63 protein-coding genes and 1 tRNA gene (2 of these 64 only partly in view) are annotated in these 54396 nt (G+C 59.2%); 15 read left to right on the forward strand and 49 right to left on the reverse strand.

The window, feature by feature from the left end:
- The 3 genes in view from ACQZ60_RS09460 to ACQZ60_RS09470 are tightly spaced (at most 24 nt apart) and all read left to right on the forward strand, a layout consistent with a single transcriptional unit that may run on beyond the window.
- Positions 1–153, forward strand: the end of a protein-coding gene (locus ACQZ60_RS09460) for an FGGY family carbohydrate kinase (protein WP_448735328.1). It extends 1317 nt beyond the left edge of the window; only the last 153 of its 1470 coding nucleotides appear in the window; its start codon lies off the left edge, out of view; its stop codon occupies positions 151–153.
- A 20-nt stretch (positions 154–173) separates the two neighbouring features.
- Complete coding sequence (locus ACQZ60_RS09465; protein WP_059760430.1) at positions 174–1133, forward strand: sugar-binding transcriptional regulator; 960 nt, start codon at positions 174–176, stop codon at positions 1131–1133.
- A gap of 24 nt (positions 1134–1157) precedes the next feature.
- Positions 1158–1943 carry an SDR family oxidoreductase gene (locus ACQZ60_RS09470; RefSeq protein WP_059760432.1) on the forward strand — a complete coding sequence of 262 codons (786 nt, stop codon included), beginning with the start codon at positions 1158–1160 and terminating at the stop codon, positions 1941–1943.
- A 169-nt stretch (positions 1944–2112) separates the two neighbouring features.
- On the opposite strand, the gene ACQZ60_RS09475 is transcribed toward ACQZ60_RS09470, so the two are convergent.
- From ACQZ60_RS09475 to ACQZ60_RS09495, 5 genes are all read right to left on the reverse strand, one after another.
- Complete coding sequence (locus tag ACQZ60_RS09475; protein WP_080816666.1) at positions 2113–2874, reverse strand: ABC transporter permease; 762 nt, start codon at positions 2872–2874, stop codon at positions 2113–2115.
- A complete protein-coding gene (locus ACQZ60_RS09480) occupies positions 2871–3797 on the reverse strand; it encodes an ABC transporter ATP-binding protein (RefSeq protein ID WP_003520395.1) in 927 nt (308 codons plus the stop codon). The genes ACQZ60_RS09475 and ACQZ60_RS09480 overlap by 4 nt, the downstream gene beginning before the upstream one ends.
- A 104-nt stretch (positions 3798–3901) precedes the next feature.
- Positions 3902–4723 carry a sulfite exporter TauE/SafE family protein gene (locus ACQZ60_RS09485; RefSeq protein WP_035261319.1) on the reverse strand — a complete coding sequence of 274 codons (822 nt, stop codon included), beginning with the start codon at positions 4721–4723 and terminating at the stop codon, positions 3902–3904.
- Positions 4724–5208: 485 nt separating this feature from the next.
- Positions 5209–6507, reverse strand: coding sequence for an extensin-like domain-containing protein (locus ACQZ60_RS09490; protein ID WP_448735140.1), 1299 nt, complete (start codon positions 6505–6507; stop codon positions 5209–5211).
- A gap of 237 nt (positions 6508–6744) precedes the next feature.
- Positions 6745–8559, reverse strand: a complete 1815-nt coding sequence (locus ACQZ60_RS09495) for a methyl-accepting chemotaxis protein (RefSeq protein WP_448735141.1) — start codon at positions 8557–8559, stop codon at positions 6745–6747.
- Positions 8560–8800: 241 nt separating this feature from the next.
- Between ACQZ60_RS09495 and ACQZ60_RS09500 the strand changes: the two genes are divergently transcribed.
- Positions 8801–9115 carry a DUF1883 domain-containing protein gene (locus ACQZ60_RS09500; protein WP_003520391.1) on the forward strand — a complete coding sequence of 105 codons (315 nt, stop codon included), beginning with the start codon at positions 8801–8803 and terminating at the stop codon, positions 9113–9115.
- A 113-nt stretch (positions 9116–9228) separates the two neighbouring features.
- Here the strand turns inward: ACQZ60_RS09500 and ACQZ60_RS09505 are convergent, their stop codons facing one another.
- Both ACQZ60_RS09505 and ACQZ60_RS09510 read right to left on the reverse strand, forming a co-directional pair.
- Positions 9229–10545 carry a replication-associated recombination protein A gene (locus ACQZ60_RS09505; RefSeq protein WP_065655903.1) on the reverse strand — a complete coding sequence of 439 codons (1317 nt, stop codon included), beginning with the start codon at positions 10543–10545 and terminating at the stop codon, positions 9229–9231.
- Complete coding sequence (locus tag ACQZ60_RS09510; protein ID WP_003520388.1) at positions 10542–11948, reverse strand: DegQ family serine endoprotease; 1407 nt, start codon at positions 11946–11948, stop codon at positions 10542–10544. The genes ACQZ60_RS09505 and ACQZ60_RS09510 overlap by 4 nt, the downstream gene beginning before the upstream one ends.
- A gap of 173 nt (positions 11949–12121) precedes the next feature.
- Between ACQZ60_RS09510 and ACQZ60_RS09515 the strand changes: the two genes are divergently transcribed.
- The 3 genes from ACQZ60_RS09515 to ACQZ60_RS09525 are packed head-to-tail and all read left to right on the forward strand — an operon-like array spanning position 12122 to position 13436.
- On the forward strand, positions 12122–12472 hold the full coding sequence (locus ACQZ60_RS09515) for a lysozyme inhibitor LprI family protein (protein ID WP_448735142.1): 351 nt from the start codon (positions 12122–12124) through the stop codon (positions 12470–12472).
- A 48-nt stretch (positions 12473–12520) separates the two neighbouring features.
- Positions 12521–12976, forward strand: coding sequence for a MarR family winged helix-turn-helix transcriptional regulator (locus ACQZ60_RS09520; protein ID WP_020809717.1), 456 nt, complete (start codon positions 12521–12523; stop codon positions 12974–12976).
- Between the two features lie 25 nt (positions 12977–13001).
- Positions 13002–13436 carry a hypothetical protein gene (locus tag ACQZ60_RS09525; protein WP_020809718.1) on the forward strand — a complete coding sequence of 145 codons (435 nt, stop codon included), beginning with the start codon at positions 13002–13004 and terminating at the stop codon, positions 13434–13436.
- Positions 13437–13457: 21 nt separating this feature from the next.
- On the opposite strand, the gene ACQZ60_RS09530 is transcribed toward ACQZ60_RS09525, so the two are convergent.
- Positions 13458–14459, reverse strand: coding sequence for a serine hydrolase domain-containing protein (locus ACQZ60_RS09530; RefSeq protein WP_020809719.1), 1002 nt, complete (start codon positions 14457–14459; stop codon positions 13458–13460).
- A 158-nt stretch (positions 14460–14617) separates the two neighbouring features.
- Here ACQZ60_RS09530 and ACQZ60_RS09535 point away from each other — a divergent pair, with 158 nt between their 5' ends.
- Positions 14618–15160 (forward strand): GNAT family N-acetyltransferase, encoded by a 543-nt coding sequence (locus ACQZ60_RS09535; protein WP_183044092.1) that lies wholly within the window; start codon positions 14618–14620, stop codon positions 15158–15160.
- 59 nt (positions 15161–15219) lie between these two features.
- On the opposite strand, the gene ilvD is transcribed toward ACQZ60_RS09535, so the two are convergent.
- Positions 15220–17055 (reverse strand): dihydroxy-acid dehydratase, encoded by a 1836-nt coding sequence (gene ilvD / locus ACQZ60_RS09540; protein WP_003521018.1) that lies wholly within the window; start codon positions 17053–17055, stop codon positions 15220–15222.
- Positions 17056–17367: 312 nt separating this feature from the next.
- Between ilvD and msrP the strand changes: the two genes are divergently transcribed.
- Genes msrP through ACQZ60_RS09555 form a run of 3 tightly spaced genes read left to right on the forward strand, consistent with a single transcriptional unit; the run spans position 17368 to position 19288 of the window.
- The gene (gene msrP, locus ACQZ60_RS09545) at positions 17368–18309 is read left to right on the forward strand and encodes a protein-methionine-sulfoxide reductase catalytic subunit MsrP (protein WP_020809721.1); all 942 of its coding nucleotides are present in this window, start codon (positions 17368–17370) and stop codon (positions 18307–18309) included.
- A gap of 2 nt (positions 18310–18311) precedes the next feature.
- The gene (gene msrQ, locus ACQZ60_RS09550) at positions 18312–18977 is read left to right on the forward strand and encodes a protein-methionine-sulfoxide reductase heme-binding subunit MsrQ (protein WP_448735143.1); all 666 of its coding nucleotides are present in this window, start codon (positions 18312–18314) and stop codon (positions 18975–18977) included.
- Entirely contained in the window at positions 18974–19288 is a 315-nt protein-coding gene (locus ACQZ60_RS09555; RefSeq protein WP_448735144.1) for a hypothetical protein, read from the forward strand. Before msrQ ends, ACQZ60_RS09555 begins: the two co-directional genes overlap by 4 nt.
- An 85-nt stretch (positions 19289–19373) precedes the next feature.
- Here the strand turns inward: ACQZ60_RS09555 and rplQ are convergent, their stop codons facing one another.
- From rplQ to rpsL, 31 genes are all read right to left on the reverse strand, one after another.
- Positions 19374–19799 (reverse strand): 50S ribosomal protein L17, encoded by a 426-nt coding sequence (gene rplQ / locus ACQZ60_RS09560; RefSeq protein WP_003521014.1) that lies wholly within the window; start codon positions 19797–19799, stop codon positions 19374–19376.
- A gap of 120 nt (positions 19800–19919) precedes the next feature.
- Positions 19920–20930 (reverse strand): DNA-directed RNA polymerase subunit alpha, encoded by a 1011-nt coding sequence (locus ACQZ60_RS09565; RefSeq protein WP_003495228.1) that lies wholly within the window; start codon positions 20928–20930, stop codon positions 19920–19922.
- 195 nt (positions 20931–21125) lie between these two features.
- Positions 21126–21515 carry a 30S ribosomal protein S11 gene (gene rpsK / locus ACQZ60_RS09570; RefSeq protein WP_003521013.1) on the reverse strand — a complete coding sequence of 130 codons (390 nt, stop codon included), beginning with the start codon at positions 21513–21515 and terminating at the stop codon, positions 21126–21128.
- A 137-nt stretch (positions 21516–21652) separates the two neighbouring features.
- Positions 21653–22021: a 30S ribosomal protein S13 gene (gene rpsM, locus ACQZ60_RS09575; RefSeq protein ID WP_035263425.1), complete on the reverse strand. Its 369-nt coding sequence runs from the start codon at positions 22019–22021 to the stop codon at positions 21653–21655.
- Between the two features lie 302 nt (positions 22022–22323).
- Complete coding sequence (locus tag ACQZ60_RS09580) at positions 22324–22914, reverse strand: adenylate kinase (protein WP_003521011.1); 591 nt, start codon at positions 22912–22914, stop codon at positions 22324–22326.
- Complete coding sequence (gene secY, locus ACQZ60_RS09585; protein WP_448735145.1) at positions 22911–24251, reverse strand: preprotein translocase subunit SecY; 1341 nt, start codon at positions 24249–24251, stop codon at positions 22911–22913. Before secY ends, ACQZ60_RS09580 begins: the two co-directional genes overlap by 4 nt.
- Before the next feature lie 328 nt (positions 24252–24579).
- Positions 24580–25059, reverse strand: coding sequence for a 50S ribosomal protein L15 (gene rplO, locus ACQZ60_RS09590; protein ID WP_003521009.1), 480 nt, complete (start codon positions 25057–25059; stop codon positions 24580–24582).
- A gap of 16 nt (positions 25060–25075) precedes the next feature.
- Entirely contained in the window at positions 25076–25282 is a 207-nt protein-coding gene (gene rpmD / locus ACQZ60_RS09595) for a 50S ribosomal protein L30 (protein WP_020812287.1), read from the reverse strand.
- 11 nt (positions 25283–25293) lie between these two features.
- Positions 25294–25863, reverse strand: a complete 570-nt coding sequence (gene rpsE / locus ACQZ60_RS09600) for a 30S ribosomal protein S5 (RefSeq protein ID WP_004442585.1) — start codon at positions 25861–25863, stop codon at positions 25294–25296.
- Between the two features lie 119 nt (positions 25864–25982).
- Complete coding sequence (gene rplR / locus ACQZ60_RS09605) at positions 25983–26345, reverse strand: 50S ribosomal protein L18 (protein WP_003521008.1); 363 nt, start codon at positions 26343–26345, stop codon at positions 25983–25985.
- Positions 26346–26357: 12 nt separating this feature from the next.
- Positions 26358–26891, reverse strand: a complete 534-nt coding sequence (rplF, locus tag ACQZ60_RS09610; protein WP_003495204.1) for a 50S ribosomal protein L6 — start codon at positions 26889–26891, stop codon at positions 26358–26360.
- A gap of 42 nt (positions 26892–26933) precedes the next feature.
- Complete coding sequence (gene rpsH / locus ACQZ60_RS09615) at positions 26934–27332, reverse strand: 30S ribosomal protein S8 (RefSeq protein ID WP_003521007.1); 399 nt, start codon at positions 27330–27332, stop codon at positions 26934–26936.
- Positions 27333–27344: 12 nt separating this feature from the next.
- Positions 27345–27650, reverse strand: coding sequence for a 30S ribosomal protein S14 (gene rpsN / locus ACQZ60_RS09620; protein WP_003507785.1), 306 nt, complete (start codon positions 27648–27650; stop codon positions 27345–27347).
- A 33-nt stretch (positions 27651–27683) separates the two neighbouring features.
- Complete coding sequence (gene rplE / locus ACQZ60_RS09625; RefSeq protein ID WP_003495201.1) at positions 27684–28238, reverse strand: 50S ribosomal protein L5; 555 nt, start codon at positions 28236–28238, stop codon at positions 27684–27686.
- Positions 28231–28539: a 50S ribosomal protein L24 gene (rplX, locus tag ACQZ60_RS09630; protein ID WP_003521006.1), complete on the reverse strand. Its 309-nt coding sequence runs from the start codon at positions 28537–28539 to the stop codon at positions 28231–28233. The genes rplE and rplX overlap by 8 nt, the downstream gene beginning before the upstream one ends.
- Positions 28540–28551: 12 nt before the next feature.
- Positions 28552–28920 (reverse strand): 50S ribosomal protein L14, encoded by a 369-nt coding sequence (gene rplN / locus ACQZ60_RS09635; protein WP_003495199.1) that lies wholly within the window; start codon positions 28918–28920, stop codon positions 28552–28554.
- 234 nt (positions 28921–29154) lie between these two features.
- Positions 29155–29391: a 30S ribosomal protein S17 gene (gene rpsQ / locus ACQZ60_RS09640; RefSeq protein ID WP_003495195.1), complete on the reverse strand. Its 237-nt coding sequence runs from the start codon at positions 29389–29391 to the stop codon at positions 29155–29157.
- 11 nt (positions 29392–29402) lie between these two features.
- On the reverse strand, positions 29403–29603 hold the full coding sequence (rpmC, locus tag ACQZ60_RS09645; protein ID WP_003495193.1) for a 50S ribosomal protein L29: 201 nt from the start codon (positions 29601–29603) through the stop codon (positions 29403–29405).
- A gap of 12 nt (positions 29604–29615) precedes the next feature.
- Positions 29616–30029: a 50S ribosomal protein L16 gene (rplP, locus tag ACQZ60_RS09650; RefSeq protein WP_003495190.1), complete on the reverse strand. Its 414-nt coding sequence runs from the start codon at positions 30027–30029 to the stop codon at positions 29616–29618.
- A gap of 38 nt (positions 30030–30067) precedes the next feature.
- Positions 30068–30799, reverse strand: a complete 732-nt coding sequence (gene rpsC / locus ACQZ60_RS09655) for a 30S ribosomal protein S3 (protein ID WP_003495188.1) — start codon at positions 30797–30799, stop codon at positions 30068–30070.
- On the reverse strand, positions 30799–31188 hold the full coding sequence (gene rplV / locus ACQZ60_RS09660) for a 50S ribosomal protein L22 (RefSeq protein WP_003521005.1): 390 nt from the start codon (positions 31186–31188) through the stop codon (positions 30799–30801). Before rplV ends, rpsC begins: the two co-directional genes overlap by 1 nt.
- A gap of 2 nt (positions 31189–31190) precedes the next feature.
- On the reverse strand, positions 31191–31469 hold the full coding sequence (rpsS, locus tag ACQZ60_RS09665; RefSeq protein ID WP_003507772.1) for a 30S ribosomal protein S19: 279 nt from the start codon (positions 31467–31469) through the stop codon (positions 31191–31193).
- Positions 31470–31484: 15 nt separating this feature from the next.
- Positions 31485–32321, reverse strand: coding sequence for a 50S ribosomal protein L2 (gene rplB, locus ACQZ60_RS09670; protein WP_003521004.1), 837 nt, complete (start codon positions 32319–32321; stop codon positions 31485–31487).
- A gap of 43 nt (positions 32322–32364) precedes the next feature.
- Positions 32365–32658, reverse strand: coding sequence for a 50S ribosomal protein L23 (locus ACQZ60_RS09675; protein ID WP_003521003.1), 294 nt, complete (start codon positions 32656–32658; stop codon positions 32365–32367).
- Positions 32655–33275, reverse strand: coding sequence for a 50S ribosomal protein L4 (gene rplD, locus ACQZ60_RS09680; RefSeq protein ID WP_003495173.1), 621 nt, complete (start codon positions 33273–33275; stop codon positions 32655–32657). The genes ACQZ60_RS09675 and rplD overlap by 4 nt, the downstream gene beginning before the upstream one ends.
- A 12-nt stretch (positions 33276–33287) precedes the next feature.
- Positions 33288–33929 (reverse strand): 50S ribosomal protein L3, encoded by a 642-nt coding sequence (gene rplC, locus ACQZ60_RS09685; protein ID WP_003507769.1) that lies wholly within the window; start codon positions 33927–33929, stop codon positions 33288–33290.
- 168 nt (positions 33930–34097) lie between these two features.
- Positions 34098–34406 carry a 30S ribosomal protein S10 gene (rpsJ, locus tag ACQZ60_RS09690; protein WP_003507767.1) on the reverse strand — a complete coding sequence of 103 codons (309 nt, stop codon included), beginning with the start codon at positions 34404–34406 and terminating at the stop codon, positions 34098–34100.
- 311 nt (positions 34407–34717) lie between these two features.
- A complete protein-coding gene (gene tuf / locus ACQZ60_RS09695) occupies positions 34718–35893 on the reverse strand; it encodes an elongation factor Tu (RefSeq protein ID WP_003525183.1) in 1176 nt (391 codons plus the stop codon).
- A 65-nt stretch (positions 35894–35958) separates the two neighbouring features.
- On the reverse strand, positions 35959–38058 hold the full coding sequence (fusA, locus tag ACQZ60_RS09700; RefSeq protein WP_003523732.1) for an elongation factor G: 2100 nt from the start codon (positions 38056–38058) through the stop codon (positions 35959–35961).
- Between the two features lie 34 nt (positions 38059–38092).
- A complete protein-coding gene (rpsG, locus tag ACQZ60_RS09705; RefSeq protein WP_003507761.1) occupies positions 38093–38563 on the reverse strand; it encodes a 30S ribosomal protein S7 in 471 nt (156 codons plus the stop codon).
- Positions 38564–38641: 78 nt separating this feature from the next.
- Complete coding sequence (rpsL, locus tag ACQZ60_RS09710; RefSeq protein ID WP_003507760.1) at positions 38642–39013, reverse strand: 30S ribosomal protein S12; 372 nt, start codon at positions 39011–39013, stop codon at positions 38642–38644.
- Positions 39014–39539: 526 nt separating this feature from the next.
- Between rpsL and ACQZ60_RS09715 the strand changes: the two genes are divergently transcribed.
- From ACQZ60_RS09715 to ACQZ60_RS09725, 3 genes are all read left to right on the forward strand, one after another.
- Positions 39540–39833 (forward strand): hypothetical protein, encoded by a 294-nt coding sequence (locus tag ACQZ60_RS09715; protein ID WP_035262574.1) that lies wholly within the window; start codon positions 39540–39542, stop codon positions 39831–39833.
- A gap of 11 nt (positions 39834–39844) precedes the next feature.
- On the forward strand, positions 39845–40195 hold the full coding sequence (locus ACQZ60_RS09720) for a VOC family protein (RefSeq protein ID WP_448735146.1): 351 nt from the start codon (positions 39845–39847) through the stop codon (positions 40193–40195).
- A 98-nt stretch (positions 40196–40293) separates the two neighbouring features.
- A complete protein-coding gene (locus ACQZ60_RS09725; protein WP_035239757.1) occupies positions 40294–41379 on the forward strand; it encodes a helix-turn-helix transcriptional regulator in 1086 nt (361 codons plus the stop codon).
- A gap of 143 nt (positions 41380–41522) precedes the next feature.
- Here the strand turns inward: ACQZ60_RS09725 and rpoC are convergent, their stop codons facing one another.
- The 9 genes from rpoC to ACQZ60_RS09770 all read right to left on the reverse strand — a co-directional run bounded on the left by rpoC (position 41523) and on the right by ACQZ60_RS09770 (position 53935).
- On the reverse strand, positions 41523–45731 hold the full coding sequence (rpoC, locus tag ACQZ60_RS09730; protein WP_304981367.1) for a DNA-directed RNA polymerase subunit beta': 4209 nt from the start codon (positions 45729–45731) through the stop codon (positions 41523–41525).
- Between the two features lie 180 nt (positions 45732–45911).
- Positions 45912–50048, reverse strand: a complete 4137-nt coding sequence (gene rpoB / locus ACQZ60_RS09735; RefSeq protein ID WP_003523727.1) for a DNA-directed RNA polymerase subunit beta — start codon at positions 50046–50048, stop codon at positions 45912–45914.
- Between the two features lie 262 nt (positions 50049–50310).
- The gene (gene rplL, locus ACQZ60_RS09740; RefSeq protein WP_003523726.1) at positions 50311–50691 is read right to left on the reverse strand and encodes a 50S ribosomal protein L7/L12; all 381 of its coding nucleotides are present in this window, start codon (positions 50689–50691) and stop codon (positions 50311–50313) included.
- Positions 50692–50750: 59 nt separating this feature from the next.
- A complete protein-coding gene (gene rplJ / locus ACQZ60_RS09745) occupies positions 50751–51269 on the reverse strand; it encodes a 50S ribosomal protein L10 (RefSeq protein ID WP_003523725.1) in 519 nt (172 codons plus the stop codon).
- 353 nt (positions 51270–51622) lie between these two features.
- On the reverse strand, positions 51623–52318 hold the full coding sequence (gene rplA / locus ACQZ60_RS09750) for a 50S ribosomal protein L1 (protein ID WP_003523724.1): 696 nt from the start codon (positions 52316–52318) through the stop codon (positions 51623–51625).
- Between the two features lie 2 nt (positions 52319–52320).
- A complete protein-coding gene (rplK, locus tag ACQZ60_RS09755; protein WP_003523723.1) occupies positions 52321–52752 on the reverse strand; it encodes a 50S ribosomal protein L11 in 432 nt (143 codons plus the stop codon).
- Between the two features lie 144 nt (positions 52753–52896).
- On the reverse strand, positions 52897–53427 hold the full coding sequence (nusG, locus tag ACQZ60_RS09760) for a transcription termination/antitermination protein NusG (RefSeq protein WP_003523721.1): 531 nt from the start codon (positions 53425–53427) through the stop codon (positions 52897–52899).
- 45 nt (positions 53428–53472) lie between these two features.
- Positions 53473–53673, reverse strand: a complete 201-nt coding sequence (secE, locus tag ACQZ60_RS09765) for a preprotein translocase subunit SecE (protein WP_003523719.1) — start codon at positions 53671–53673, stop codon at positions 53473–53475.
- A 186-nt stretch (positions 53674–53859) separates the two neighbouring features.
- Positions 53860–53935, reverse strand: a tRNA-Trp gene (locus tag ACQZ60_RS09770).
- Between the two features lie 185 nt (positions 53936–54120).
- On the opposite strand from ACQZ60_RS09770, the gene ACQZ60_RS09775 reads away from it, so the two are divergent.
- Positions 54121–54396: the beginning of a histidine phosphatase family protein gene (locus ACQZ60_RS09775; RefSeq protein ID WP_020812237.1), read on the forward strand. It continues 312 nt past the right edge of the window; 276 of the gene's 588 nt are visible here — the first part of the coding sequence; the start codon lies at positions 54121–54123; its stop codon lies beyond the right edge, outside the window.

Consider the following 54396-nt stretch of genomic DNA (forward strand, 5'->3'; position numbering starts at 1 on the left):
GGTTTCTGGAGCGATCTTACGGCCATCGCCGCCCTTGCAAGCCAGGGCAACACCATCGCGCCCGCCAACAGCGAAAGCCGGCAGCGGCTTAGCATCTGGCGCGACGCGATTGCCCGCTCGACCTTGCCTGTAACCTCGGGTAATGGTGAATAAAAATTCACCCTGGAGGGCTTATGGGCAGGCTAAACGAACTTCGAATGATTTCCCGCGTGGCGCAGATGTATTTCAGCGAGCACAAGCGTCAGGCGGAAATCGCCCAGCATCTCAATCTTTCGCAAGCCACCGTCTCGCGCATGTTGAAGCGCGCCGAGGCGGAAGGCATTGTCCGCACCAGCATCATTCCGCCGCCCGGCACCTATAGCGATCTGGAAGCGCAGCTACGCGAACGTTTCGACCTGCCGGAGGCCATCGTTGTCGATTGCAGCGAGGATCGCGATGGCGCGATCATGGCCCGCATCGGCGAAGCGGCGGCGCATTTTCTCGAAGTGACACTGTCGCAGAACGAGATCATCGGCGTTTCCAGCTGGAGCCAGACGATCTTCAAGATGGTGGAAAACATCCACCCGCTTAAAGGCGCCAAGGCGCGCTATATCGTGCAGACGCTGGGCGGCATGGGCGACCCATCGGTACAGACGCACGCCACCCAGATCACCACGCGCCTGGCGCGGCTGACGGAGGCGGAACCGAAACTGCTGCCGGTGCCGGGCGTCGCCACATCCCGCGAGGCGAAGCTTTTGATGCTCGCCGATCCCTTCGTGCGCGAAACCATCGATCTCTTCGGGTCGATCACGCTCGCCGTCGTCGGCATCGGTGCGGTCGAGCCGTCGGAGCTTCTCGCCCGCTCCGGCAACATCTTTTCCGCCAAGGAACTCGCCGATCTCGCGCAGGCGGGTGCGGTGGGCGACATATCGCTGCGGTTCTTCGACAGGCAAGGCAAGCCGGTCAAAACGCCGCTCGACGACCGGGTCATCGGCCTGCCGCTGGAAAACCTCTCCAATGTCGACCGTGTCATTGCGCTCGCCGGCGGTTCGAAAAAGACCGAGGCGATTGCCGGCGCGCTCAGAACCGGGGTGATCGACGTGCTCGTCACCGACAAATTCACCGCCGAACGACTGGTCGGCCAGGAAACATAGCCAAAATCCCATAAAGGAGGAGACATGAGGCGCTTTGAAGGTCAATCCGTATTCGTGACCGGAGGCAACAAGGGCATCGGTTACGGCATCGCCCGCCGTTTTGCCGAGGAAGGTGCGAAAGTCGCCATCGCCTCTGTCGACAAAGACACGCAGGATGCCGCCAAAAAACTCGCGGACGAAACCGGCGCCGTCACCCATGGACTCATCCTCGACGTTCGGGATGCGGCAGCGGTGCGCGAGGCCTATGGCGCCGCCGAAGAGGCGATCGGCCCGCTTTCTATCTCCGTCCAGAATGCCGGCGTCATCACCATTTCGAAGATCGAAGAGCTGACGCAGGAACAGTGGGATTTCAACCTCGACGTCAATACCAAGGGCGCGTTCCTTTGCTGCCAGGAGGCGATCCGCCGCTTCCGCGAAAGCGGCACCAAGGGCCGCCTCGTCAACACCGCCTCCGGTCAGGCGCGGCAGGGCTTCATCTATACCCCGCATTATGCCGCCTCGAAGTTCGGCGTCGTCGGGCTGACGCAAAGCCTTGCCAAGGAACTCGCGCCGGAAGGCATTACCGTCAACGCCATTTGCCCCGGCATCATCCACACCGAAATGTGGGACTATAACGACCGCGTCTGGGGCCAGATGCTGGGTGAATACAAGCCCGGCGAACTGATGGCCGAATGGGTGCGCAACATCCCCATGCGCCGCGCCGGAACGCCCGCCGAAGTGGCCGCACTGGTAGCGTTTCTGGCTTCCGACGACGCGGCCTATATCACCGGCCAGACGATCAATGTCGATGGTGGATTGATTATGTCTTGAGGCTCGTTTGGGAACGGGTGCAGAGCAGCCAACCTCCCTCATCCCTGTGCTCGTCACAGGGATCCAGCCAGCCCAAGTCCTTGGGCTGAAAGGAGTCTTCCCGTCGCGCAGACGCGCGTCGGCTGGATTCCTGTGACGAGCAAAGGAATGAGGGAGAAAGCCGATGCCGTCAGTTGCGCAGCCTGTACCCCGTCTTGAACATCCAGCCGACAACACCGAGGCAGAGCGCCAGAAACAGCGTGATCATCGCCAGACTGATCACCGGATTGACGTCGGCGATCTCATAGAAACTCCAGCGGAAACCGCTGATGAGATAAAGTACTGGGTTGAAGTGGCTGACCGTCTGCCAGAAGGGCGGCAGCATGTCGATGGAATAGAAGCTGCCGCCAAGGAAGGTCAGCGGCGGCACCACCAGCATGGGTATGAGGTTCAGCTGCTCGAAATTCGTCGCCCAGATGCCGATGATGAAGCCGAACAGGCTGAAGCTCACCGCCGTTAGCACGAAGAACAGGATCATCATGAACGGATGGGCGATGGTGATATCCACGAAGAAGGAAGCCGTTATCAGGATGATCGTGCCGATCATCAGCCCCTTGGTCGCCGCCGCCCCGACATAACCGGCCAGAATTTCCGTCATCGCCACCGGAGCGGAGAGGATTTCATAGACCGTACCGGTGAATTTCGGGAAATAGATGCCGAAGGAGCCGTTGCCGATACATTGCGTCAGAAGCGTCAGCATGATGAGGCCGGGCGTTATGAACGCGCCGTAGGAAACACCGCCAACCTCCTGAATCCGCGAACCGATCGCGGTTCCGAACACGATGAAATAGAGCGAGGTGGAAATGACCGGGGAGACCACGCTCTGCAGCAGAGTGCGACGCGTGCGGGCCATTTCGAACAGATAGATGGCCTTGATGGCTTCGAAATTCATTTCTGGCCTCCCACCAGCGAAACGAAGATATCCTCAAGCGAGCTCTGCCGCGTTGAAATATCCTTGAAATGGATGTTGGCGGCGAAAAGAGCGCTCAGAACATCGGCAATGCGACCCTGCTCGCCATTATCCTCGATTTCATAGGTGACGGTGCAGCGGTCATCGGAAAGCGTCAGACCGAAGGGCGCAAGACTGTCGGGCAATTGCTCCACGGGTTGGGCAAGCTCCAGGAAAAGCTGCTTGCGGCCGAGTTTCTTCATCAACGCCGTCTTTTCTTCCACCAGCAGCAATTCGCCGCCATTGATGACGCCCACACGGTCGGCGATTTCTTCCGCCTCTTCGATGTAGTGCGTGGTGAGGATGATGGTGACGCCCTTGGCGCGCAGCTCGGAAACGACGTTCCACATGTCGCGGCGCAGCGCCACATCCACGCCGGCCGTCGGCTCGTCGAGGAACAGAACCTTCGGCTCATGCGCCAGCGCCTTGGCGATCAGCACACGCCGCTTCATGCCGCCGGAAAGCTCCCGCAGCATATTGTCCTTCTTGTTCCAGAGCGACAGGGATTTCAGGATGCGCTCGATCAGTTCCGGGTTCTTCTTTTGCCCGTGCAGGCCGCGCGAGAAGCTGACGGTGTTCCACACCGTCTCGAACTGGTCGGTGGTCAGTTCCTGCGGCACGAGGCCGATCAGGGCGCGGGTCTGGCGAAAATCCTTCACCACATCGTGCCCGCCGACAAGCACCGAACCTTCACCGGGATTGACGAGGCCGCAGACGATGGAGATCAATGTCGTCTTGCCAGCACCGTTCGGACCGAGAAGAGCAAGGATTTCCCCCTCTTTGATATCGAGGCTGACACCTTTGAGCGCCTGAAAGCCGTTTGCGTAGGATTTTGTCAGATTCCGTATCGAAACAATGGCATTCATGGCGAATCTTTCGAAAAACCGAGTAAGATGCACGCCATATAGGCCGGGAAAGGCGCAAATGCCAGTCCGACGGGCTGAACACTGCGTTCGGCGGAGTGGGAAAATCAGCCGTAAACGCTATAGAAAAACTGCGCCGCAACGAAGACCAGAAACAGTCCGAAGGCGCGCTCCAGCTGCTTCTTGCTGAGCGCATGCGCCAGCCGCGCGCCATAGGGAGCAACGACAAGCGTGATGGGGATCAACAGCACCACCGCGATCCAGTTGATGAAGCCAGTGGAAAACGGCGGCAGGCCCGCATCGCCCCAGCCGGCCCAGATATAACCCAGAAGCCCCGGTAGCGAAATCAGCACGCCGACGCCGGAAGACGTGGCAACCGCCTGATGGATGGTGCGTCCGTAAAGCGTCATGAAGGTGTTGTTCATCACCCCGCCGCCCACGCCCATCAGGCCGGAAAAAAGCCCGATGCCGGTGCCCACCAGAAAACGGCCCGGGTTTTGCGGCAGGTCGGAACCCAGATGCCAGCTTGCCCGGTTGAAGATCATCCGGAAGGCAAGCGCCAGCGCGATGAAGGCGAAGATCAGCCGCAGCGCAACGCTCGAGGCATGGGCTGCAACCACGGATGCGAGGATGGTGCCGAGCGGTACGGCGACGATCCAGCCCTTCAGCAGATCGATATCGACCGCGCCTTTCTGACGATGCGTCAGGAACGAGCGGATGGAGGTGGGCACGATAATGGCGAGCGATGTGCCGAGCGAGAGATGCATGCGCACCGCCTCCGGCACATCCAGTAGCCCGAAGACCTGGTAGAAGACGGGCACCAGCACCGCGCCACCGCCGATGCCGAACAACCCCGCCAGAAGACCGGCGACCACACCCGCTGCCGCAAGCGCCGCAGCAAAGACCATCAGCTCTGAAACAGGGGGCATAAAGGCAGGCTCCCGAGGGCCGTTGTCACAAACATGTGACCCTCATAGCGTATCAGAAGAACGCGGCAAGCCATGTTGGCCGCAGGTCAGTACGGCGCGATGTCTTTTGCCGCACATCCGCGCCGGATGGACCACTCCATGGGATCGTTTCCCATTGCATGCCCTTGCAAAGACGCCGATATCCCCCCGATAAGGCTGTCTTCTTCAACCGGCCTTCGGGCCGGTCTTTTTTTGTGGGGTGTGACAGAGGAGTTGGAATTCCGACAAGTGAATCCACACTTCCGTCATTCCGGCCTTGAGCCGGAATCCAGCCAGCTCAAGTCCTTGAGCTGAAAGGAGTCTTCCCGTCGCGCAGACGCGCGTCGGCTGGATTCCGGCTCAAGGCCGGAATGACGGAAGTTGCAAACATGACGCATTACAGCGAGCGTCTAAAACGCCGCCCGACTATAGCCCTGCCCAATCACGCCGTTCGAGTCTCAATCCCCCTAGTCACAATGCCTGTAACCTGACTTGCGGGTGCGCAGGTCGAAGTGAAAATGGTTCCAGTGATTGGGATCGCTGCCCGGTCCGAGAACGGTGGAGAAATATTTGCAGCTATCGGACCTCACCGCCTTCAGCAGCGCTTTTTCGCGGAAGGCGAAGAAGCTCTTGCTGCGAACGTCGATTTCCTTGCCATTCTTCAGCGTGATGGTGCCGATATCGATGGCGTTGCCGCGTGCATGTTCGGACCACGGATTGCTGGAGCGTGAATTCATCTTGCGGCAGGAATAACCGCCCATCGGCGTAATGCGGCCGACGCCGGAGAGATAACGGAAGCGCGAGGATGGCACGAGCTCGAACTTCACCCATTTGGCGAAGGCAAGCGTGACCTGGCAATTGAGCTTCACCGCCGGCCGGATGGCGACGCCGCTGGCGAGACCGCTGAGTTCGATCGGATAATCGATACCGCAGGTCGGGCCGTCGGCAATGCGCGCAACATCCCGGAAAGCGACGCCGAGACGGCGAAGTTCGGAGCGGCAGGCAACTTCGGAGGATGGCATGATGCCGGGCGGCATCGAGCGGTTGCTTTGCAGCCCGCCACCCGCCATCGGATCGTTCGGCATCACCATCGCCACCTCTTCCACCGGCTGACGACGGGAGGAGGCGCCGAGCGGCGGCGGTGGGATGAGCCGCGATTGGCTGGCCCGTTGCGGCTGGCGGGCCGGAGGAACGGCCACCGGATTGTCCGTGCCGATACCATCCACCACCGGCTGCGCAGACGCGCCTTCGGCAATATCCGCGTCCTGTTCTTCGGCAAGTCCGCGAACCGGCTCCACGCCCAGCATGGAATCCATGTTCACGCCGCCTTCGCCTTCGGCGATCTGGTTGCTGGTCATCTGCTGCGCGGGCATGGTCTGCCCCTGCATCGTCTGGCCCTGCATTGTCTGCGCCGGCATATTGCCATGGCCGCTGGCCGCCATGCGCGCCTGATGCTGGGAATCGAGCGTTGAATAACCCTGTCCGCCCTGCGGCGATTGCAGCAGGGGATCCTGCGAGGCGTAAGGCTCCGGCATCGGTTGTGAAACGGCTGCCGGATAATCGGCGCCCTGCCCGGCCTGCTCGGCCTGATACACCGCACCCGCCGGCGCGCTGTAACCCTGCTGCCGCGAGGAGCGGATGGCGCTGACGCGTGTGGTGCCGTCCACCTCCGCCGGTGGCACGAGGCCTTCCGCCGAACACGACACCATGACCGTGGAAATCATCAGCAACGTCACAAGACGACGCGGAAGGGAAACATACGCCATACGAGAACCTGTACCTTCAGCGGCCGCTATTCGCGGCAATACAGGATAAATTTTAAAGAAATGAGGTAAACGAAAGCTTATTGGTTGCGGGAAATAACGAATGATGTGTTTGGCGCAGTCCCATCCACACAAGACCGCGACAATCGCGTCCGATGACCACGCGGGCGGATAAAGTCCTGCCCATAACAAAGGGCGCGGCCAAAGCCGCGCCCTTTAACTTTCCTGAAACACCTGAAATCACGCGGCCCGCGAAACCTCGCGCCCGGCACCATGTCCAAGCTCGAAACGCGACAGCAGCGAGCGCAGCTGGCGGCTTTCCTCGGCGAGCGTCTGGCTTGCCGCCGTCGTTTCTTCCACCATGGCGGCGTTTTGCTGTGTCATCTGGTCCATGTGGTTGACGGAGGTGTTGATCTCCTGCAGGCCGGTCGCCTGCTCGCGCGCCGCCGTGGCGATGGAGTTGACATGGCCATCGACACGATTGACCAAGGCAACGATCTCCTCCAGCGCATCGCCCGTCGAGCGCACCAGCGCGACGCCACCGCCGACTTCTTCGGCCGAACGGTTGATGAGGGTCTTGATTTCCTTGGCCGCATTGGCGGAACGTTGCGCCAGTTCGCGAACCTCCTGCGCCACCACGGCAAAACCACGCCCGGCCTCGCCCGCACGCGCCGCTTCCACACCGGCATTCAGCGCCAGAAGATTGGTCTGGAAGGCGATTTCGTCGATGACCGAGATGATCTGGCCGATGCGCTTCGAAGACTCCTCGATGCGGCCCATGGCGTCGACAGCATTGCGCACGATCTCGCCCGAGCGGCCGGCGCTGGTTTTCGTGTCCTGCACCATCTGCCGGGCCTCGTTGGCACGCTCGGAAGCGGTGCGCACTGTGGCGGTGATCTCGTCCAGAGCCGCCGCCGTCTCCTCCAGCGCCGCCGCCTGCTGTTCGGTCCGGCGGGAAAGATTGCCGGTCGCACCGCTGATATCGGAGGCGCTGTCATTGACCACATGGCCGGTTCTGGCAATCGCCTCGATCGCGCCGTGCAAGGCGCCGACAGCACGGTTGAAGTCCATGCGCAGCTTTTCATAATCCGCGCCGATATCCGTAAGCGAAACGGTCAGATCGCCATTGGCGAGCGCCTCGAGCGCATCGCCCAATTGCTCCATGGCGTGGGCCTGCCGCTCGGAAGCGGAGCGCAGAACCATCTCGTTACCGTGCCGCTCCTGCTCCAGTGCCCGCTGCTGGTCGGCCTCGCGGGCCTGCAGCGCGCTGCGTTCATTGACGCTGTCGCGCAGTACCAGCAGCGTCTTGGCAATCGCGCCGATTTCATTGCGACGGTCGGCGAACTGTATATCTGCCGCGCCGTCACCGTCGGCAATCCGCCGCATGCTCTGGCGGATAAGATCGATCGGCCGCGTCACGCTGCGCACGACGGCTGCGGCCACGCCGACAACCAGAAGACCGGCGGCGATGCAAAGACCGCCATTAAAATAAACGTCGCGCCAGAATACCGCTTCAAGATCGTCAACATAAACACCGGTGCCGACAATCCAGCCCCAGGGGGCGAAACCGGCGACATGGGAAAATTTCTCGACCGGCTCCGGCGCGCCGGGCTTCGGCCAGTAATAATCGACAAAGCCCTTGCCGCCCGCCTTGACCGTATTCACGAACTCGACGAACAACGCCTTGCCGTTCGGGTCCTTGTTGGCGGTAAGGTCCGTGCCGTTCATTTCGGGTTTGATCGGATGCATCACCATTTTGGGATGCATGTCGTTGATCCAGAAATAGCCGCTGCCATTGCCGTAGCGCATTGCCGCAATGGTCGTCTTGGCCTGCTGTTGCGCCGCCTCCCGCGTCAGGCTTCCGCCCTGCTCCAGCCGGTAATATTGATCGAGAATGGCAACAGCGGTTTCATTCATTGCCGCAAGCCCGGCTTTCCGTTCCCGCTCCATCTCGTGGTAGCTTTCAAACAGGCTGAATGTCAGGGCCGCGGCCAGTATTGCCAGAAACAATGCGACGAGCGCATAAAGGCGCGTAGATATTGTTACGTTTTTCATGTTCCCCCTCAACGTCGCTGATGCACTTCGACCAGCCGATGTTAAAGGCAAAAAATTTATTATTATTAAATACACATATTATACGTTGGTATTATTCTTATATGCTCATACTCCTTGGCGGCATCATGCCAGACAGGCACAGCAAGCGTGAATTTTCAAACCGGCCGGCGGCATTTAAAGACACCGTTAACCGTGCGGCCCCTATCCTCTTTGACCGAAATTACTTTACAGGGAGGGCGCGATGGCCCGGCCGAATTTTCGCTATACGCATTATGACCTGAAGGAATTGCGGGCAGGAACTACCCTTGAAATATCCCTGTCAGCCGTCAACAATGTCCGGCTGATGACGGGCGCGAATTTCCAGCGTTTCACCGAGCTGCTCGATTTCAAATATCTCGGCGGCGTCGCGAAAAAATCGCCGATCCGCATCGCCATTCCCGAGACATTGCACTGGCATCTGGTGATCGATGCCGAAGGCCATAGCGGCCTGGCGGAATCCTCGGTCAAGATGCTGCCCGCGCAGCCGCAGGCGGCACCGCATCGCAAGGCATCCTGATCTTCCTTAAAAAACAGCTAGTTGTCGCGGTTTCGCGACTCTTTTTGCCAGCGGCCTGAATCTTTTTCTTAAGATCGGCCGCGATACGGTTTTCGGCGCAATCGCATAAAATCCTAGCGCGATCCACGCTCGCGACGCAGCTTCGCCCACCAGTCCAGACGCTTGCGGATTTCCCTTTCGAAACCCCGATCAGGCGGATCGTAAAAGGTCGTGCGCCCCATTTTCTCCGGGAAATAATCCTGTCCGGAAAAGGCATCCGGCTCGTCATGGTCGTAACGGTAACCGTCGCCATAACCCTCGCCCTTCATGAGCTTGGTCGGCGCGTTCAGAATATGTTTCGGCGGCACCAGCGAGCCGTTTTCCTTGGCCGCCCGCATCGCCGACTTGAAGGCCGTATAGACGGCGTTCGATTTCGGCGCGGTCGCGAGATAGACGCAGGCCTGCGCCAGCGCCAGCTCCCCCTCCGGTGAGCCGAGATAATCATAGGCATCCTTGGCAGCATTGCAGACGGCGAGCGCCTGCGGATCGGCAAGGCCGATATCCTCCACCGCCATACGCACCAGCCGCCGGCCGATATAGAGCGGGTCTTCGCCGGCATCGAACATGCGGGCGAGATAATAAAGCGCGGCATCCGGATCCGAACCGCGCACCGACTTATGCAACGCGGAAATGAGATTGTAATGGCCGTCCTGGCTCTTGTCGTAGACGGGCGCACGGCGCTGCACGATGCGCGTCAGCCCTTCGGTATCGAAGGTCTCGTCCTTGCGCGCCGCCCGCCACACCTCCTCGGCAAGCGTCAGCACAGCGCGACCATCGCCATCCGCCATGCGGATCAGGCTGGCCCGCGCCTCTTCCGTCAGCGGCAGGGGCTTGCCCTCCGCCTCCTCGGCGCGCTTCAGAAGTTCGCTGAGACTGTCCTCGTCATGCGAGCCGAACGTCAGGACACGCGCCCGCGACAACAGAGCGGCATTGAGTTCGAAAGACGGATTTTCGGTGGTGGCGCCCACCAGAATGATGGTGCCATCCTCCATCACCGGCAGGAAGCTGTCCTGCTGGGCGCGGTTGAAGCGATGAATCTCGTCTACGAAAAGCAGCGTCTGCCGGCCATTCATCCGCCGTGTGCGCGCCGCTTCGAAAACCTTCTTGAGGTCGGCGACACCGGAAAAGATCGCCGAGATCTGCTCGAAAGCCAAACCCGCCTCGCCGGAAAGCAGGCGAGCAACCGTGGTCTTGCCGGTGCCGGGCGGCCCCCAGAAGATCATCGATCCCAGCGAGCCGCTATCGATCATGCGGCGCAGCACGCCCTCCTCGCCCGTCAGATGCGGCTGCCCGCTCACCTCCGCCAGCGTCTTCGGACGCAGACGATCGGCAAGAGGCCGCCGGTTGGCGACCTCCACGGGCACTTGCGGGGCGAAGAGATCGTCGCTCATCGCAGGAACTGCCGGATGCGCTGCCCGTCACGCAGGATTTCCACCCGCCAGAAGCCGGGATTGTCGTCCAGCGCCTTCTCGACAGCGGCGGTAGTGCCGATATCCGCGCCGTTCAGCGACAGGATCACGTCTTTCGGCTGGAAACCGACACGATAGGCCGGCGAACCGCGCTTCACATCGGTAATGACAACGCCGGTCACCTGCGAGGGCATGCGCAATTCATCGGCAAGCTTCGGCGAAAGATTGGCGACAGTCGCGCCGGCGAAGGGATTGCGGCCCTCGATCAGCCGTTCATCGCGCGGTGCGGTTTCCGGCGCGGTATCGAGCGCGATGGTCACCTTTTTCTCTTTGCCCTTGTCCATGACGGTCAGTTCGGCGGATTTGCCGATGCCAGCGGTCGTCAGGCGATAACCCAGCGCATCCGGATGTTCCACCTCGAAGCCATTGACGGCGGTAACCACCTGTCCGGGCTCGATACCCGCCTTTTCGGCTGGCCCACCCTTGACGACGCTGACGACCAGCGCGCCGCGGGCGCGATGCAGGCCAAGCGCCTCGGCGACATCCGATGTCACCGGATCGAAGGTCGCACCGATATAGGGCCGTTCGAAGCTTGCATCGCCACGCTCGGCGGCAGCCACGAAAACCCGGACCAGATTGGCGGGAATGGCGAAACCGATACCGTTCGAGCCGCCGCCCTTGGAGAAGATGGCCGTATTGATGCCGATCAACTCACCCGCCATATTCATCAATGCGCCGCCGGAATTGCCGGGGTTGATGGAAGCGTCGGTCTGGATGAAGAAGCCGAAATCGCCCTGCGTCACCTGGTTGCGCGCCAGGCCCGAAACGATGCCGCTCGTTACCGTCTGGCCGACACCGAAGGGGTTGCCGATGGCCAGCACCAGATCACCCACTTCAATCGCATCGGAATTGCCGAGCGACAGCACAGGGAACTGCTCCTTCGCATCGATTTGCAGAATGGCGAGGTCGACGCGGTCATCCTTCAGCAGCACCTTGGAGGAAAATTCACGCCCATCCGCCAGCGCCACCTTGATGTCATCGGCACCGTCGATGACGTGATTGTTGGTCACCACGAGGCCGCCGGCAGTCACGATCACGCCGGAGCCGAGCGACGACTGCTTTTCCGTGCGGTTCGGCATCTGCTGGCCGAAGAACTGTTCGAAGAAAGGATCACCGGCAAAGGGCGACAGACGCCGCTGCACGACGCGTTCGGCATAGACATTCACCACCGCGCCCGCGGTGCGCTTGACCAGCGGCGCGAAGGAGAGCTGCATTTCCGTGTGGCTCGACGGCACGGTCCTGTTATCCTGCGCCGCAGCACCCACGGGCAGGAGAATGAGCGCGGCGAGAAAGCCGGTGGACAGATACTTCAACACGCTTCGCATGTGATTCCTCATCGTCATCAGTATGATGGAGTTATAACGCCAAAGCCTGTAAAGCAAAGAGCGGCAAGATGATGGCCGTCCTTTTCCAGGCATGGATCGGTAGGCGACATTGGAACCAACAGCGCCCCTTTTCGGTTTCACCGGCACCTGACTGTCCTTAAAAAGAGACGACTATGCATCTGAAACCGATCCTCCTTGCCTGCGGCATCCTGCTTGCCCCCTCCTTCATTTCGCTGGCCAACGCGGCGAGCTTCGATTGCGCAAAGACCGATCTGGCCGCGGATGAAAAGACGATCTGCGACAACCGCACGCTGAACGATCAGGATGTGAAGATGGCCACCACCTTCGACATCCTCACCCAGCTGATGGCCATGGGCGCACGCGACACGCTGCGCGACGAGCAGAGCCAATGGCTGAAGAAACGCCAGGAATGCGCGGCGGATGTCGCCTGCCTTACCAGCGCTTACGAGGAACGCATGAAACGTCTCGGAGAGGCGTTCCAGAGCATCAACCGGCCGCTGTAACGCAAATCCGATATTGACAACATATTGTCAAAATGGCAATGTGTTGTCATGAAAACGGACAACGCACACATTCTTTCCGCCCTGGCGGTGGCCATCTTTCGAACCAATGGCGCGTTGATCGCCGCGGGCGACGCCCTGTCTGCACCCTTCGGCCTGTCCAGTGCACGCTGGCAGGTTCTGGGAGCGGTGGCGCTTGCCGGCCAGCCTTTGACCGTGGCGCAGATCGCACGGAACATGGGCCAGACCCGGCAGGGTGTACAACGCCTCATCGATGAGATGGAACGACAGGACATTGTCTGCTTCGAAAACAATCCGCACCACAAGCGGGCCAAGCTCATTCGCCTTACCGAAAAAGGCGAGAATGCCTATGCCGCCACCATGCAGCAATGGAATGAACTCGCCGGCCGTTTAGCCACGGATATGCAGGCGGAGCAACTGAGTAACGCCATAGACTGCCTGAACCAGCTTTTCGCCGGGCTGGATGCCGATCCGCCGCAAGGCTGAACCGATCTTCTAAAGGACTATATCGATGAGAACCCTTCATCCCGTCGCCGGCACGCTGGCGCTGGCGATCATACTCGCCTTTTGGTTATCCACCGCGCTCACCGAAATCTCCGGTTCCAGCGAAGCGATCCGTACCGTCAAACTCGCCATTCCCTGGGGGTTTCTGGTGCTTGCGCCCGCGCTTGCGGTCACGGGTTTCAGCGGCTTTCGCATGGGCGCGAAATGGAAACATCCGCTGGTCGCAGCCAAGAAGAAACGTATGCCGCTCATCGCACTGAACGGGTTGCTGATCCTTGTCCCCTGCGCGCTTGTGCTTCGGCATTTCGCCCTCTCAAACGATTACGGCGGGGTCTTCTACGCCGTTCAGGCGCTGGAGCTTTGCGCCGGGGCGCTCAATATCACCCTTCTCGCAAAAAGCTTCCGCAATGGCCTTCAGCTAAAACGCCGTCTGGCCGCCTAGTTCGGCGTTTTGCGCTTGAGGTTATACCGCCCGGATGATGGTCTCCATAAGGCCATGCAACTGGTCGCGATAACCGGTTCGGGCGGAAGGCGCATCCTCGCGAGAGGTCATCACGACCGATAGCCGTCTGGCGGGTACGATATAGAGCATCTGCCCGCCATAACCCCAGGCGTAATAGACCGTCTCTCCTGCCATCTCCTTGATGAACCAGCAATAGCCGTAACCGTCGCCGTTAAAGACGGAATTGGTGCGCTGCCGCCACGATTGCTCGATCCAGCCCTGCGAAATCAACCGCTCGCCGCCAGGTGTCACACCACCCAGGCGATAAAGCTCTCCGAAGGCCAGCAAAGACCGCGCCGTCATCGCCATCTGGTTGCCACCGAGATAGATGCCCTGCGGATCGCGCTCCCAGCCGCCGATGGAAAATCCTTCAAGCGGACGGAGCCAGTCGCGCGCAAGCGACAGCGTCGAACGGCCGGAAGCTTTTGTCAGGATAGCTGAGAGCAGATGGGTGGAGCCGGTGGAATAAAGCATGCCGCCGCCCGGTTCCCCGGCGAAACCGGAACCCAGCGCCATCCGCACCCAGTTGCGGCTGGCAACCCAGCGGCCGTAATTGGGGCCGGACATGCGTTCCAGGCCGGATTGCATCGACAGCAGGTTGCCGACGGTGATCCGTTCCAGCCGGGGATCGGGATCTTGCGGAAAATCGCCGCGCAGAACAGTCGCGATCGGCTGGTCGGCGCCTTCGAGAATCTTGCGATCGATGGCCATGCCCACCAGCGCCGAGATGATCGATTTCGAGGCCGACTTGATATTGGTGGAGCCGTTCAAACCGGCCCCGTGATAGGCGCGGCTCGCGACCTCTTCGCCATCGATGCTGACGATGACCGCCTTGAGGCTGGAAAGCGCATCCGCCTCCCGCAGCAACGGATCGAAACGGATGCCGTTGCCGGTGCTTTGCGCGCGGGCAAGCGGGGCGAAAGGCAGGGAAGCGATAAGGGCGAGTGCGGTTCGTCTTTTCATGTCACTGAGCTAGGAAGCCATACGGCGATGAAAAGAGGAAACGCCGCCAATCACTCCAATGTGACCTTATTTCTTTCCACACCCCAATTCGATGGTCTCGCGAAATCTGTATGAAAACAGGGCGTTGGCCTGCATTCCGGAATCGAGATGCAAAGCGCTTGAATCAGGTTCTGATCTTGAGGACTATTGCCCTGCCGCAAATGCAAAGACGGGAAACGATGCCGCAACTGAAATCATCGCGCCTTCTCCTCCGGCCTTTTAAAATGACGGACTCGCCGCCACTCGCCCGGCTGACGAACGACCCGCTCATTTTGCGCAATCTGCTGCGCACGGCCTATCCTTTCGAACCCGATGATGCACGGCGCCTCATCAGGCGCATTGCTGAGCGTCGGCTACCGGTATGGGCTGTGGATGATGGCAGTCTGGTCGGTCTCATCGGGCTTTCAGGCGAATTCGGCCTTTGGCTTGATCGCCGTGTTTGGGGAAAGGGCTATGGAGAAGAAGCCGGACGCCTCGTCATCGATTATGCCTTTCAGCACCTGAACATCAGAACCCTGCATGCCAATCCCCTGTTCGACAACAGGGCGTCGCACCGTCTGATGGACAAGCTGGGCTTTGTTGCGACCGGCCGTGCAAATGCCTTTTGCCGGCAACGGGGAAAAATCGTGCCGCTTCGACCTTATCGGCTCGATAAAGAGTGATCGGCACAAAAAAGCCGCCGTCTATCAACGGCGGCTTTATCATCACGGAAATCCGGAAATTACTCCGGCAAAATCCGCACTGCGCCCTTGTCAGCGCTCGAGGCAAAGGCCGCATAGGCCTTCAGCGCCGTCGTAACATTGCGCTTGCGTGGTGCTTCCGGCTTCCAGCCAAGCTCTTCCTGCTCGGCGCGGCGCGAAGCCAGCTCCGCATCGGTGACCTTCAGGTTGATCGTACGGTTCGGAATATCAATCTCGATGAGATCGCCCTGGCGCACGAGGCCGATGGCGCCGCCCTGCGCCGCTTCCGGCGAGGCGTGACCGATGGAAAGGCCGGAGGTGCCGCCGGAGAAACGGCCGTCGGTAATCAGCGCGCAGGCTTTGCCGAGGCCCTTGGATTTCAGGTAACTGGTCGGATAGAGCATTTCCTGCATGCCCGGCCCGCCCTTCGGCCCTTCGTAACGGATGACGACGACGTCGCCCGCCTTGACCTCGTTGCCGAGAATGCCCTTCACCGCCGCATCCTGACTTTCGTAAACCACTGCCGGGCCGGTGAATTTCAGGATGGATTCATCGACGCCCGCCGTCTTCACGATGCAGCCGTCGAGTGCGATGTTGCCGTAAAGCACGGCCAGACCGCCATCCTTGGAGAAAGGCTTCTCGACCGAGCGGATGACGCCGTTTTCGCCGTCCGTATCCAGATCGTCCCAGCGCGAGGACTGGCTGAAGGCCACCTGCGTCGGCACGCCGCCGGGGGCGGCCTTGAAGAACTGGCGCACTGTCTCGCTGTTGGTGCGGGTGATGTCCCAGCGGTCGATGGCGTCGCCCAGCGTCGCCTCATGAACGGTATAGGTATCGCGATTGATGAGCCCACCGCGTTCCAGCTCGCCGAGAATGCGCATGATGCCGCCGGCGCGGTGAACATCTTCCATGTGCACGTCCTGCTTGGCCGGCGCGACCTTGGAAAGGCAGGGAACCTTGCGGGAAAGACGGTCGATGTCTTCCATGCCGAAATCGACGCCTCCCTCATGCGCCGCCGCCAGAATATGCAGCACCGTGTTGGTGGAACCGCCCATGGCGATATCCAGCGACATGGCGTTTTCAAACGCCGCCTTGTTGGCGATGGTGCGCGGCAGGACGGTTTCGTCCTCCTGCTCGTAATAACGGCGCGCCAGATCGACGATCAGGTGACCGGCTTCGACGAACAGCCGCTTGCGATCGGAATGGGTGGCGAGCGTCGAACCGTTGCCGGGCAGCGAGAGACCCAGCGCCTCGGTCAGACAGTTCATGGAATTGGCCGTGAACATGCCGGAACAGGAACCGCAGGTCGGGCAGGCCGAACGCTCGATAACCTTCACATCCTCGTCGGAAATCTTGTCGTCTGCAGCTGCAACCATGGCGTCGACCAGATCGAGCGCAACCGTCTTGCCGTGCAGGACGACCTTGCCGGCCTCCATCGGACCGCCGGAAACGAAGACCGCGGGGATGTTGAGGCGCATCGCCGCATTCAGCATGCCGGGGGTGATCTTGTCGCAGTTGGAAATGCACACCATCGCATCGGCGCAATGGGCGTTGACCATATATTCCACCGAATCCGCGATGATCTCGCGCGACGGCAGCGAATAGAGCATGCCGTCATGGCCCATGGCGATACCGTCATCGACCGCGATGGTGTTGAATTCCTTGGCGACACCGCCGGCCGCCTCGATTTCGCGGGCAACGAGCTGACCGAGATCCTTCAGATGCACATGGCCCGGCACGAACTGCGTGAAGGAATTGACCACCGCGATGATCGGCTTGCCGAAATCGCTGTCCTTCATGCCGGTGGCGCGCCAAAGGCCGCGCGCGCCCGCCATGTTGCGGCCGTGGGTTGTCGTTCTGGAGCGATAGGCTGGCATGGTGTTTTCCTCAATCTCTTGGGCTAAGACGCGTCTTCCGCAACGCGGTCAAAACGGCCTCTGCCCTATTTTGCGGTTTTTCTAGCGCAAACCGCAAGCCCTGTCACTGTCACCTTGGGGCAAAACAGTACGGTTCGGTACGGTACGCTTTCTCTTCATCGTGCTATCGGGCCGCGCCTTCATCACAAATGCGCGATTTCCGCCGCCCCACCGTTGTTTTTCCGCAGAGCGCTGAAACATATCTGTGCAGCGGCCGTATTGGCTATCATAATCGATTTATCGCCGATGTACCCGGCTTTTGTGGAGGTTCCAATGCCCGCCTATCGCCCGCCCCTCATCTCGGCAAATGAAATCACGCCGAAGAATATCTACCTGTCCAGACGTGGCTTCCTCGGCACGGCGGCAGGGCTGGCGGCAATCGGACTGGCCGGGCGCGAGGCTGTTGCCGCGCCGCTTTCCGCAAAACCCGGCGCCTACAAGCTGGACGAGAAGCTCACCCCGCTCGATGCTGTCACCAGCTATAATAATTTCTACGAATTCGGTGTTGGAAAATCTGACCCGAAGGAAAACTCCGGCAAGTTCAAGCCTACCCCATGGACGGTGAAGGTGGATGGCCTCGTCTCCAAACCGCAGGAATTTGGCATTGAAGAGCTGATGAAATATCCTCTCGAAGAGCGCACTTACCGCATGCGCTGCGTCGAGGGCTGGTCGATGGTCATTCCGTGGATCGGCTTCCCGCTCGCCACCCTTCTCGACAAGGTGGAGCCGCTTGGCAGCGCGAAATATGTCGCTTTCGAAACCGTGGTGCGGCCGGACGAAATGCCGGGGCAAAGCGGCCTCTTCCAGCCTCTCTCCTGGCCCTATGTCGAGGGGCTTCGCCTCGATGAAGCACGCCATCCGCTCACCATTCTCGCCGTTGGCCTTTATGGAGAGACGCTGCCGAACCAGAACGGTGCGCCGATCCGCCTCGTCGTGCCCTGGAAATACGGTTTCAAGGGCATCAAATCCATCGTCCGCATCTCGCTGGTCGAGAAACAGCCGGAAACGACGTGGAAAAATTCCAACGCCCGCGAATATGGCTTCTATTCCAACGTCAACCCGAATGTCGACCATCCGCGCTGGAGCCAGGCGACGGAACAGCGCATCGGCGAAGGCGGCTTCTTTGGCACCCAGAACCGCCCTACCCTGATGTTCAACGGTTATGACGAGGTGGCGAGCCTCTATGCCGGCATGGACCTGAAAGCGAATTATTGACCATGGCCTTCGCCCTGCCTCTTCCCTCGCTGCCGAAGCGTTACCAGCCGGCGGCCATCTGGTCGCTTTATGTGATCGGCCTCTGTCCGGGCCTCTGGTATTTCTATCTCGCCGCAACCGGCGGCCTCGGCTTCAACCCGGTCAAGGATTTCGAGCACCTGCTCGGCATCTGGGCGCTGCGCTTCCTGTGCCTCGGGCTTCTGGTGACGCCGCTGCGCGATCTCTTCAACATCAACCTCATCGCCTATCGCCGCGCGCTGGGGCTGATCGCCTTTTATTACGTGCTGGCGCATTTCACCGTCTATCTGGTGCTGGATCGCGGCCTGATCCTCGGTTCCATCGCCGGCGATATTCTGAAGCGCCCCTATATCATGCTCGGCATGGCCGGCCTTCTCATGCTCATACCGCTGGCGCTCACCTCCAACCGCTGGTCGATCCGCAAACTCGGCAGCCGCTGGAACACGCTGCACAAACTCGTCTATCTCGTGCTCATCGTCGGCGTGCTGCATTTCGTGCTGGCGCGAAAGTCGACCACGCTGGAGCCGGTGTTTTATATCAGCACGATGGTAGTATTGCTCGGCTATAGGCTGGTGCGGCCTTCGATTATGCAACGCAAGCGGGGAAGACGCGCCGACAGGAGACCTCTGCAACATCAGTCCAAATCATGAAGCCGACTGATCGAAATCGAAGCGCTTCCCACCGGTCTAACATTTCCAGCAGCGCTCAAGCTGCGCTGTCCAAAATATTCAACGCCGCGGCCGACGGCGTGGCCTTCGCTCCCGCTCGAATTGCGCAAGCCTTGGGCGACACGCATCTGCAAGCCCTCTCTCAACTGGTCCAACGCATTGAAAGCGGCGAGATTACAGAAGAAGACCTGCAAGTGCTTTGGCAAGCGCATCACGCTTCTGACCGATTTTATTTGACCGCGCCCATTGCCGATCTTCTTCTCCAGATCAGCCGGTGTTTGCCAGGCCGCTAACTCTGAACAGATAAATTAACGCGAAAAAGCCGGGCGATCTCTCGCCCGGCTTTTTTAACTCATGACGCCTGAACGGCGTCAAACCTTATGCAGCTTCGGCAGCAGCAGCTTCAGCGGCAACGCGAGCCTTGTCGGCTGCGCCCTTGGCGTCAACGTCGCGCTCGACGAATTCGATGACGGCGAGAGCGGCATTGTCGCCCTGGCGGAAGCCGGCCTTCATGATACGCAGGTAGCCGCCGTTGCGGTTTGCGTAGCGGGCTGCGATCGCGTCGAACAGCTTGCGAACGGCGTCCTGATCCTTGATCTGCGAGATCGCCTGACGACGAGCGTGCAGGTCGCCGCGCTTGCCGAGGGTGACGAGCTTCTCAACGATCGGGCGAATTTCCTTCGCCTTCGGAAGCGTGGTTACGATCTGCTCATGGGTGATGAGCGAAGCAGCCATGTTGGCAAACATTGCCTTGCGGTGGCTGGCGGTTCTATTGAGCTTGCGGCCTGAATTACCGTGGCGCATTGCTATTCTCCTTCTTCGCAGGTTCCTTCTCTAAGGCCTGCCGTTTCCTGGCACATGCAGGTGACTTACCTGCTGTTTGACGGGGAAAGGCAGTCTTTAAAGGGTCTGCCTTTTTGATTGTTAGTACTGGTCTTCGTAACGCTTTGCGAGATCTTCGATGTTCTCAGGCGGCCATGCCGGCACTTCCATACCGAGGTGCAGACCCATGGAAGCGAGAACTTCCTTGATTTCGTTCAGCGACTTGCGACCGAAGTTCGGCGTGCGAAGCATTTCGGCTTCGGTCTTCTGGATCAGGTCGCCGATATAAACGATGTTGTCGTTCTTCAGGCAGTTTGCCGAACGAACGGACAATTCGAGCTCGTCGACCTTCTTGAGAAGCGCCGGGTTGAACGCAAGTTCGGTAACCGATTCTTCTTCTGCTTCCTTCTGCGGCTCGTCGAAGTTGACGAAGACGCCGAGCTGGTCCTGAAGAATGCGAGCGGCGAAGGCAACGGCGTCTTCGCCGGAAACCGAACCGTTGGTCTCGATCGTCATGATCAGCTTGTCATAGTCGAGAACCTGGCCTTCACGGGTGTTTTCCACCTTGTAGGACACTTTCTTGACCGGAGAATAGAGGCTGTCCACCGGAATGAGACCGATCGGGGCATCTTCCGCGCGGTTGCGCTCAGCCGGTACGTAACCCTTGCCGTTGTTGACGGTGAATTCCATGCGGATTTCAGCGCCATCGTCCAGCGTGCAGATCACGTGGTCGGGGTTCAGGATCTCGATATCGCCAACCGTCTGGATGTCACCAGCGGTCACGGCGCCCGGACCCTGCTTGCGCACGACCATGCGCTTGGAATCATCGCCGTCCATCTTGATGGCGATTTCCTTGATGTTGAGCACGATATCCGTCACATCTTCCCGAACGCCGGGGATGGAGGAGAATTCGTGCAGGACACCGTCGATCTGCACGGCCGTCACAGCGGCGCCACGCAGAGAAGACAACAGAACGCGACGCAGCGCGTTGCCGAGGGTAAGACCGAAACCACGCTCCAGCGGCTCGGCAACCAGCGTTGCCTTAGTGCGGCTGGACGAGGTGAACTCGACCTTGTTCGGCTTGATAAGTTCCTGCCAGTTCTTCTGAATCATCTTTAAACCTTCCGTTCGCCGCCACCATCCAATCGTGACGGACCGAGCATGAAAACACCGAGAGGAACCTAATTCAGCGGTTCATTGGTGGGTTCTTGAGCGCAAGTCCGCCGATCGAAATCGACGCGCACACGCCAGATACACGAAAATTCCGCCAGACCTGAGGTAAGGCGGAATTTCCGAACCACGGTCGCGTCAGACGCGGCGCTTCTTGCGCGGACGGCAACCGTTGTGCGGGATCGGCGTCACGTCGCGAATGGAAGTGATCATGAAACCGGCAGCCTGCAGGGCGCGAAGTGCCGATTCACGGCCGGAACCCGGACCGCAAACTTCAACTTCAAGCGACTTCATGCCGTGTTCCTGAGCCTTCTTCGCGCAATCTTCAGCAGCGATCTGGGCAGCGAACGGGGTCGACTTGCGCGAACCCTTGAAGCCCTTGGCACCAGCAGACGACCAGGCAATGGCGTTGCCCTGTGCGTCAGTGATGGTGATCATCGTGTTGTTGAACGTCGAGTTGACGTGCGCGACGCCCGACGTGATGTTCTTACGTTCGCGACGGCGAATACGTGCGGCTTCCTTGGCCATTTTATACCTTTCATTGATCTCTTCACCGCCGTAACACCAGCGGCTACACCGGCGTTCAACCCCATCGGAGCTTCACGCCAAACTCAGAAAGGCTGGCGCGGACTGCACCAGCCTCCCCTTTCCGGAGAACCGGAAAATTACTTCTTCTTACCAGCGATAGCCTTCGCCGGACCCTTGCGGGTGCGGGCGTTGGTGTGCGTGCGCTGACCGCGGACCGGAAGGCCACGACGGTGACGCAGGCCGCGGTAGCAACCGAGGTCCATCAGACGCTTGATGTTCATCGAGGTCTCGCGACGCAGGTCGCCTTCGACCTGGTAGTCGCGGTCGATGGCTTCGCGGATCTGAAGAACTTCAGCATCCGTCAGCTGATGAACGCGCTTCTCAGCCGGAAGACCGACCTTGTCCATGATTTCCTGCGCGAATTTCGGACCGATCCCGTGAATGTAGGTCAGCGCAATAACAACGCGCTTCGCGGTCGGGATGTTGACGCCAGCGATACGTGCCACGTCTCTTCTCCTTGGTTCCAGTTGCCATCCGGCAAGTGGTGATTCCATTCGAGCGGCCGACAAGACCGCCAGTTCAAATTGGTGTCCGTGACAAGTCAAAACGACCGAACCCGGATCTCCCTTCCCTTAGGGAAATCCGCGCCAGTCGCTTGGGATGTCGCGAGTTGGCGCGGTGTTTAACGGAATCAGCGCAAAAAAGCAACCGGCTCCGCCAAGATTCTTTTACGATCCAAAGGATCTGCCGCCATGCGGAAGCGAGATATGGGCAAGAGCGCAACAGCCTCGCCCATCCGCTCCGTCGATCAGGCGGAGGCTTTCTCGAGAACGCGCTCGATAGCCTCGGTGACGGCATCGACGTCAGCCATGCCATCCAGCGTCACGAGCTCGCCCTGTTCGCTGTAATAGGCGGACAGCGGCGCGGTCTTCTCGCGATATTCCGTCAGGCGCTTGCGGAACGCTTCCGGATTGTCATCCGAGCGAACCGTACCGCCGGCGGCAATGGTTTCAGCCACGCGGTTTTCGATTCGGCGAATCAACGCCTCTTCGTCCACCTTGAGTTCGATGACGGCATCGAGGACCAGATTCTTCTTGCGCATGTTCTCGGCAAGCGCCTTGGCCTGCGGAACGGTGCGCGGATAGCCGTCGAGAATAAAGCCCTTGGCACAGTCCGGTGCTTCGATGCGTTCGGAAACGATCTGATTGACGATATCGTCGGAAACAAGCCCGCCGGCGTCCATGACGGCCTTGGCGCGTTTGCCGATTTCGGTGCCCGCGCTGACCGCAGCGCGAAGCATGTCACCGGTGGAAAGCTGCGGGATCCCGTACTTGTCCGTCAGCCGCTTGGCCTGGGTTCCCTTGCCCGCACCCGGCGGACCCAAAAATATCAGTCTCATCGTCCCCTCTTTCCTCCACGCAACTTCGACTTCTTGATCAGCCCTTCATACTGCTGCGCGATCAGGTGGCCCTGAATTTGCGCAACCGTGTCCAGAGTTACACTGACAACGATCAAAAGCGAAGTACCACCAAGGGCTAATGGAATGCCCGTGCGTGCGATAAGTGTCTCAGGAAGGATACAGACGAAGACAAGATAAATCGCGCCGACCACGGTGATGCGGGTCAGGACGTAATCGATGTACTCCGCGGTGCGCTCGCCCGGACGGATGCCCGGAATGAAGCCACCATGCTTCTTGAGGTTATCTGCGGTGTCCTTCGGATTGAAGACGATCGCCGTATAGAAAAACGCGAAGAACGCGATCAGCAGGCCGTAGAGCGCCATGAACAGCGGCTGTCCGTGCTGCAGCGACGCGATGATCGAAGTTGCCCAGCCCGGCAGGTTGGTGTTGCCGGCAAAACCCGCAGCCGTTGCCGGCAGCAGCAGCAGCGACGATGCGAAGATCGCGGGAATGACGCCGGCCGTGTTGAGCTTCAGCGGCAGATGCGAAGTATCGCCCTGGAACATCCGGTTGCCGACCTGTCGCTTCGGATATTGAATGAGCAGACGGCGCTGGGCGCGCTCCACGAAGACGATAAGAGCGATGACACCGATGGCGACCACGACAACCATCAGGATGAGCGGGGTCGAAAGCGCACCGGTGCGGCCGAGTTCCAGCGTGCCGGCCAGCGCCTTGGGCAGGCCTGCGGCGATGCCCGCGAAGATGATCAGCGAAATACCGTTGCCGATACCGCGCGAGGTGATCTGCTCACCCAGCCACATCAGGAACATCGTGCCGCCGAGCAGCGTGATGACGGTGGAAATGCGGAAGAACCAGCCCGGATCGACCACGAGGCCGTTGCCGCTTTCGAGGCCGACCGCAATGCCATAGGCCTGCAGCGTGCCGAGCAGCACCGTACCGTAGCGCGTATACTGGTTGATGATCTTGCGGCCGGCTTCGCCTTCCTTCTTCAACGCTTCGAGCGAGGGCACGACCGAGGTCATGAGCTGCACGATGATCGAAGCGGAGATGTAAGGCATGATGCCGAGCGCGAAGATCGCCATGCGCTCGACGGCGCCACCCGCAAACATGTTGAAAAGACCGAGAATACCGTTGGCCTGGCCACGGAAGGCCTGCGCATAGGCTTCGGGGTTCAGGCCCGGAAGCGGAATGTGGGTGCCGAGACGGTAGACGAGAAGTGCGGCAAGAGTAAACCAGAGACGCTTTTTCAGATCCTCCGCCTTAGCGAAGGTCGAAAAATTCAGGTTCGAAGCCAGTTGTTCCGCTGCTGAAGCCATAAATTTCTCCGAATGACCCTTGCCAGCCAGCGCAACCGGCCGATGCGGAAAGGTCTAAAAGATACTGGTCAAAACCGGGCTTCGGACAAACGCGGCTCTGAGCCGCCATCATGCCTCACCCTGTTTTTTATGTCCTATCCCCTCCCCTACGGAAGTTCAAGAACTGTGAGGCTCTCCCTGCAGCACTTTCTGCCGCAAGCGGGGCCGTGGAAGCACACCGCGAAGAGATTGCCCTGATGCTCTATAAATCGATTTAGATCGAAAGCACCATAGGCCAGGGAGCGCAAACGCCCGGAGCGACGAGCCCCGGGCGTCTGAAGTCTATATATTACTCGGCGGCTTCTGCTGCAACTGCGAGAAGCTTGATCGAACCGCCAGCCTTTTCGATCTTTTCGATTGCGGGCTTGGAAGCGCCGGCAACTTCGAAAGCGACCTTGGCCTTCAGCTCGCCGTCGGCGAGAATGCGTACGCCGTCCTTGGCGCGGCGGATAACGCCGGCAGCCTTGAGAGCAGCGGCATCGATCGTTGCGGAAGCGTCAAGCTTCTTGGCGTCGATGGCGGTCTGAATGCGGCCGAGCGATACGACAACATATTCGGAAGCGAAGATGTTGTTGAAACCGCGCTTCGGCAGACGACGGTAGATGGGCATCTGACCGCCTTCGAAACCGTTGATGGCGACGCCCGAACGAGCCTTCTGGCCCTTCACACCGCGACCACCGGTCTTGCCCTTGCCGGAACCGATACCGCGACCTACGCGGATACGGTCCTTGGAGGCGCCTTCGTTGTCTCTGATTTCATTGAGTTTCATGATAGGTTACTCCGTCTCACTTCTCGTCAACGACGCGAACGAGATGCTGGACCGCACGGATCATGCCGCGAACCGCCGGAGTGTCTTCCAGGGTGCGCTGACGATGCATCTTGTTGAGACCCAGGCCGATCAGCGTCTGGCGCTGGATTGCCGGGCGGCGAATGGGGCTGCCGATCTGTTCGACCGTAACAGTCTTCTTGGCTTCAGTAGTCTTCTTGGCCATGATCCAGCTCCTTATTCTTCAGAAGCGTTGCCGGAAGCGGCACGACGAGCCTGAAGGGTCGCATACTTCAGACCGCGCTGTGCAGCGATGTCCTTCGGATGAACCTGATGCTTCAGAGCGTCGAACGTAGCGCGAACCATGTTGTACGGGTTCGAAGAACCGGTCGACTTGGCAACAACGTCATGAACGCCGAGCGTTTCGAAAACGGCGCGCATCGGACCACCGGCGATGATACCGGTACCGGCCTTGGCCGAACGCAGCAGAACCTTGCCTGCGCCGTGACGGCCATTGACGTCGTGGTGCAGCGTGCGGCCATCGCGCAGCGGAACGAAGATCAGATCGCGCTTTGCGCTTTCGGTTGCCTTGCGGATCGCTTCCGGAACTTCACGAGCCTTGCCGTGACCGAAGCCGACGCGGCCCTTCTGGTCGCCAACGACGACGAGAGCGGCGAAGCCGAAGCGACGGCCACCCTTAACAACCTTTGCAACGCGGTTGATCGCGACCAGCTTGTCGACGAATTCGCTATCGCGCTCTTCGCGGTTCTGACGCTCTTCGCGGGAACCTCTTTTATCCTGTGCCATTGTCCTTGTCCTTTTTCTTTTGCGGGTGGAACGGCAAACGAAAAGACCAGCGGTCCCGATGAAGAGATCCGCATGGTCCGGTGAAATTCCGCCCGGATCGTTGTCCGGGCGGAAAAAAATCAGAAGTTCAGGCCGCCTTCGCGGGCAGCGTCTGCCAGAGCCTTGATGCGGCCGTGGTAGATGAACGCGCCACGGTCGAATACGACATCCTTGACGCCAGCCTTGACGCCACGCTCGGCAACCAGCTTGCCTACGACAGTTGCTGCTGCAACGTCGGCGCCGGTCTTGAGCGAGCCGCGCAGATCGGCTTCGAGCGTGGAGGCAGACGCAAGCGTCTTGCCAGCAACGTCATCGATGATCTGGGCGTAGATGTTCTTCGACGAGCGATGAACCGACAGGCGCGGGCGGCCGTTGGCAACCGCCTTGATCTGGCGGCGCACACGGCTCGCGCGACGTGCAAGTGCTTCTTTCCTGCTAGCCATTTCGCGTGATCCTTACTTCTTCTTGCCTTCTTTGCGGACAATACGCTCTTCAGCGTACTTCACACCCTTGCCCTTGTAGGGCTCGGGACCGCGGTATTCGCGGATTTCCGCGGCTACCTGGCCAACCTGCTGCTTGTTGATGCCGGAAACGATGATTTCCGTCGGCTTCGGAACGGCAATGGTGATGCCGACCGGCGGCTCGTAAACAACGTCGTGGGAGAAGCCGAGAGCCAGCTGCAGGTTCTTGCCCTGCATGGCGGCACGGTAACCGACGCCGTTGATCTCGAGCTTGCGCTCATAGCCGTCCTTAACACCCTTGAAGATGTTCTCGATCATCGTGCGGGACATGCCCCACTTCGAACGAGCTTCCTTGGTGCCGTTAGCCGGCGTTACGGAAACGCCGTTATCTTCGAGTTTCAGCTGAATGTCGTCGTTAGCGACGAAAAACAGTTCACCCTTCGGGCCCTTAGCAGTAACCTTCTGGCCGTCGACATTGGCCGTCACACCTGCTGGAACCGGAACGGGCTTTTTACCGATACGAGACATTATTCAATCCTGTCTGTTCGTTATGGAGATCCTTGCCCAGTCTTAGAAGACCGAGCAAAGAACCTCGCCACCAACGTTCTGTTCGCGAGCCTGGTGATCGGCCATCACGCCCTTCGGGGTCGAAAGGATGGTGATGCCGAGGCCGTTCGCGACCTGCGGAATGGACTTTACCGAGACATAAACCCGGCGGCCCGGCTTGGAAACGCGGCCGATCTCACGGATCACGGACGCGCCTTCGTAGTACTTCAGCTCGATCGTGAATTCGGACTTGCCGTTTTCGAAATCGACCTTGGAATAACCGCGAATGTAGCCTTCAGCCTGCAGCACGTCGAGAACGCGTGCGCGGAGGCTGGAAGCCGGCGTGCTTACCGAAGACTTGCGGCGAGCAGCACCATTGCGGATGCGGGTGAGCATATCACCCAAAGGATCAGTCATGGTCATGTGCCCGTCTCCTTACCAGCTCGACTTGACAATGCCCGGCACCTTGCCGGAATTGCCCAGCTCACGAAGCGCGATACGCGACATCTTGAGCTTGCGATAGAACGCGCGCGGACGGCCCGTTACTTCGCAGCGGTTGCGGATACGCGTCTTCGAGCCGTCACGCGGCAGCGAAGCGAGCTTCAGAGTGGCCTTGAACCGGTCTTCAATCGGAAGGGACTGGTTCATCACGATCGCCTTCAGTGCGGCGCGCTTGGCGGCCTGCTGGGCGACCGACTTGCGGCGGCGCTTGTTCTTTTCAACTGCGCTTGTTTTCGCCATATCGGAGTTCCTTTTCTACGCTCGTCGTTACGGTTAGTGACGGAACGGGAAGTTGAACTCTGTCAGCAGAGCCCGAGCTTCGTCGTCCGACGTCGCCGTCGTGCAAACGATGATGTCCATGCCCCACATCTGATCAACCTTATCGTAGTTGATCTCAGGGAACACAATGTGTTCCTTGATGCCCATGGCGAAGTTGCCACGGCCGTCAAAGCTCTTCGGGTTCAGGCCCCGGAAGTCGCGAACGCGCGGAAGCGCGATGTTGACCAGACGATCAAGGAATTCGTACATGCGGGCGCCACGAAGGGTAACCTTCGCACCGATCGGCATGCCTTCGCGAACCTTGAAACCTGCGATCGAGTTGCGAGCGCGGGTAACGACCGGCTTCTGGCCGGCGATCGCAGCCAGGTCACCGGCAGCGATGGTGGGCTTCTTGGAGTCGGCAGTCGCCTCGCCAACACCCATGTTGATCACGATCTTTTCAAGCTTCGGGATCATCATCACGTTGGCGTAGGAGAACTTCTCCTGCATGGCGCCACGGATACGGGAAACGTATTCCGTCTTGAGACGCGGCTCGTACTTATCAGCCATCGATCACTTCTCCCGAACGCTTGGCCACGCGGACCTTCTTGCCATCCACAACCGAGAAGCCAACGCGGGTCGGCTTGCCATCCTTGTCGACGATGGCGATGTTGGAGATGTGCAAGGATGCTTCCTTGTTGATGATGCCGGCTTCCTGGGCCTGGGTCTGGCGCTGGTGACGCTTCACCATGTTAACGCCACGCACAACGGCCCGATCTTCCTTCGGCAAAACCTGGATTACTTCGCCGGTACGACCCTTGTCCTTACCGGTCAATACGACAACCTTGTCGCCTTTACGAATCTTCTGCATCGCATTCGCTCCTTACAGTACTTCCGGAGCCAGCGAGATGATCTTCATGTGGTTCTTGGCGCGAAGTTCGCGCGGAACCGGTCCGAAGATACGGGTGCCGATGGGCTCTTTCTTGTTGTCGATAAGAACGGCTGCGTTGTTATCGAAACGGATGACGCTGCCGTCAGCGCGGCGGATGTCCTTGGCGGTGCGCACGACAACCGCCTTCATCACGTCGCCCTTCTTGACGCGGCCGCGCGGAATAGCTTCCTTGATGGAAACGACAATAATGTCGCCAACAGAAGCATATTTGCGCTTCGAGCCGCCCAGCACCTTGATGCACATGACACGACGTGCGCCGGAATTATCCGCCACGTCGAGGTTTGTTTGCATCTGAATCATGTCAGGTCGCCTTCTTGTTGTTACCGGAACGGTTGGGCAAACTCTCCCGAGTAAGCCCCCTGCCCCAGCTTATGAATATCTCTTTTTTTGCGCGGAAATGTCGTGACAGGGTGGTTTCCCGAAGGACCTTCCGTGCGCATCAAAGCAAAAGACGCTCGATTCACGAGCGTCCTTGCGGTGCTTCATACAGGAATTCGCGCCAAGTGCAAGACACCTGGCGCGATTCTGATGAAATTAAGCCTGGGCGGAAACGACCGTCCAGCGCTTGTCCTTGGAGATCGGTGCGCATTCCTCGATGGAAACGACATCGCCGACCTTATACTGATTGTTTTCGTCGTGTGCCTTGTACTTCTTCGAACGACGAACGGTCTTCTGAAGCAGCGGGTGAGCGAATCGGCGCTCAACCCGGACTACGACAGTCTTCTCGTTCTTGTCGGACACTACGACGCCCTGCAGAATGCGTTTCGGCATATTATTCTTCCTTAGGCCTTGGCTTCTGCCGCCTTCTGGCGGGCAATGGTTTTAACGCGGGCGATATCCTTGCGGACTTCGTTGATGCGCGAGGACTTCTCCAGCTGACCAGTTGCCTTCTGGAAGCGCAGGTTGAACTGCTCCTTCTTCAGATCGGCGAGCTTGTCCTTGAGCTGGTCGGCGCTGAGGCCGCGAACTTCATCGGCTTTCATGTGCCTTGCTCCTTACTCTGCGATGCGCTGTACGAAGCGCGTCTTGACCGAGAGCTTGGCAGCGCCGAGACGAAGCGCCTCACGGGCGATCTCCTCGGACACACCGTCGATCTCGAACATCATACGACCGGGCTTGACCTTGCATGCCCAGTAATCGACCGAACCCTTGCCCTTACCCATACGAACTTCGGTCGGCTTTGCCGTGACCGGAACGTCGGGGAATACGCGGATCCACACGCGACCTGCGCGCTTCATGTAACGCGTGATCGCGCGGCGGGCCGCTTCGATCTCGCGTGCATTCACGCGGTTCGGTTCCTGCGACTTCAAGCCGAATTCACCGAATGCCAGGTCAAAGCCGCCCTTGGCGACGCCCTTGATGCGTCCCTTGAACTGCTTACGGTACTTAGTACGCTTTGGCTGCAACATTTTCTTACTTCTCCGAGCTTATCTTTCGCCAGCGTCAATCAAGCGTTTTCGCGACGACGATCAGGACGATCGCCACGCTCACGGCTTGCAGGGCCCTGTGCGTCGCCTTCGAGACCGCGACGCTCAGAAGCCATCGGATCGTGCTCAAGGATTTCGCCCTTGAAGATCCAGACCTTGATGCCGCAAATGCCGAATGCGGTTTCAGCTTCAGCCGTGCCGTAGTCGATGTCCGCACGCAGCGTGTGCAGCGGAACGCGACCTTCGCGGTACCATTCGGTACGAGCGATTTCTGCACCGCCGAGACGGCCGCCGCAGGTGATCTTGATGCCTTCGGCGCCAAGACGCATTGCGGACTGAACAGCACGCTTCATCGCACGGCGGAAAGCCACGCGGCGCTCGAGCTGCTGAGCGATCGACTGGGCAACCAGCGTCGCGTCGATTTCCGGCTTGCGCACTTCAACGATGTTGAGGTGCGTTTCGGAGTTGGTCATTTCGGAAAGCTTCTTGCGAAGCTTCTCGATGTCCGCACCCTTCTTGCCGATGATCAGACCCGGACGAGCCGAGTGGATCGTAACGCGGCACTTCTTGTGCGGACGCTCGATGACGACCTTGGCGATACCGGCCTGCTTGAGTTCCTTGATCAGGTAAGCCCGGATCTTCAGGTCTTCATGCAGCAGCTTGCCGTATTCTGCGGTGTCAGCGTACCAGCGGCTATCCCAGGTACGGTTGATGCCGAGGCGGAAGCCGATCGGATTGATTTTCTGACCCATTATGCGGCCTCCCCTTTTTCCTCGACTTCACGAACAACGATCGTGAGGTGAGCGAACGGCTTTTCGATGCGGGAAGCACGACCACGGCCACGAGCGTGGAAACGCTTCATGGTGATGGACTTGCCAACATAGGCCTCGGCGACGACGAGAGCGTCGACGTCGAGGTCGTGGTTGTTTTCCGCATTGGCAATTGCAGATTCCAGCGTCTTCTTGACGGTGCCTGCAATGCGCTTGCGGGAGAATTCGAGCTCGGCGAGAGCGCGATCAACCTTCTTGCCACGGATAAGAGCGGCAACCAGGTTCAGTTTCTGGGGGCTGACGCGGAGCGTACGGGCAACGGCCTGAGCCTCGTTGTCCTTCAGCCGGCGTTCGGTCTTAGCCTTCGCCATGATTACTTCCTCTTTGCCTTCTTGTCCGCGCCGTGACCGTAGTAGGTACGGGTCGGAGAGAATTCACCGAACTTGTGTCCGACCATGTCTTCGTTGACGGAGACGGGCACATGCTTGCTGCCGTTGTAGACGCCGAAGGTCAGACCAACGAACTGCGGCAGGATCGTGGAGCGACGGCTCCAGATCTTGATTACTTCGTTACGTCCGCTCTCGCGCACCTTCTCAGCCTTGGTGAGAAGATAGCCGTCAACAAACGGACCTTTCCATACTGAACGAGCCATTAGTGACTACCTCTCTTACTTCTTACGCTGATGGCGCGAGCGCATGATGAACTTGTCGGTCGACTTGTTCGAACGGGTGCGCTTGCCCTTCGTGGGCTTGCCCCACGGAGTAACCGGGTGGCGACCACCCGACGTGCGACCTTCACCACCACCGTGCGGGTGGTCGACCGGGTTCATGACGACGCCGCGAACGTGCGGACGCTTGCCGCGCCAACGGGAACGACCGGCCTTGCCGTCGTTGATGTTGGCGTGGTCCGAGTTCGAAACAGCACCGATCGATGCGAGGCAGGAGCCGTGCACCAGACGCTGTTCGCCCGAGTTGAGACGCAGGATGGCCATGCCGGCATCGCGGCCGACGAGCTGGACATACGTACCGGCGGAGCGAGCGATCTGACCGCCCTTGCCCGGCTTCATCTCGACGTTGTGGATGATCGAACCGACCGGAATGTACTGAAGCGGCATGGTGTTACCGGGCTTCACGTCCACTGCCTTGTCGGAGGCGATCACCTTGTCACCGGCAGCGAGACGCTGTGGCGCGAGAATGTAAGCCTGTTCGCCGTCGGTATACGTAACCAGCGCGATGAACGCGGTGCGGTTGGGGTCGTATTCCAGACGCTCAACGGTGCCTTCTACGTCGAACTTGCGACGCTTGAAGTCAACCAGACGGTAGGTCCGCTTGTGACCGCCACCCTGGAAACGGACGGTGATCCGGCCCTGGTTGTTACGGCCACCCTTGGAGCTGAGGCCCTGGGTGAGAGCCTTTACCGGCTTGCCCTTGTAGAGCGAAGCGCGGTCCACGATAACCAGCTGGCGCTGGCTCGGCGTGGTCGGATTGAAACTTTTCAATGCCATTTTCTTGTTCCCTTTTGGGTCTTTGCCCGCTTGGGCCTAACCTTTAGAGTCCGGTGGACACGTCGATGGATTGACCTTCGGCGAGCGTGACGACGGCTTTCTTGACGTCCTTCAGCTTACCGGCGAATCCACGGAAACGACGGGTCTTACCCTTGCGGATAAGCGTGTTCACAGCCGTGACTTTGACGCCGAAGAGAGCTTCCACGGCAGCCTTGATTTCAGGCTTGGAAGCATTCTTGGCGACGTTGAATACGACCTGGTTCTGTTCGGATACCAGCGTCGACTTTTCCGTGATCGAAGGAGATACGATCACATCGTAGTGGCGAAGATCCGTCATTTGAACCGCTCCTCCAGAGCCTCTACAGCAGCCTTGGAAAGCACCAGCTTGCCACGGCGCAGGATGTCGTAAACATTGATGCCCTGAACCGGCAGAACGTCCACGTTCGGGATGTTCTGAGCGGCGAGCTTGAAGTTGCCATCAAGTTCGGCGCCGCCGATAACGAGAGCGTTGGTCAGGCCAAGCGAAGCGAAGCTGCCCAGCAGAGCCTTGGTCTTTGCTTCGGACGCGACGAGCTGATCGACGATGATCAGTTCTTCAGCCTTCAGCTTTGCAGACAGGGCGTGACGCAGAGCGAGCGCACGAACCTTCTTGGGAAGATCGTGTGCATGGCTGCGAACGACCGGGCCGTGGGCCTTGCCGCCGCCGCGGAACTGCGGTGCGCGAGCCGAATGGTGACGAGCGCGGCCCGTACCCTTCTGCTTGTACATCTTCGCGCCGGTGCGGGAAACTTCCGACCGGTTCTTGGACTTGTGGGTTCCCTGCTGCTTCTTTGCAAGCTGCCAGCGAACCATGCGGGCCAGGATGTCCTGGCGGGGGTCGAGGCCGAAGATCTCATCCGACAGAGAAACCTTGCCGGCGTCTTTTCCCTCGAGGGTCTTGACGTTCAATTCCATGATAAGGCTCCCTTACTTCGCAGCCGACTTGACGGCGTCGCGGACGATGATCCAGGAACCCTTCGAGCCGGGAACTGCACCCTTCACGAGGATGAGGCCACGGTCTTCATCGGTCGAAACGACTTCGAGGTTCTGGGTCGTAACGCGCGTCTGGCCCATATGACCAGCCATGCGCTTGCCCTTCCAGACGCGGCCCGGATCCTGGTTGTTACCGGTCGAACCGTGTGCACGGTGCGATACGGAGTTACCGTGCGAAGCGCGGCCACCACCGAAGTTGTGACGCTTCATAGCACCGGCAAAACCTTTACCGATCGTGGTTCCAGTGACGTCGACCAGCTGGCCGGACTGAAAATGATTTGCGGTCAGTGTTGCACCGATGTCGATCAGGTTCTCGGGGGAAACCCGGAACTCGACGAGCTTGGCTTTCGGTTCGACATTGGCAGCGGCAAAATGACCGCGAAGCGCCTTCGTCGTGTTCTTGACCTTGGACTGGCCGGCACCGAGCTGAACTGCGGTATAGCCATTCTTGTCTTCCGTGCGCTGGGCAACGACTTGTACGTTATCCAGTCGCAATACTGTTACGGGGATATGTTCACCTGCGTCGTTATAGACGCGTGTCATACCCACTTTCTGTGCAATCACACCTGAACGCATTGGTTCATCCTCTTGCGAGCCTTGAAGGGAAAACCCTCTCTGGCCTTTGTTAAGGAGTGCCCTTCGACATCTCACGATGTTTCCGGTCTCCGGTTTGGAAGTCGTTGGATTACTCCACGTACCTTCCTTGTTATTTCAGCCCTCACCTTGGATGGATCGGGCCGGGTCTTAGAGCTTGATTTCCACGTCAACGCCAGCAGCGAGGTCGAGCTTCATCAGAGCATCGACAGTCTGCGGGGTGGGGTCAACGATATCGAGAAGACGCTTGTGCGTCCGCATTTCGAACTGTTCACGGCTCTTCTTATCAACGTGAGGAGAGCGGTTGACGGTAAACTTTTCGATGCGGGTGGGAAGCGGAACCGGGCCGCGAACGCTGGCGCCGGTGCGCTTTGCGGTCGACACGATTTCACGGGTAGAGGCATCGAGGATCCGGTGATCGAACGCCTTGAGGCGGATACGGATATTCTGGCCGTTCATTCGTCTTGTCCTTGTTCTTTGTTATTCGTTTCCGCACGCGGAAACACATGAACTTCTATTGATCGTGGCGCCGCAGATTTTCAAAAATCGAGAGAAATGCGCTGTCGCACCCCAATCATTTCAGTTGTCTGTATTGCTAAAACACCGCGTTTCGCAATCGCTTGCGAATCCAGCGGTGAGTGTGAGTGCGCGTTTACGCGCTTTCACCGAATTTTTCAAGCACTAAAAATGCAACGCCGCTAGGCTTTTTACCAAAAGTCCGGCGGCGGTGTTGTTCACACCGCCGCCAGTCTGAATTTCAAAGGTCGAAATTACTCGACGATCGAAGCGACGATGCCGGCGCCGACGGTACGGCCGCCTTCGCGGATAGCGAAGCGCAGCTTTTCTTCCATCGCGATCGGAACGATCAGCTCGACGTCAACGGTCACGTTGTCGCCAGGCATAACCATTTCCGTGCCTTCCGGAAGCGTAACGATGCCCGTTACGTCCGTCGTGCGGAAGTAGAACTGCGGACGGTAGTTCGTGAAGAACGGCGTATGACGGCCGCCTTCTTCCTTCGTCAGGATGTAGGCTTCAGCCTTGAACTTCTTGTGCGGCTTAACCGAACCCGGCTTGCACAGGATCTGACCACGCTCGACGCCGTCACGGTTAACACCGCGAACCAGTGCGCCGATGTTGTCGCCGGCCTGGCCCTGGTCGAGCAGCTTGCGGAACATTTCAACGCCGGTAACCGTCGTCTTCGAGGTCGGACGGATGCCGACGATTTCGACTTCTTCACCAACCTTGACGATACCGCGCTCAACGCGACCCGTCACAACCGTACCACGGCCGGAGATCGAGAACACGTCTTCGATCGGCATCAGGAACGGCTGGTCGATCGGACGCTCAGGCGTCGGGATGTAGGCGTCAACCGCAGCCATCAGCTCGCGGATCGCGTCTTCACCGATCTTCTTGTCGGAATCTTCAAGAGCGGCAAGTGCCGAACCCTTGATGATCGGGATATCGTCGCCCGGGAAGTCGTAGGACGACAGAAGTTCGCGAACTTCAAGCTCGACGAGCTCGAGAAGCTCGGCGTCGTCAACCTGGTCGACCTTGTTGAGGAACACGACGATCGCCGGAACGCCAACCTGACGGGCAAGCAGGATGTGCTCGCGGGTCTGCGGCATCGGGCCGTCAGCAGCCGAGCAAACCAGGATCGCGCCGTCCATCTGGGCAGCACCGGTGATCATGTTCTTCACGTAGTCGGCGTGGCCGGGGCAGTCGACGTGCGCATAGTGACGGGCAGGCGTTTCGTATTCAACGTGTGCCGTCGAAATCGTGATACCACGGGCCTTTTCTTCAGGCGCGGCGTCGATCTGGTCATACGCCTTGAATTCGCCGAAGAACTTCGTGATCGCTGCCGTCAGCGACGTCTTGCCATGGTCAACGTGACCGATCGTGCCAATGTTGACGTGCGGCTTATTGCGCTCAAACTTGCTCTTTGCCATTAGTGGCTCTCCATTCTTGTCCCTTGACGGGAATAATCTTCAAAATTCGGTGGGGCGTACCCCGATCACTTCTGACCGGAGTACTTAGCCTGGATTTCCTGCGCCACGTTCGACGGAACCGGCGAATAGTGGTCGAACGTCATCGAGTACTGTGCACGGCCCTGCGACATGGAGCGCAGGTTGTCGACGTACTTGAACATGTTCGCGAGCGGAACATGCGCGTTGATGACGACGGCGATACCACGGCTTTCCTGGCCCTGGATCTGACCACGACGGGAGTTCAGGTCGCCGATAACGTCACCGACATAGTCTTCCGGCGTTACGACTTCGACCTTCATCATCGGCTCGAGAAGCTGTGCGCCAGCCTTCTTCGCTGCTTCACGGAAGCAGGCACGCGATGCGATTTCGAAGGCGAGAACCGACGAGTCAACATCGTGGAATGCACCGTCGACCAGCGTCGCCTTGACGCCGAGCATCGGGAAGCCAGCCAGCGGACCGGAAGACAGAACGCTTTCGATACCCTTCTGAACGCCCGGGATGTATTCCTTCGGAACAGCACCGCCGACGATCTTGGATTCGAACTTGAAGTCTTCGCCTTCGGGGTTCGGTTCGAAGATGATCTTCACGCGAGCGAACTGACCGGTACCACCGGACTGCTTCTTGTGCGTGTAGTCTTCTTCGTGCTGACGCGTGATGGTTTCGCGGTAGGCAACCTGCGGCGCGCCGACGGTTGCTTCAACCTTGAACTCGCGACGCATACGGTCAACGAGAATGTCGAGGTGAAGTTCGCCCATGCCCGCGATGATCGTCTGACCGGATTCTTCATCCGTCTTGACGCGGAACGAAGGATCTTCAGCAGCCAGACGGTTGAGCGCGAGGCCCATCTTTTCCTGGTCGCCCTTGGTCTTCGGCTCGATCGCGATCTGGATGACCGGCTCGGGGAATTCCATGCGCTCGAGGATAACCGGCTTCAGCGGATCGCAGAGCGTATCGCCAGTGGTGGTTTCCTTGAGGCCAGCCAGAGCAACGATGTCACCGGCAAAGGCTTCTTCGATGTCTTCACGGCTGTTGGAGTGCATCTGCAGCATACGGCCGACGCGCTCGCGCTTGTCCTTGACCGTGTTGATGACGGACGTACCCTTTTCGAGCTTGCCCGAGTAGATGCGTGCGAAGGTCAGCGAACCGACGAAGGGGTCGTTCATGATCTTGAACGCGAGCATGGAAAGCGGCTCGCTGTCGTCGGCATGACGCTCGATTTCGGCTTCGGTCTTGAAGTCGATACCCTTGATCGCCGGAATGTCCAGCGGAGAAGGCAGGTAGTCGACAACGGCGTCGAGAAGCGGCTGAACGCCCTTGTTCTTGAACGCGGTACCGCAGAACATCGGGTGGAACTTCACGTCGATGGTGCCGCGGCGAACGAGCGCACGGATCTTGTCATTGTCGGGCATGATGCCGTTCAGGTAGTCTTCCATCGCTTCTTCGTCGATCTCGACAACGGTCTCGATCAGCTTTTCGCGATATTCGTCAGCCTTGGCCTTCATGTCTTCCGGGATTTCGACAACGTCCCACTGAGCGCCGAGCGATTCGTCGCGCCAGATGAGTGCGTTCATCTCGATCAGGTCGATAACGCCCTTGAACTCGGTCTCAGCGCCGATCGGCAGCTGCATGACAACGGCGATGGCGCCGAGACGGGTCTTGATCATTTCTACCGAGCGGTAGAAGTCAGCACCGGTCTTGTCCATCTTGTTGCAGAAGATCATGCGCGGAACATGATACTTCTCGGCCTGGCGCCAGACGGTTTCCGTCTGCGGCTCAACACCGGCGTTGGCGTCGAGCAGCGCGATGGCGCCGTCGAGAACGCGCAGCGAACGCTCGACTTCAATGGTGAAGTCGACGTGGCCGGGGGTGTCGATGATGTTGAAGCGGCGCATCTTGCCGTCGCGACCCTTCCAGAAGGTCGTGGTGGCAGCGGAGGTGATGGTGATACCACGCTCCTGCTCCTGTTCCATCCAGTCCATCGTGGCAGCGCCATCGTGAACTTCGCCGATCTTGTGCGACTTACCGGTGTAATAAAGGATACGCTCGGTGGTCGTCGTCTTGCCGGCGTCGATATGCGCCATGATACCGAAATTGCGGTAGTCTTCGATTTTATATTCGCGAGCCATAATGGACTGCCTTTCGATATGCGACCGGTTAAGATTACCAGCGGTAATGCGAGAATGCGCGGTTGGCGTCGGCCATCTTGTGCGTGTCTTCGCGCTTCTTGACAGCGGAACCGCGGTTGTTCGCAGCGTCCATGAGTTCGCCGGAAAGGCGATCGACCATGGTCGTTTCGTTGCGCTTGCGGGCAGCCGTGATCAGCCAGCGGATAGCGAGGGCCTGACGGCGCTCGGGGCGAACGTCGACGGGAACCTGATACGTGGCACCACCAACGCGGCGCGAACGCACTTCAACGTGCGGAGCAACGTTGTCGAGGGCGGAGTGGAACACGCCGAGCGGCTCCTGCTTCGTCTTGCCCTGAACGACGTCGAACGCGCCGTAAACGATGCTTTCTGCGACCGACTTCTTGCCGTGAAGCATGATGGCGTTCATGAACTTGGTGACGACCAGATCGCCGAACTTCGGGTCCGGGTTGATCTCACGCTTTTCTGCACTATGGCGACGGGACATATTCTTTGTCTCTCAATGTTATTGACGCTAAACCACGCGGAGAACCTCGCGCAGCGCCGGAATTTGTTTAAACCCGAATTACTTCGGACGCTTCGCACCGTACTTGGAGCGGCGCTGCTTGCGGTTCTTGACGCCCTGGGTATCGAGAACACCGCGGATGATGTGGTAACGCACGCCCGGCAAGTCCTTTACGCGGCCGCCGCGGATCATGACCACGGAGTGTTCCTGAAGGTTGTGACCTTCGCCCGGAATGTAGCCGATGACTTCGAAGCCGTTGGTGAGGCGGATCTTGGCAACCTTACGCAGAGCCGAGTTCGGCTTCTTCGGGGTCGTCGTGTAAACGCGGGTGCAAACACCACGCTTCTGCGGGTTTTCCTGAAGAGCAGGAACCTTGTTGCGCTTTACCTGTGCCTGGCGAGGCTTGCGGATCAGCTGGTTTACGGTAGGCATATAACCATCCCTTGCAAAAACTACTTTAGCCACCCTCACGGGTGGCGGCTATGCCGTTGCCGGCGACGATGCACGCATATATCCTCATGCGCAAAACGTGGCCCGATCCGTTTTCACGGATGGACCACCAAGAGCAGAGGACACCGGATGAGGCGTCTTGCGTGCAACATTCGTGTCTTCTACGTGCAATGGAGACCCGTTTGAGATGATGTTCGGGAAAAAGGTTACCGAACGGCCAGCACCCACAGAGGCTCCGATGGCGGGCGTACTACTGTTTTAGCCAGCTTTCGTCAAGGGTGAATCCACATTTTGCGCCGCCACCCATGGCCGCAAAGCCCACGTCCGGGCCATTTCCAACCCGCTTTAACATAAGTCGGCACAGAAGGCAGCGATTTTGACCTCCACGCTTTGGCTTTTCATAAAATCCGTCTATTGATTCCCCATGGCGGGCCGGAGCGGCTCCGCCATGGGCGGGACCGATTCCCTCGGCCCGCATCACAGCAACGACAGATCAAGGAACCGCGTCATGAGCACCCTCCCCGACAACGACAACGGACGCGACGAGCCGATGGTCTTCATCGTCATCGGCAAGGCCTATGAGACCGACAATTCCGAGGGCATCGACATCCACGTCATCCTGCGGGCGCCGGACGACGATACCGCCGTGCGCGAAACGCTGAACGCGCTTTCCGAGGAAGGTTTTATCGAAGCCGATCTCGACCAGATCGGCATGCTGACCGACGTGCCGGATGAAGAGCCGCACGCCTCCGCCTATCAGGGCGCGCTCGAAGGCGAAGTCGCCATCATCCGCTTCGCCTGAGGCGCAGGTCCGTGGCGGTAAGACGTGTCGTCGCCAACATCGCAACGCCAGACCCCACGCGGGCTCAGGCGTTCTATGGTGATATTCTCGGCATGACCGTCGCCATGGACCACGGCTGGATCCTGACCTATGCCAGTCCGCTCGAAGCCAGGGCGCAGGTCAGCTTCGCAAGCGACGGCGGCTCCGGCACAGCAGTGCCGGACCTTTCCATCGAGGTCGATAATTTCGAAGAGATCCACGAGAGAATCCTGAAAGCGGGCTTGCCGATCGACTATGGCCCGGTTACCGAAGCCTGGGGCGTGCGCCGGCTGTTTCTGCGCGATCCCTTTGGCAAATTGGTCAATATATTAAGTCACTCATAGATTATATACTTTGAATACAATAGTATTATTTGATTATACGTTGAACAATAACAGAATATGAGGTTTAAATAGCCCCGACACAAGATTCCAGTGACGGGTTGAATACTATATTGTCGGCAGACATTATCGATGACATTTATGAGGCAGCGCTTTTTCCCGATCGTTGGGCACAGGTCATTGCCGCCATCGGCCACCGGCTGGATTTCTGGGGTGGCGCCCTTACCTGGGGCAAGGGTGAAGAAGAAGCCTGGCTTTACACGCCCAATTTCCAGGAACTGATGCAGGCCTTCATGGATGGCGGCTGGAACCGCCGAAACGACCGCCTCACCCGCGCAATCCGTGAGGGACAATTTTCCTTCGTGCAGGATTTCGATGTCTTCACCCATGATGAATGGGCCGGCCTGCCGATCGTGCGCGATTTCCTGATACCGCGCGGACTGGGATATGGCGCGGCCACCCAGGTTGCGCCGCCCGACCATCCGGCAATGACGGTGCTTTTCGAACGCAAGCTCGATAGCGGCGTCATAGGGCCGGAAACCATGGCGGCGCTTGACCGGCTGAGACCGCATATTGCCCGCAGCCTCACGCTGGCAACCCGGCTGCAACGGCAGAAAGCCGATGCCATGACGCTTGGACTGAACGCCATCGGGGCGCCGGCGGCGGTGCTTCAGGCGAGCGGACGTGTGCTTTCTGCAAACGACATGTTTCTCTCCCTCAGGAAATGTATTTCCACCCGCGCCCACGACAGGATCGTGATTGCCGACGAAAGAGTGAACCGGCTGCTCTATAAGGCGCTTGCCGGGCATAATATCGGCTCTTTCCCGCTGCCGACCGGCGAAGATCGGTCCTGCATCCTGCACGTCATACCGTTGCGCAGGAACGCACTGGATCTGTCCCCGAAAGGCTGCGCCATCGTGCTGATATCGCAACCCATGGGCACCGTCGCCGACGCGACCTCACTGCTAAAGGGGCTTTATGACCTCACCAGGGGCGAGGCCCGTGTGGCGCTGGAAATCATGAAGGGGCTTTCGCTTCCCGCCGTGGCGAAGCAATTGCAGATTTCCCACGAAACGGTGCGCAGCAACGCCAAGTCGATCTATGCGAAGACCGGCAGCACCGGCCAGACCGATCTCGTTCGCCGGCTTTCCGTCCTCACCCGTTATAACATCCGCGAACAGGGCTGACCCCCGCCGCACGTGGCTGGAGACGCCGACCAACCGCAAAAGCCACAGGTCCCTGTTCCACATAAACAAAAACGCCCGGATTGCTCCGGGCGTTTTGTTCTGAACTTTGGCGGGGCTTCGCAAAGCCCCTGCCCTTCTCCGCCTTATTCGGCGGCCGGAGCCTGGTCCGTCATGTCCTGCAGCATCTGGTTCGCAGAACCTGCACCGGTGCCCTTGCGGCGTTCCTCGAGAATGAGGTCGTCGCGCGAGGTGGCGATGCGGCGGATCTGCGTCATGGTGCCGCCGGTACCGGCCGGGATGAGACGGCCGACGATGACGTTTTCCTTGAGGCCCTGCAGCGTGTCCGTCTTGCCGGCAATCGCAGCTTCCGTGAGAACCTTGGTGGTTTCCTGGAAGGATGCGGCCGAGATGAAGGACGGCGTCTGCAGCGAAGCCTTGGTGATGCCGAGCAGAACCGGCTCGCCATAGGCAGGCTTCTTGCCTTCTTCGATCAGGCGGTCGTTGTTGTCGTCGAGCTCGATGCGATCGACGTTGTCACCAACGATGTACTGGCTGTCGCCGGCATCGGTGATTTCAACCTTCTGCAGCATCTGGCGAACGATCACTTCGATGTGCTTATCGTTGATCACAACGCCCTGCAGACGGTAGACTTCCTGGATTTCGTTCACGAGGTAGGAAGCCAGAGCCTCCACGCCCTTGATCGCCAGAATGTCGTGCGGTGCCGGGTTACCGTCGAGGATGTATTCACCCTTTTCGATATAGTCGCCTTCCTGAAGGTGGAAGGGCTTACCCTTCGGGATCAGGTATTCGACCGGCTCGACGCCGTCTTCCGCAGGCTCGATCATCACGCGACGCTTGTTCTTGTAGTCGCGGCCCAGCCGGATCGTACCATCGATCTCTGCGATGATGGCGTGGTCCTTCGGACGACGGGCTTCGAACAGTTCGGCAACGCGCGGCAGACCGCCGGTGATGTCCTTCGTCTTGGCGCTTTCCAGCGGCGAACGTGCAAGCACGTCACCCTGGGAGACCTTCGCACCCGGCTCGACCGACAGGATGGCGTCGACCGAGAGCTGGAAGCGGGCTTCGCCACCACGGGCAAGCTTCGCAACAGCACCGGAAGCGTCCTTGATGACGATTGCGGGCTTGAGGTCCGAACCGCGCGGCGTCGAACGCCAGTCGATAACCTGACGCTTGGTGATGCCGGTGGATTCGTCGGTGGCTTCCAGAACGGAGAGGCCGTCGACGAGGTCCTCGAAGTGAACGGTACCTTCCACTTCCGTCATCATCGGACGGGTGTAGGGGTCCCACTCTGCAAGACGCTGACCGCGCTTAACCTTGTCGCCGTCATCGACGAAGATCTTCGAACCATAGGCAACGCGCTGCGAAGACCGCTCCTGGCCACGCTCATCGAGAATGGTGACGGCCATGTTACGGCCCATCGCGATGAGTGCGCCTTCGGAGTTGCGCAGGATGTTGCGGTTCTTGATCGCAATCGTGCCCTCGTAAGAAGCTTCGAGGAACGACTGGTCGACCACGTTCGCCGTACCGCCAAGGTGGAAGGTACGCATGGTAAGCTGCGTGCCCGGTTCACCGATGGACTGTGCGGCGATGACGCCAACGGCTTCGCCCATGTTGACAGGCGTACCGCGTGCAAGGTCACGACCGTAGCAGACGCCGCAGACGCCGATCTGTACTTCGCAGGTCAGAGCCGAACGGATGCGGACGGACTGGATACCGGCCTTCTCGATGGCAGCCACGTCGGCTTCGTCGATCAGCGTGCCGGCCTTGACGATGTTTTCGCCGGAAACCGGATGATCGATGTCGTCCAGGGCCGTACGGCCGAGGATACGTGCGCCGAGCGAGGCAACGACCTGACCGGCATCGACGATGGCGGTCATGGTGAGGCCCTTGTCGGTACCGCAATCCCTGGAGTTGACGATGCAATCCTGCGCGACGTCGACGAGACGACGGGTCAGGTAACCCGAGTTCGCCGTCTTCAGGGCGGTGTCTGCGAGACCCTTACGGGCACCGTGGGTCGAGTTGAAGTACTCGTTAACGGTCAGGCCTTCCTTGAAGTTCGAGATGATCGGCGTCTCGATGATTTCACCCGACGGCTTCGCCATCAGGCCACGCATGCCGCCCAGCTGACGCATCTGGTTCGGAGAACCACGAGCACCCGAGTGCGACATCATGTAGATGGAGTTCATCGGCTTCTGGCGGCCCGTTTCCGGATCGAACTCGACAGCCTTGATGCGTGCCATCATCTCTTCGGCGACCTTTTCGGTAGCCTTGCCCCAGGCGTCGACAACCTTGTTGTACTTTTCGCCCTGGGTGATGAGACCATCGTTATACTGCTGTTCGTATTCCTTCACGAGAGCTTCGGTGTCGCCGACGATCTTCACCTTGCTGTCCGGAATGACCATGTCGTCCTTGCCGAACGAAATGCCGGCGCGGCAGGCATGGGCAAAGCCGAGCTGCATGATGCGGTCGCAGAAGATGACCGTGTCTTTCTGGCCGCAATGACGGTAGACCGTGTCGATCATCTTGGAGATGTTCTTCTTGGTCATTTCCTGGTTGCAGACGTCGAAAGGCACGTTGACGTTCTTCGGCAGAAGTTCGCCAATCAGCATACGGCCGGGGGTCGTCTCATGGATCTTCGAAACCGGCTTGCCATCGGCATCCACGGTCTTGAAGCGGCCGCGAATCTTGGCATGCAGCGTCACAACCTTGTTTTCAAGCGCGTGATGCAACTCGCCGATATCCGAGAAGGCCATGCCTTCGCCTGGCTCGTTCTGGTTCATGATCGACAGGTAATACAGGCCGAGAACCATGTCCTGCGAAGGAACGATGATCGGGTGGCCGTTTGCCGGATGCAGGATGTTGTTGGTCGACATCATCAGCACGCGCGCTTCCAGCTGGGCTTCCAGCGAAAGCGGAACGTGGACAGCCATCTGGTCACCGTCGAAGTCGGCGTTGAAGGCCGTGCAGACGAGCGGGTGCAGCTGGATGGCCTTGCCTTCGACCAGCATGGGTTCGAAAGCCTGGATACCCAGACGGTGCAGCGTCGGTGCGCGGTTCAGGAGAACCGGATGCTCGCGGATGACCTCGTCGAGGATATCCCAGACTTCCGGCTTTTCCTTTTCAACCAGCTTCTTGGCCTGCTTGACGGTCGAGGAATAACCCTTGGCGTCGAGGCGGGCGTAGATGAACGGCTTGAACAGTTCGAGCGCCATCTTCTTCGGCAGGCCGCACTGGTGCAGCTTCAGTTCCGGACCGGTCACGATGACCGAACGGCCGGAATAGTCGACGCGCTTGCCGAGAAGGTTCTGGCGGAAGCGGCCCTGCTTGCCCTTGAGCATGTCGGAGAGCGACTTCAGCGGACGCTTGTTGGCACCCGTGATGACGCGGCCGCGACGGCCGTTATCGAACAGCGCATCGACGGATTCCTGCAACATACGCTTTTCGTTGCGGATGATGATGCCCGGCGCACGAAGCTCGATCAGGCGCTTCAGACGGTTGTTACGATTGATGACGCGGCGATAGAGATCGTTGAGGTCAGACGTCGCGAAACGGCCGCCATCCAGCGGAACCAGCGGGCGCAGGTCCGGCGGAATGACCGGAACGACCTTCATGATCATCCATTCCGGACGGTTGCCGCTTTCCATGAAGTTCTCGACGATCTTCAGGCGCTTCATCAACTTCTTCTGCTTCAGGTCAGAAGTCGTTTCAGCAAGCTCGACGCGCAGGTCGCCGGCGATCTTTTCGAGGTTCATCGAAGCCAGCATCTCATAGATGGCTTCAGCGCCGATCATGGCGGTGAACTGGTCTTCGCCGAACTCGTCGACGGCGATCATGTACTCTTCTTCGGACAGAAGCTGGTTCTGCTTCAGCGAAGTGAGGCCCGGTTCCGTGACGATGTAGTTCTCGAAATAGAGAACGCGCTCGACATCCTTCAGCGTCATGTCGAGCAGGGTCGAGATACGCGAGGGAAGCGACTTCAGGAACCAGATATGGGCAACCGGCGCTGCGAGCTCGATATGACCCATGCGCTCACGGCGAACGCGCGACAGCGTCACTTCGACGCCGCACTTTTCGCAGATGATGCCCTTGTACTTCATGCGCTTGTACTTGCCGCACAGGCACTCATAGTCCTTGATCGGTCCGAAGATGCGCGCGCAGAAGAGACCGTCGCGTTCCGGCTTGAACGTACGGTAGTTGATGGTTTCCGGCTTCTTGATCTCGCCGTAGGACCACGACAGGATTTTTTCCGGCGAAGCGATCGAAATCCGGATGGAATCGAAATGCTGCGCAGGCACCTGAGGATTGAAAAGATTCATGACCTCTTGGTTCATGCCTTGTCTCCTTGAGAGGCTAGCTGCTGCCCCTGTTTGCATCTGGACCGGCTTCTTCCCGGGTCACCGTCCAGAGCTTTAAATACGGATTAACCGCATAATGCGGCGAAAGTGTCCCGAACCGGCCAATACCGTCCGGGAAACCGGCAGGCGCCCTTGAAGGCGCCCGCCTCTATCGTCTTATTCCGCCGCGTCGGGCAGCTGGTCTTCGGGCTGGTTCTCGATCTTCGAGTTTTCCAGTTCGACCGAAAGACCGAGCGACCGCATTTCCTTGACGAGAACGTTGAAGCTCTCCGGAATACCGGCCTCGAAGGTGTCGTCGCCACGGACGATCGCTTCGTAAACCTTGGTGCGGCCCGCCACGTCGTCCGACTTGACGGTGAGCATTTCCTGCAGCGTGTAAGCCGCGCCGTATGCTTCCAGAGCCCAGACTTCCATTTCCCCGAAGCGCTGTCCGCCGAACTGCGCCTTGCCGCCCAGCGGCTGCTGGGTAACGAGCGAGTAAGGACCGATCGAGCGAGCGTGGATCTTGTCGTCGACAAGGTGGTTCAGCTTGATCATGTACATGTAGCCGACGGTGACCTTGCGGTCGAACGGCTCACCGGTACGACCGTCGTAAAGGACGGACTGACCGGATTCATGCAGACCTGCCTTCTTCAGCATCGCGGCAACGTCAGGCTCATGCGCACCGTCGAAAACCGGGGTCGCGATGGAAACACCGCGCTTGGCTTCTTCGGCAAGCTTGACCAGCGAGTCGTCATCGAAACGCTGAACCTCGTCATTGGCTTCAGACGCGTAGATTTCCGTCAGCTCGCTGCGAAGCTCGCTGATGTCCATCGTCTTGCGATACTCTTCGAGCATCTCGCCGATCTTCTTGCCCATGCCTGCGCATGCCCATGCGAGGTGGGTTTCGAGGATCTGGCCGACGTTCATGCGCGAAGGCACGCCGAGCGGGTTCAAGCAGATGTCGACATGCGTGCCGTCTTCGAGGAACGGCATGTCCTCGACCGGAACGATACGCGAGACGACGCCCTTGTTCCCGTGACGGCCGGCCATCTTGTCGCCTGGCTGGATCTTGCGCTTAACGGCAACGAAGACCTTGACCATCTTCATGACGCCCGGAGGCATTTCATCGCCACGCTGGACCTTTTCGACCTTGTCCATGAAGCGCTGTTCAAGGCGCGACTTGGATTCGTCGTACTGGCCACGAAGCGCTTCCAGCTCGGACTGAGCCTTTTCGTCTTCGACCGCGAACATCCACCACTGCGAGCGGGGATATTCGGAGACGACGGCGTTGGAAAGCTCGACGCCCTTCTTGAAGCCCTTCGGACCCGCGATGGAAACGTGGCCACGCAGCATGTCGATCAGACGGCCGTAGACGTTACGGTCGAGGATCGCCTGCTCGTCGTCGCGGTCCTTCGCCAGACGCTCGATCTCTTCGCGCTCGATAGCCATCGCGCGCTCGTCCTTCTCCACACCGTGACGGTTGAAGACGCGGACTTCCACGACCGTACCGAACGTGCCCGGAGGCATGCGCATGGAGGTGTCGCGAACGTCGGAAGCCTTTTCACCGAAGATGGCGCGCAGAAGCTTTTCTTCCGGCGTCATCGGGCTTTCGCCCTTCGGCGTGATCTTGCCGACGAGAATGTCGCCCGGCTGAACTTCCGCACCGATGTAAACGATACCGGCTTCGTCGAGGTTCTTCAGCGCTTCTTCCGAAACGTTCGGAATGTCGCGCGTGATTTCTTCCGGACCAAGCTTCGTGTCGCGCGCCATCACTTCGAATTCTTCGATGTGGATGGAGGTGAACACGTCGTCGGAAACGATACGCTCCGACATCAGGATCGAGTCTTCGTAGTTGTAGCCGTTCCAGGGCATGAACGCGACGAGCGCGTTGCGGCCAAGAGCCAGATCGCCGAGGTCGGTCGACGGACCGTCCGCGATGATATCGCCCTTGGAGATGTTGTCGCCGACGGAAACCAGCGGACGCTGGTTGACGCAGGTGTTCTGGTTCGAACGCTGGAACTTCTGCAGACGGTAGATGTCAACACCGGACTTGCCGGCATCGAGGTCTTCCGTGGCGCGGATAACGATACGGGTCGCATCCACCTGATCGACCACACCGCCACGACGGGCTGCGATGGCAGCGCCGGAGTCACGGGCGACGATCGGCTCCATGCCGGTACCGACGAACGGTGCCTCGGCGCGCAGAAGCGGAACGGCCTGACGCTGCATGTTCGAGCCCATGAGAGCGCGGTTGGCGTCGTCGTTTTCCAGGAACGGAATGAGAGCCGCTGCGACCGAAACGAGCTGCTTCGGCGAAACGTCCATCAGGTTGATGTTGTCACGCGGTGCGAGCATAACTTCGCCCGAGTGACGGCAGACGACGAACTCTTCCGAGAACGAACCGTCTTCATTGAGCGGCGCGTTGGCCTGCGCGACGTAATACTTGGCCTCTTCCATGGCGGAGAGGTAGATCACGTCGTTGGTCACCTTGCCGTCGACGATCTTGCGGTACGGGCTTTCGATGAAGCCGTACTTGTTGACGCGGGCAAAGGTTGCAAGCGAGTTGATCAGACCGATGTTCGGGCCTTCCGGCGTTTCGATCGGGCAAATACGGCCGTAATGGGTCGGGTGAACGTCGCGGACTTCGAAGCCGGCGCGCTCGCGGGTCAGACCGCCCGGTCCAAGAGCCGAAAGACGGCGCTTGTGGGTGATTTCCGAAAGCGGGTTCACCTGGTCCATGAACTGCGACAGCTGCGAGGAACCGAAGAATTCGCGAACGGCGGCGGCTGCCGGCTTCGCGTTGATCAGGTCCTGCGGCATCACGGTGTCGATTTCGATCGAGGACATACGTTCCTTGATCGCACGTTCCATGCGCAGAAGGCCCAGACGATACTGGTTTTCCATCAGTTCGCCGACAGAACGGACACGGCGGTTGCCGAGGTTGTCGATGTCGTCGATTTCGCCCTTGCCGTCGCGCAGTTCGACCAGCATCTTGACGACGGCGAGGATGTCTTCCTTGCGCAGCGTGCGCACGGTGTCTTCCGCATCGAGGTCGAGGCGCATGTTCATCTTGACGCGGCCAACGGCCGACAGATCGTAACGCTCCGCATCGAAGAACAGCGAGTTGAACATCGCTTCCGCCGATTCCATGGTCGGCGGCTCACCCGGACGCATGACGCGGTAGATGTCGAACAGGGCTTCCTGACGGTTCTCGTTCTTGTCGGCAGATAGCGTGTTGCGGATATAGGCGCCAACATTGACGTGGTCGATGTTGAGGACCGGAATCTCGTCGAAGCCGGACTGCAGGATGAGGCCGAGGGTCTTCTCGTCGATTTCGTCGCCAGCTTCGAGATAGATTTCACCCGTCTCGTAGTTGACGATGTCTTCGGCCAGATAGTTGCCGTAGAGGTCTTCGTCGGTCGCCTTCAGCGCCTTCAGGCCCTTCTCCGTCAGCTGACGGATCAGGCGCGGGGTCAGCTTCTTGCCACCTTCGACCACGACTTCGCCGGTATCGGCGTCGATCATGTCGGTGATGACCTTGGCGTTCTTCAGCGTCTCGGGCTGGAACGGAATGCGCCAGCCGTCGCCGTCGCGCTCATAGGAAGCCTTGGTGTAGAAGGTCGACAGAATGTCTTCGCCATCCATGCCAAGCGCCATCAGCAGCGAGGTCACGGGGATCTTGCGGCGACGGTCGATACGCGCATAGACGATGTCCTTGGCGTCGAACTCGATGTCGAGCCAGGAACCGCGATAGGGGATGACGCGGGCAGCGAAGAGCAGCTTGCCGGAAGAATGGCTCTTGCCCTTGTCATGATCGAAGAACACGCCCGGCGAACGGTGCATCTGCGAAACGATGACGCGCTCGGTGCCGTTGACGATGAACGTACCGTTATTGGTCATGAGCGGCATGTCGCCCATGTAGACGGACTGTTCCTTGATGTCCTTGATGGACTTCGCGCCGGTATCTTCATCGATATCGAACACGATGAGGCGCAGCGTCACTTTCAGCGGCGCAGCATAGGTCAGATCGCGCTGACGGCATTCCTCGACGTCGAACTTCGGCGCTTCGAATTCGTAGGACACGAATTCAAGCATGGAGGCGCCGGAAAAATCGGTGATCGGGAATACGGACTTGAATACGGCATTCAATCCCTCGTCGGGACGGCCACCCTTGGGCTCGTCAACCATGAGAAACTGGTCGTACGAAGCCTTCTGAACCTCGATGAGGTTCGGCATTTCCGCTACTTCTGGAATTTTGCCGAAAAACTTGCGTACGCGCCTGCGACCGTTAAACGAAAGGGTCTGAGCCATCGTCGCTCCTTTAAAATTGCATCCGGGCCTGCAACGGACGGGAACCGATGGCCAGTCGATCCCGTCAAGCAATGGGTGTCATCAATCTCGTTCCACATCCCGGATCGATCAGGCCGGATTGCCTAGATGAGCCGGTTCGGAACCATTCTCTTGAAGAACCCATTACCCAAAAGCCATTTTCACGCGGCTTTTGGGTAATGAGTTTTAAAAACGATGACGACGGAAAGGGGCATGAAGCCCCTTCCCGCCAGTAATCGCAAGATTACTTAACGTCGACCTTAGCGCCGGCTTCTTCAAGCTTCTTCTTGAGATCAGCAGCTTCAGCCTTGGAAACAGCTTCCTTGACAGCCTTCGGAGCGCCTTCAACGAGGTCCTTGGCTTCCTTCAGGCCGAGGCCCGTGATAGCGCGGACTTCCTTGATGACGTTGATCTTGTTGGCACCAGCGTCAACCAGGATCACGTCGAATTCAGTCTTTTCTTCTTCAGCAGCAGCAGCAGCGCCTGCACCGCCAGCAACAGCAGCAACAGCTACCGGAGCAGCAGCGGAAACGCCCCACTTTTCTTCGAGAAGCTTGGACAGTTCTGCAGCTTCCAGAACGGTCAGCGAGGAGAGGTCGTCTACGATCTTTGCGAGATCAGCCATTTTGATAGTTCCTTTTGTTCAGTTCGAACCAGTTTGAATATTTACAGCGAAAAACCGCCTTAAGCGGCTTCGTCCTTCTTGGCGTAAGCCGAGAACACCCGTGCCAGCTGGCTTGCAGGTGCGGCGACAACCGTAGCGACGCGGGTTGCCGGGGCATTGAGAAGGCCCAGCAGCTTTGCGCGCAGCTCGTCCAGCGAAGGCAGGGTCGCAAGCGACTTGACTGCTTCGGCGTTGAGCGTGGTTGCACCCATGGCGCCACCGAGAACAACGACCTTGTCGTTGGTCTTGGCGAAATCCATGACGACTTTCGGAGCGATCATCGGGTCGACGCTGTATGCAATCAGCGTCTGGCCCTTGAAGAGATCTGTCATCCCTTCCGACTCCGTGCCCTGAAGAGCGATCTTGGCCAGGCGGTTCTTCGCGACCTTGACGGTGCCTCCGGCAGCGCGCATCTTCGAACGGAAGTCGTTCATCTGCGCAACGGTGACACCAGCATAGTGGGCCACGACAACCGAACCGGAAGCCTTGAAGACTTCGTTCAGCTCCGTGACGAATTCGCGTTTTTCCGCTCTTTCCACTGTCTGTCTCCAGTAGACGGGAACACAACATGTGAACCCGTCGGGTTTGCCTTTGCCCCAAGGGACCTTTTTACAAAGATCCCGAGCGACGCTCGAGGATCCTGTCCCCCGCTCTGTCGCCGCAAACGGCTTCAGGCACAGGCACACCAGGTTCGAACCGGACAGTCAGGCATCTAGGATGCCTCAAATCCAGCCTCACCCGTCTCATGCAGGTTGAATGATTAAGGCCAGGTCCCGAAAGACATGGCCACCCGCAATCTCGGACAGGAGTTCCGGGTTTCCCCGGAAATCTCCGGCTCCTGGGAGCCGGAGATTCTTTTATTCACACTTCCCGTGGGAAGCGCGAGAATTGATTAAGCCGTAACCGACGAAGGGTCGATCTTGACGCCCGGACCCATGGTCGAGGAAATCGCGACGCGCTTGACGTAGTTGCCCTTGGCACCCGTCGGCTTTGCCTTGATGACGGCATCGGCGAAAGCCTTGATGTTTTCTTCAAGAGCCTTGGCGTCGAACGAAGCCTTGCCAACGCCAGCGTGTACGATACCGGCCTTTTCGACGCGGAACTCGACAGCGCCGCCCTTGGACGCCTTGACGGCGCCGGCAACATCCATCGTCACCGTACCGACCTTCGGGTTCGGCATCATGCCACGCGGGCCGAGTACCTTGCCGAGACGGCCGACGAGCGGCATCATGTCCGGGGTCGCGATGCAACGATCGAAGTCGATCTTGCCGCCCTGAACGATTTCAACCAGTTCTTCTGCACCGACAACGTCAGCGCCAGCAGCCGTGGCTTCATCAGCCTTGGCGCCACGGGCGAAGACGGCGACGCGAACGTCACGGCCGGTGCCGTTCGGCAGGTTGACGACGCCGCGAACCATCTGGTCCGCATGGCGCGGGTCAACGCCGAGGTTCATCGAAACTTCAACGGTTTCGTCGAACTTGGCGACAGCACGTTCCTTGACCATCGAAATGGCGTCGGTGAGAACGTAAAGCTTGTTAGGATCCACGCCTTCGCGGATCTTCTGAATGCGCTTTGCTACCTTGGCCATGATCAACCTACCACTTCCAGGCCCATGGCGCGGGCGGAGCCCTCAACCATTGCCATTGCGCCTTCGATGTCGGCTGCGTTCAGATCCTTCATCTTGGCTTCAGCGATCGTCTTGACCTGAGCCTTGGTGATGGAGCCGACCTTGGCGCCCTTGCCAGGCGTCTTGGAACCGGAGGTGATCTTTGCTTCCTTCTTCAGCCAGTAGGTCATCGGCGGCTGCTTCATGACGAAGGTGAAGGACTTGTCCTGGTAATAGGTGATGACGACCGGGATCGGCATACCCTTTTCCATTTCCTGCGTGGCGGCATTGAACGCCTTGCAGAATTCCATGATGTTAATGCCACGCTGACCAAGTGCCGGACCGATCGGCGGGGACGGATTGGCCGCCCCGGCCTTTACCTGCAACTTGAGCTGGCCTGCAACTTTCTTAGCCATATCTCTCTGCCTTTCAATTCAAACCGGTTGCCCGGCTTCTCTTAAGCCGGATCGCTCCGGCGGCTGCGGTTGCGTGGTGCGGCGCCCTGCCCCGGCTTAAAGAGCCAGTTAGCCTTCCACGCGCTTGGGGCTTCGCCCCGCCAATCAGACCTTTTCGACCTGATTGTATTCCAGCTCGACCGGCGTAGCACGGCCGAAAATCGACACTTCCACCTTCAGGCGCGAACGCTCTTCGTCGACATCCTGAACCACGCCGTTGAACGACGCGAACGGACCGTCGGAAACGCGAACCTGCTCGCCGATCTCGAACGAAACCGAAGACTTCGGACGCTCGACACCTTCCTGAACCTGACCGAGGATACGCTCGGCTTCATAATCGGGAATCGGAACAGGCTTGCTGTCCGAACCGAGGAAACCGGTAACCTTCGGCGTGTTCTTGATGAGGTGATAGGCCTCATCCGTCAGGTTGGCGCGCACCAGCACGTAACCTGGAAAAAACTTGCGCTCGCTGTCGACCTTGCGGCCGCGACGCACCTCGACCACCTTTTCGGTCGGCACGAGGATTTTCTCGAAAAGATGATCCAGACCCTTCTGGCGGGCCTTTTCCTCGATCGACTCGGCGACCTTCTTTTCGAAATTCGAATATGCGTGAACGATATACCAGCGCGCTGCCATTTTTATTCTCCGTTCGATCCTTCCACCGGGCCTTTGACCGCGCCGTTACCGGCCTACGTTCAGCACCAGGCTGAGCAGCCAGCCGATGAGCTGATCCGCAGCAAAGAAGAACAGAGCCGCAAAAATGACCATCACCAGCACCATAGCCGTCGAAATCATGGTCTCGCGGCGCGACGGCCAAGTGATTTTTGACGCTTCGGCGCGAACCTGCTGCAGAAACGTAAACGGATTGGTTTTGGATGCCATTGACTGCCCACGCAATTACGGCGCGTAAAGCCGATACTGATCAGCCCCACGCACCGCGTGTCTGTTTTGACCCTACATAAACACCGATTCCCTTTTTAACAAGAGGAAATCGACATTCCGCGAAATTCGCCGGAAATCCGGCACCCATCTGCCATGCAGCGAGGACCCGCGCTTGCGAATGGAAAGTGGCAGGGGCAGAGGGGCTCGAACCCCCGACCTGCGGTTTTGGAGACCGCCGCTCTACCAACTGAGCTATACCCCTTGATCACCTGAACCGGCCGCGAAATCGCTTGGCCAATTCGGTATGCGCTCCTTTAAGGTGCAGGGAAAAGAATGGCAAGTGTGTTTTTTGTTTTTTCACATTGTCTGGCAAAATACCCCGGCACACCCCGCCCACGGGGTACATCGTTCAATTCGCTGATCTTCCCCTATTTCACAGGAACGCCCATGAGCATCTATCTCGTCCGTCACGGCCAGACCGAATTCAACGCCGTTCGCCGCTGGCAGGGTCAGGTCGATTCGCCTTTGACGGAACTGGGGCGACAACAGGCGATGCGCATGGGCCGCAGGCTCGCCGCGCTGATCGAAACCGATGAAGTCCATATTTTCTCCAGCCCGCTCGGCAGGGCGAGGCAGACCTGCGAAATCGTCGCAGGCGAAATCGGCATGATCGACGGCATCACCCTCGATCCCGGCCTGATGGAGATCGGCATGGGCGTATGG

This window comes from Agrobacterium sp. 22-223-1 (assembly GCF_053522385.1).

What these genes read in the sequence shown, in the direction of transcription:
- ACQZ60_RS09465 (WP_059760430.1), top strand. Translation starts at nt 174, where the DNA reads ATGGGCAGGCTAAACGAACTTCGAATGATTTCCCGCGTGGCGCAGATG.
- ACQZ60_RS09470 (WP_059760432.1), top strand. Translation starts at nt 1,158, where the DNA reads ATGAGGCGCTTTGAAGGTCAATCCGTATTCGTGACCGGAGGCAACAAG.
- ACQZ60_RS09475 (WP_080816666.1), bottom strand. Translation starts at nt 2,874, where the DNA reads ATGAATTTCGAAGCCATCAAGGCCATCTATCTGTTCGAAATGGCCCGC.
- ACQZ60_RS09480 (WP_003520395.1), bottom strand. Translation starts at nt 3,797, where the DNA reads ATGAATGCCATTGTTTCGATACGGAATCTGACAAAATCCTACGCAAAC.
- ACQZ60_RS09485 (WP_035261319.1), bottom strand. Translation starts at nt 4,723, where the DNA reads ATGCCCCCTGTTTCAGAGCTGATGGTCTTTGCTGCGGCGCTTGCGGCA.
- ACQZ60_RS09490 (WP_448735140.1), bottom strand. Translation starts at nt 6,507, where the DNA reads ATGGCGTATGTTTCCCTTCCGCGTCGTCTTGTGACGTTGCTGATGATT.
- ACQZ60_RS09495 (WP_448735141.1), bottom strand. Translation starts at nt 8,559, where the DNA reads ATGAAAAACGTAACAATATCTACGCGCCTTTATGCGCTCGTCGCATTG.
- ACQZ60_RS09500 (WP_003520391.1), top strand. Translation starts at nt 8,801, where the DNA reads ATGGCCCGGCCGAATTTTCGCTATACGCATTATGACCTGAAGGAATTG.
- ACQZ60_RS09505 (WP_065655903.1), bottom strand. Translation starts at nt 10,545, where the DNA reads ATGAGCGACGATCTCTTCGCCCCGCAAGTGCCCGTGGAGGTCGCCAAC.
- ACQZ60_RS09510 (WP_003520388.1), bottom strand. Translation starts at nt 11,948, where the DNA reads ATGCGAAGCGTGTTGAAGTATCTGTCCACCGGCTTTCTCGCCGCGCTC.
- ACQZ60_RS09515 (WP_448735142.1), top strand. Translation starts at nt 12,122, where the DNA reads ATGCATCTGAAACCGATCCTCCTTGCCTGCGGCATCCTGCTTGCCCCC.
- ACQZ60_RS09520 (WP_020809717.1), top strand. Translation starts at nt 12,521, where the DNA reads ATGAAAACGGACAACGCACACATTCTTTCCGCCCTGGCGGTGGCCATC.
- ACQZ60_RS09525 (WP_020809718.1), top strand. Translation starts at nt 13,002, where the DNA reads ATGAGAACCCTTCATCCCGTCGCCGGCACGCTGGCGCTGGCGATCATA.
- ACQZ60_RS09530 (WP_020809719.1), bottom strand. Translation starts at nt 14,459, where the DNA reads ATGAAAAGACGAACCGCACTCGCCCTTATCGCTTCCCTGCCTTTCGCC.
- ilvD (WP_003521018.1), bottom strand. Translation starts at nt 17,055, where the DNA reads ATGCCAGCCTATCGCTCCAGAACGACAACCCACGGCCGCAACATGGCG.
- msrP (WP_020809721.1), top strand. Translation starts at nt 17,368, where the DNA reads ATGCCCGCCTATCGCCCGCCCCTCATCTCGGCAAATGAAATCACGCCG.
- msrQ (WP_448735143.1), top strand. Translation starts at nt 18,312, where the DNA reads ATGGCCTTCGCCCTGCCTCTTCCCTCGCTGCCGAAGCGTTACCAGCCG.
- ACQZ60_RS09555 (WP_448735144.1), top strand. Translation starts at nt 18,974, where the DNA reads ATGAAGCCGACTGATCGAAATCGAAGCGCTTCCCACCGGTCTAACATT.
- rplQ (WP_003521014.1), bottom strand. Translation starts at nt 19,799, where the DNA reads ATGCGCCACGGTAATTCAGGCCGCAAGCTCAATAGAACCGCCAGCCAC.
- ACQZ60_RS09565 (WP_003495228.1), bottom strand. Translation starts at nt 20,930, where the DNA reads ATGATTCAGAAGAACTGGCAGGAACTTATCAAGCCGAACAAGGTCGAG.
- rpsK (WP_003521013.1), bottom strand. Translation starts at nt 21,515, where the DNA reads ATGGCCAAGGAAGCCGCACGTATTCGCCGTCGCGAACGTAAGAACATC.
- ACQZ60_RS09580 (WP_003521011.1), bottom strand. Translation starts at nt 22,914, where the DNA reads ATGAGACTGATATTTTTGGGTCCGCCGGGTGCGGGCAAGGGAACCCAG.
- secY (WP_448735145.1), bottom strand. Translation starts at nt 24,251, where the DNA reads ATGGCTTCAGCAGCGGAACAACTGGCTTCGAACCTGAATTTTTCGACC.
- rplO (WP_003521009.1), bottom strand. Translation starts at nt 25,059, where the DNA reads ATGAAACTCAATGAAATCAGAGACAACGAAGGCGCCTCCAAGGACCGT.
- rpmD (WP_020812287.1), bottom strand. Translation starts at nt 25,282, where the DNA reads ATGGCCAAGAAGACTACTGAAGCCAAGAAGACTGTTACGGTCGAACAG.
- rpsE (WP_004442585.1), bottom strand. Translation starts at nt 25,863, where the DNA reads ATGGCACAGGATAAAAGAGGTTCCCGCGAAGAGCGTCAGAACCGCGAA.
- rplR (WP_003521008.1), bottom strand. Translation starts at nt 26,345, where the DNA reads ATGGCTAGCAGGAAAGAAGCACTTGCACGTCGCGCGAGCCGTGTGCGC.
- rplF (WP_003495204.1), bottom strand. Translation starts at nt 26,891, where the DNA reads ATGTCTCGTATCGGTAAAAAGCCCGTTCCGGTTCCAGCAGGTGTGACG.
- rpsH (WP_003521007.1), bottom strand. Translation starts at nt 27,332, where the DNA reads ATGACCATGACTGATCCTTTGGGTGATATGCTCACCCGCATCCGCAAT.
- rpsN (WP_003507785.1), bottom strand. Translation starts at nt 27,650, where the DNA reads ATGGCGAAAACAAGCGCAGTTGAAAAGAACAAGCGCCGCCGCAAGTCG.
- rplE (WP_003495201.1), bottom strand. Translation starts at nt 28,238, where the DNA reads ATGGCTGATAAGTACGAGCCGCGTCTCAAGACGGAATACGTTTCCCGT.
- rplX (WP_003521006.1), bottom strand. Translation starts at nt 28,539, where the DNA reads ATGCAGAAGATTCGTAAAGGCGACAAGGTTGTCGTATTGACCGGTAAG.
- rplN (WP_003495199.1), bottom strand. Translation starts at nt 28,920, where the DNA reads ATGATTCAGATGCAAACAAACCTCGACGTGGCGGATAATTCCGGCGCA.
- rpsQ (WP_003495195.1), bottom strand. Translation starts at nt 29,391, where the DNA reads ATGCCGAAACGCATTCTGCAGGGCGTCGTAGTGTCCGACAAGAACGAG.
- rpmC (WP_003495193.1), bottom strand. Translation starts at nt 29,603, where the DNA reads ATGAAAGCCGATGAAGTTCGCGGCCTCAGCGCCGACCAGCTCAAGGAC.
- rplP (WP_003495190.1), bottom strand. Translation starts at nt 30,029, where the DNA reads ATGTTGCAGCCAAAGCGTACTAAGTACCGTAAGCAGTTCAAGGGACGC.
- rpsC (WP_003495188.1), bottom strand. Translation starts at nt 30,799, where the DNA reads ATGGGTCAGAAAATCAATCCGATCGGCTTCCGCCTCGGCATCAACCGT.
- rplV (WP_003521005.1), bottom strand. Translation starts at nt 31,188, where the DNA reads ATGGCGAAGGCTAAGACCGAACGCCGGCTGAAGGACAACGAGGCTCAG.
- rpsS (WP_003507772.1), bottom strand. Translation starts at nt 31,469, where the DNA reads ATGGCTCGTTCAGTATGGAAAGGTCCGTTTGTTGACGGCTATCTTCTC.
- rplB (WP_003521004.1), bottom strand. Translation starts at nt 32,321, where the DNA reads ATGGCATTGAAAAGTTTCAATCCGACCACGCCGAGCCAGCGCCAGCTG.
- ACQZ60_RS09675 (WP_003521003.1), bottom strand. Translation starts at nt 32,658, where the DNA reads ATGACGGATCTTCGCCACTACGATGTGATCGTATCTCCTTCGATCACG.
- rplD (WP_003495173.1), bottom strand. Translation starts at nt 33,275, where the DNA reads ATGGAATTGAACGTCAAGACCCTCGAGGGAAAAGACGCCGGCAAGGTT.
- rplC (WP_003507769.1), bottom strand. Translation starts at nt 33,929, where the DNA reads ATGCGTTCAGGTGTGATTGCACAGAAAGTGGGTATGACACGCGTCTAT.
- rpsJ (WP_003507767.1), bottom strand. Translation starts at nt 34,406, where the DNA reads ATGAACGGCCAGAATATCCGTATCCGCCTCAAGGCGTTCGATCACCGG.
- tuf (WP_003525183.1), bottom strand. Translation starts at nt 35,893, where the DNA reads ATGGCAAAGAGCAAGTTTGAGCGCAATAAGCCGCACGTCAACATTGGC.
- fusA (WP_003523732.1), bottom strand. Translation starts at nt 38,058, where the DNA reads ATGGCTCGCGAATATAAAATCGAAGACTACCGCAATTTCGGTATCATG.
- rpsG (WP_003507761.1), bottom strand. Translation starts at nt 38,563, where the DNA reads ATGTCCCGTCGCCATAGTGCAGAAAAGCGTGAGATCAACCCGGACCCG.
- rpsL (WP_003507760.1), bottom strand. Translation starts at nt 39,013, where the DNA reads ATGCCTACCGTAAACCAGCTGATCCGCAAGCCTCGCCAGGCACAGGTA.
- ACQZ60_RS09715 (WP_035262574.1), top strand. Translation starts at nt 39,540, where the DNA reads ATGAGCACCCTCCCCGACAACGACAACGGACGCGACGAGCCGATGGTC.
- rpoC (WP_304981367.1), bottom strand. Translation starts at nt 45,731, where the DNA reads ATGAACCAAGAGGTCATGAATCTTTTCAATCCTCAGGTGCCTGCGCAG.
- rpoB (WP_003523727.1), bottom strand. Translation starts at nt 50,048, where the DNA reads ATGGCTCAGACCCTTTCGTTTAACGGTCGCAGGCGCGTACGCAAGTTT.
- rplL (WP_003523726.1), bottom strand. Translation starts at nt 50,691, where the DNA reads ATGGCTGATCTCGCAAAGATCGTAGACGACCTCTCCTCGCTGACCGTT.
- rplA (WP_003523724.1), bottom strand. Translation starts at nt 52,318, where the DNA reads ATGGCCAAGGTAGCAAAGCGCATTCAGAAGATCCGCGAAGGCGTGGAT.
- rplK (WP_003523723.1), bottom strand. Translation starts at nt 52,752, where the DNA reads ATGGCTAAGAAAGTTGCAGGCCAGCTCAAGTTGCAGGTAAAGGCCGGG.
- nusG (WP_003523721.1), bottom strand. Translation starts at nt 53,427, where the DNA reads ATGGCAGCGCGCTGGTATATCGTTCACGCATATTCGAATTTCGAAAAG.
- secE (WP_003523719.1), bottom strand. Translation starts at nt 53,673, where the DNA reads ATGGCATCCAAAACCAATCCGTTTACGTTTCTGCAGCAGGTTCGCGCC.